Genomic DNA, 56,286 nt, shown 5'->3' with positions numbered 1-56,286 from the left:
GTGACACATGAGTATGGTGGGGTTCGGCGCGTCGGCAACGATGCGAGGGCGTCGGCCGTTAACCTTGACTCGTCAACGGCTGGCATAGGTGCTGGTAGGTGATCGGGAGGAGGCCGCGGCATGCCTAGCTCATTCGTGTGGATCGGGCTGGTGGCCGTGTGGCTGTTCGTCCTGGTGCCGATGCTTGTCAACAAGCGCCCCAGGATCCGGCAGACGAGTGACGCGGCACTCGCGACTCGAGTACTCCACCGCGGCGACAGCAACCCTGTTCAGCGCGGGCCGGCAGCAGGACATCGAAGCGATCCGAACTGGCAACCAGAACCAGTGCGCAGCAGCTACGACGCGGAGGACCAGATGGACACTCACGCAGAAGACGACTACGCCGGCGGTCGTGCACCGGTCGGAGAATTTGTTCCGGTTCGGCGCGGCCGAGGCGGATTCGACCCCGAAGCGGATGCCATCGCCCGGGAGGCGCGGTATGCATTCCGTCAGCGGACATTGCTGGGACTTGCGTTCGTCGCGATTCTCTCGGGCGCTCTCGCATTGATCATCTCGCCGATGGTGTGGTGGTTGTTTGCGCTGACCGTGTGCGGCCTCGGCGGGTACATGGCGTACTTGCGTCGGCAGGTTCGGATCGAGCAAGAGATTCGCCGCCGTCGTACCGAACGCCTCAACCGATCGCGACTCGGAGTCGAATCGCACACCGACGAAGAGCTTCGCCTGATTCCGGCGCGACTGCGTCGGCCAGGAGCGGTTGTCCTCGAGGTCGACGACGAAGATCCGGTGTTCGATCACCTGGATCACTACGAAGAAGAGATCAGGCACACCGAGATGCGTCGCGCGTCCGGTCAGTGATCTTCTGGGCCGATCTCGTCGGGCCGAAAGTTCGTGTCGGGTGATTCCAACGGGAGTATTCGTTCCTGTTAGAGTTGCCGAGCACCGCTGAGGCGGTGGCACGGGGCTGTGGCGCAGTTGGTAGCGCGCTTCGTTCGCATCGAAGAGGTCAGGGGTTCGATTCCCCTCAGCTCCACCAAGAAGTACCAGCGAAAAGGGTCTTTCAACGAAAGTTGAACGACCCTTTCCTGCATTTTCAGGGCCTGCCCGAATTGCGAAGATTCGATCTGAGTGTGCGCCGTTTCATACGATTGCGACCGCTGATCCGGACCGTTGAGCTTCCAAGTGAGGGATGATCCTTGGGCGGATACATGTTTGCCGGAAATGTAACGAGGGTGTGTCCGGTGCGATAGGCACGGTGAGTCTGCCGCAGTTTTCCGCAGGTCGGACGTATGTGTCGGGGAGGAATGTCGATGAGCCAGCCACGACGGCTAGCGATGATGCTTGTTGCTGTGATGTGCCTGATGGGTATCGGCGTCCTTGCCGTATCGGTCTTCCCCGCCATCGTCGCCGCCCAACCTGGCGGCAACAGCGGTGGTGGCAACAACGGCAATGGAAACGGCAATTACGGCAACAACAGTGGCAATAACAACGGCAACGGTGGCGGTCACAACGGCAACAACGGCAACGGTGGCGGCAACAACGGCAACGGTGGCGGCAACAACGGCAACGGCAACTATGGCTGGCATTGTCACCGTCACAACTGCGGCACGACCGTAATTCCGACACCGACCACGACGACTGAGCCGACCACGACGACTGAGCCGACCACGACGACTGAGCCGACCACGACGACTGAGCCGACGACGACTGAGCCGACCACGACGACTGAGCCGACCACGACGACTGAGCCGACCACGACGACTGAGCCGACCACGACGACTGAGCCCACGACGACTGAGCCGACGACCACGACTGAGCCCACGACGACTGAGCCGACGACCACGACTGAGCCCACGACGACTGAGCCCACGACCACGACTGAGCCCACGACGACTGAGCCCACGACCACGACTGAGCCCACGACGACTGAGCCGACCACGACTGAGCCCACGACGACTGATCCCACGACCACGACTGAGCCCACGACCAACCCTTCGGCGTCGCAACGTCCGAGCAGCAGCGCTTCCCCCGCGACCAACGCAACTTCGCAGACCGAGAGTCCTTCGAGCCAAGCACCCTCCGAGACACAGTCTCCTTCCGAATCGCAGCCGAGTTCCGAGCAGTCGTCCGCGGTAGCGGCTCCGCCGGCTGGACCGTCTGATCCGCAGGGACCGTCAGCGGGCGGCGGAGCGCCTGCACCCTCTGCCGGTGGACCGGCAAACGCTGCGCCGGGCGCAGTCGCAGCCCCTTCCGCACCCGAGGTTCTGGCCGCACCCGCACCCGTAGCTCCGCAGGTACCGTCGAACGTTCCGAACGTCGCGGCTCCGACTGACAACCCGCAGGCATTTCCGACGGCGTTCACTCAAGGGCTTCCGCCGATTCTCAACGCCGCCGCCGTCGCCGGCGGTGTAGGCGGAATGGCAGTGGTAGCGGCCGGTGCGGGAGCACTGACTTTCCGCGGAGCATCGCTGCAGAAGGCGCGATTGGCTGCCGCGCGTGCCGAATTCCTGGCACCCGGATCACAGGGAGGTGCGTGAGTCGTGCCGGACAGACGTTCACATCGCCGCGTTCTGGCCGCGGTGGATGCCGTATGCGACGCAGCAGCGTCGTCGGAGGCTGTGTCACTGCTGACGGTAGTGCAGACAGTCGCCCGCGAGCGTGGGCGCCCGATCGAGATCGATCTGGAAACCCCGCTCGCCACCGGAGTGTGCGGTCAGCGCCGAGCCTACGACGACCACGACGTCATCGTCTTGGCCCCCGGACTTCCCAATGTCGAGCGAACTCTGGCACATGAGTTGGGGCACATAGTGTTTCGGCACGAGGGTGCCGAGATCGCCGAGGCGACGCTCGAGGTCAGTGACGATTTGATCGCCTACATGTTGAGTCAACGTTCTCTGCGGCGCAACGAACCCGTGCCGATGGACGACATCGCGGAGTGGGAAGCCGAGACGTTCGCGTCGATGTTGATCATGCGTCTGCGAACGATGAGTGGCCGTGGGACACCGCTGTCGGTGTTGCGGTACGACGAGGCGATCGGATGATCTTTTGGGCTGTGGCCCTTCTCGTCTGGGTTGCAGCCGGCGCGAGACTGGGTCGAGTTGTCGCGCGCACCGCGACGCCGTTGCGAATGTCGATGGTCTTTGCAGGCTTCTCGGTCGCATTGTCGTCGACGGTCATGGTGCCGGCGGTATGGGACATCGTCGATCGCATTGCGCCGGAGCAGCATGCCGCCGCGATGATCGTCATCGTCTTGTGGACAGCGTTGTCTGCGGCCAGTGCAGTCGGCGCCGTGTCTGCCTGGCCTGTGATGTCACGTCCGGCTATGCGCGGCCTCGCCACCGTGCTGTACTCGGTGGGGCTCCTGGTGGCGATCGCGGTTCTCTTCGGCTACCCGGCGCCGGCTCTGATCTTTATCATCGTCGCTCTGTCCCTTGTCATTTCGACGGGGCTACGGCACGTTGCGTGGGCGCCGTTGGGGCGCGGAATCGCGTTGATCGTGACCGGTTCGTCGATCCTGCTCGTCGTGGTCGTCGTGATGCTTGTCGAATCGATCGGTGGCACCGGCGCACTCGAATCGGATATCTGGACGGGCGCAGGGGTGTGGTTCATCGCTGCCTCGAGTGTTCTGATTGCGCTGGGCATCACGTGGGTGCTTCTCGAGACCTGGTTACGTGCGCGACGAGATCTGTACCGGCTGCGGCGGATGCACGCGCTTCTCGTCAAGCGATTCCCCGAGGTAGTCGACGCGGACAGCGCCGGGAGTACGTCTGTGCTGCGGGCATCGGACATGATCGCGCAGATCATGGATGCGATGTACATCCAGTCCGGCGCCGGGATGTTCGACGTCGGTGGTCAGGAACCGCCGCGGGCCGTCACTGCACACGCGGGGATTTTGGCGGGGTGGATCGCCGATCCCTTGGCCTCGGATGTGTTGGACACCAGGTGGATTGCGCCTCCTGAGAAGATGTCGGCGCGCCGATGGGTGTTGTTGTTGGCGAAAGAACTCGATGAAACGACAAAAGTAGGTCGACGTTCGTAGTCGACCTACTCCATGTCATTGCAGTGCTCGAGATCGAGTCAGTGCTTCAGCACGTTCACATCAGCGTGACGCGTCAGGCGGAACCTCTGGCAAACCTTCACTCGCGCGGAGCTTTTCAGCCATCGTGGTGAGTAGATTCTGCGATTCTTCCGAGAGGTCGAATGCACGGCTCGAGAGGCGGCGAAGCCCGTAGCCTTGGAGCTGTGAGAGCAGTTCGAGATCGTGATCGATCTTGGCTGCGTAGATGTCGTTGAAGAAGTAGTCGGGCTTCACCTTGAAGAACCGGGCGAAGGCTGCGACTGTCTCGTCTGAGGGGTTGGTGCGCTGTCCCGAGCGGAGCTGCGAGATGTACGGCTTGGAGATCTGATGGCCGTCTTCGATGAGCGCTGCCGCAACCTCGGCGTTGGTATGGGGTTTGCGCCCCGGAGGATGAACACTGTCGAACAGTTTGTTCAATCGTTCTGCAAAGTCAGCCATTGTGAACCGCCCCGTAATCCTCTCTAGCTAGCAATTGTCCGTTCAGTGAATCCTACGGTATCACGCGGATAACCGATCGGTAGCTCACCGTAGTCTGTTTAGTGGACTAGTTGTCAAATGTGTCCGAGATTCGATTCGTCCGGCCAATGAGTGCTCAGCTATGTCTCAGCGCACATTGAGTTTCCGCCACACGGAAATGTGCAGCTACGACTGCGCTATTCGAACCTTCCAGTACTTGGCCAATCTGCCCAATATCAAACCTTTTACCCGTTTTGGCGATATTAGCTATGCGTTAGCCTGGTTTTTCACAACTATTTCGATTGAAAAACTGCAGTTCAAGCGATGTTTGAAGGTTTGGGGTCGCGATCAGGGTGGCTGGTTGCGATGTCATGCGGATCACCTCGAGGTTGAACCCTGAACGGTTTGCCGGATTGCGATCTGTGCTAGCTAAACCCTCCGAGTGGGTGCAGAATTGTGACATGAAACACACGATGAGCGATGATGAATTGCGCCGCGCAATCCGTGAAATTCAGGATCGAGCCCACGACGCACGCAAGCGTGGGGACGATGTAGCGGCGGAAGAACTCGACCGTACGGTCAAGGGCTATCAAGAGCAGATGATGCAGCGTCTCTAGTGCTCGCTGCGGTCGTCTCTGTGCGGTGTTTGCGCGGAGTACGGCCGTGCCCCGCAGGTCGTCTTGCGTGTTTCAGGGCGGCCGCACCGTGCGTGCGTAGACTTTCCCGCATGTCCACAGTACGAGTGCGGGGGAGTGTTCATCCATGTCTGTAAGGTCGCTCGACGGCAAGAAATGCCTGATCACCGGCGCCGGTAGTGGAATTGGACGTGCAACTGCGCTGCGTGCATCAGAGGTCGGCGCCGAATTGTTTCTCACCGATATCAACAGCGTCGGATTGGAAGAGACGGTCGCGATGGTCGGCGCCGGCGGCGGCACGGTCAGCATGGCGAAGGCACTCGATATCTCGGACTACGACGAGGTCGTGAAATTCGGTACCGAGATTCACACTCAATTTTCTTCGATGGATGTCGTCATGAATATCGCCGGCATTTCAGCGTGGGGAACTATCGAGAACCTCGAACATCGGCATTGGAAGTCCATGGTGGACGTCAACCTGATGGGGCCGATCCATGTCATGGAGACGTTTGTTCCACCCATGATTCGTGCCGGCAAGGGTGGACACCTGGTCAACGTGTCTTCGGCTGCCGGACTTTTGGCCCTGCCGTGGCACGCCGCCTACAGTGCGAGCAAGTTCGGCCTTCGCGGGGTGTCCGAGGTGCTGCGATTCGATCTGAAGCGGCACGGAATCGGGGTCAGTCTGGTTGTGCCGGGTGGGGTGAAGACGCCATTGGTGGGAACCGTGGAAATAGCGGGTATCGACAGGAACGACCCGCGGGTCGAAAAACTCACGCACCGGTTCGAGGCGCGTGCTGTCTCCCCGGAGAAGGTGGCGTCGTGCATTCTGCGGGGAATCGAGAAGAATACGTACCTCGTATATACGTCCAATGACATCCGATTCGGATACTGGTGGGCGCGCAAATTCGCCCTGCCTTACGAGTTCGTGATGCAAAAAGCGAACGACCAGTTCAGTAAATTGCTCAAGCGATGAGCGTTAACTCCGCCGGGACTTTTATCTAGTCGAATAGGGACCAAAGTCATGCCGAAGAGTTTTCACTTCGATATCGAATTCAAATATCCGATCGACGACGTGCATCGAACTTTGACCGACCCGAATTATTGGAAAGGCAGACTCGGAGACCTTTATGCCACCTCGGACATCGAAGTTCGAGACGGATCGATCGAAGTATCCGTGTCCGAGGAAATCGACTCCGCCTCCCTCCCGAGCCTGGTCGCCAAGGTTGCGCCGAGTCGGCTCGGTCTGAAACGGGTCGATCGGTGGGGACCTCTGTCGGACGGGCGTGCAGCAGGGTCGGTCACCGGAATCGCGCGGGGACTGCCGATCCGAATCGAGACGACGCTCGATCTCACCGCCGCCGAGTCCTGCACGCGGTTGGTCGTCGACGGAACGGCTGAGGTGAAGATGCCGATCATCGGCGGCCAGATCGAGAAGTTGCTGAAGAAGACCGTCGAGGACTTGTTGGGGCGCGATCGGGACGCCGTCGAGTCATTTCTCGCCTGAGTCTGCACCGAAATCTACTTCCAGAACGCGCGCACCCGGGCCGGCGGATGCGAGTTGATCGTGCGGGTTGGCGAGGGCGCACCCCTCCAACGAGAGGCACCCGCAACCGATGCAACCGGTGAGGTTGTCCCGTAGACGTTCCAGTTGCTCGATGCGTAGATCGAGGTGGCGCCGCCACCCGGTCGACAATCTTTCCCAATCTGCGCGGTTCGGGGTACGGCCTTCAGGAAGTGTGCCGAGGGCCTCTCTGATTTCCGACAGCGGAATGCCGACGCGTTGCGAGATTCTGATGAAGGCGACGCGTCGAAGCGTGTCTCGTTGGTATCGGCGCTGGTTTCCGCTGGTCCGGCGACTGACGATGAGGCCTTCTCGTTCGTAGAAATGCAGGGCCGAGACGGCGACACCGCTGCGCTCGGAGAGCTGGCCGGGCGTGAGTTCCTTTGCCTTCCACGACGGCATCTCCATGGCGACTACCGGTCCGTCGCCCGGTGGAGGGTGGCGTGGAGATGATGTGTCAGCGGGGTGTCACCGTGCGCCATCCACAAGTCGTATGTCAGCGTGTCGCCCTGAACGCGCATGACTCGCCGGACGTCGTGAACCGGTTTTGCGTCGGGTGATGCTGCGAGCGTGAGACGGGTCAAGGCGAGAGTGCCTTCGGAGTCGAGGGTGCCGCGATGGATCTCGACGAATCCGGTGGGCTGGCTGACCAGCAATTCGAGCTCACCACCCGGTGTTGGGCGCAGGTATCCCGATTCCATGTGAAGCGGTCGTCCGTCGGGGAGCCCACGAGTGCGCGACGAGTAGGTGAGAAACGGTTTCGGGGTGGGCGCGAACTCGATCTCCTCGGAGTACTCGAAGTCGTCGATGGTGGGGAAATGTCCGGCTCCAGCGCCGACCCAGCGCCCGGTGAACCTCTCGATTCCGGCGCCGTTCAGCGCCGCCTGATCCGTACTACTCATTGCCTGGTCCTCTCGCCTGCGTCGGATCAGACGTTACGCGGACCGGTACGACAGCTGCTTGTCCCTGCTGGGTGGGGCCTACGGGATTAGTGTTCACTCATGAACGCTTCTGGCTCCGTCCCCCTCGGTGTCGATTCCGAGGTGGGCCGATTGCGATCGGTCATTCTTCATCGTCCTGGCGACGAGTTGAAACGATTGACTCCGCGCAACAACGACGAGCTGCTGTTCGACGCGTTGCCGTGGGTGGACCGCGCGCAGGAAGAACACGATCAGTTTGCGACCGTCCTTCGTGAGCGCGGCGTCGAGGTACTGCTTTTGTCCGATCTCCTCACCGAGGCGCTCGAGGTCAGTGGCGCAGCGAGGATCCAGGGAATCGCGGCCGCCGTGGACGCACGCAAGATCGGCCACGCGCTCGGGCAACACCTGGCCGCCTACCTGCGAAAGGTGGAGCCGAAGGAGCTTTCGTCGATCCTTACTGCAGGAATGACGTTCGACGAATTGCCGATCGATGCCGACTCGACCTCGTTGGTGCGCAGGATGCATCACGGCGGTGACTTCGTGATCGACCCGTTGCCCAACTTGCTCTTCACCCGTGATTCGTCGTTCTGGGTCGGGCCACGGGTCATCATCACGTCCTTGGCGTTGTCAGCGCGAGCTCGCGAATCCTCGATAACGGATCTCGTCTACGCGCATCACCCTCGATTCAAAGGCGTGCGCCGCGCGTACGAGTCGCACACGGCTCCTGTCGAGGGAGGTGACGTGCTGCTTCTCGCGCCGGGGGTGATCGCAATCGGTGTCGGTGAACGTACGTCACCCGCCGGAGCAGAAGCATTGGCGCGTAGCGTGTTCGACGACGGCCTCGCCCACACGGTGTTGGTTGTTCCGATCGAGCAACGCCGAGCGTCGATGCATCTCGACACGGTCTGCACCATGGTCGAGGCCGACGCGGTCGTCATGTATCCGGCCATTCAGGACACCCTGGCGGCGTTCACTCTGCGCAAGGAAGACGACGGGGTGAGTATTCGCGGTGCGACGCCGTTCCTCGAAGCGGCGGCCGACGCCATGGGAATCGGAAAACTGCGTGTGATCGACACCGGACTCGACACGGTGACTGCCGAGCGTGAGCAGTGGGACGACGGAAACAACACCCTCGCCGTCGAGCCTGGCGTCGTCGTCGCTTACGAGCGCAACGTCGAAACGAACGCCAGGCTGGAGGCCTCGGGTATCGAGGTTTTGCGAATCGCGGGTTCGGAACTGGGGTCCGGCCGAGGTGGTCCTCGGTGCATGTCCTGCCCGATCGCCCGCGATCCGCTGTAAGCCGTCGACGCTGTCAGAGAATTTCTTCCACCTTGGCTGCAGGCCGCGCGAGGACGGTGCCTTTGTCGGTGACCACGAACGGGCGTTCGATCAGAATCGGGTGCTCGATCATCGCGTCGAGGATCTCGGATTCGGATGCATCGGCGAGCCCGAGTTCCTTGTACTGCGTTTCGCGCTTGCGAACGGCTTGGCTGGGCTCGAGGCCGGCGTCGGCGAGGAGTTTTTCCAGCTCGGATCGGGTAGGCGGAGTATCGAGGTACTTCACAATGGTCGGTTCGATGCCGGCGTCGCGGATAAGTCCGAGAACAGTCCGCGACGTGTTGCACCGTTGATTGTGGAAGATGGTTGCAGATGCCATGTCCGTCATTCTGCCTCTGTGTCCGAACTCGTGGGACAAACAGGGGAACAACGGACACCTCCGGCGCGCTGCACTTGAAGTACCGACTTGTGAGGAGAAAACGATGACGGAACATCGAAGTGTGGACGAACGGCGCGTGGTCATTGCCGGTGGGCACGGCAAGATCGCGCAGCACCTGACGTACCTGCTGGCAGGACATGGTGATCGGCCGGTAGCGCTGATCCGCAACTCCGCGCACGAGGGTGCGGTCCGCACACTCGGCGCGTTCCCCGTGGTGATCGATCTGGAATCCTCCACGGTCGAGGAAGTTGCGAAGGTACTCGACGGTGCCGACGTCGCGGTCTTCGCCGCGGGCGCCGGACCTGGTAGCTCGATCGAGCGGAAGGACTCCGTAGACCGAGCTGCGGCGGTGCTGTTGGCCGATGCCGCCGAGAAAGCGGGAGTGCGTCGGTTCATACAGATCAGCGCCATGGGTGCTGGTGACGAAATACCGGAGAACACCGACGAGGTTTTTGCCGCCTACCTGCGGGCGAAGACTGCAGCAGAGGAAGACCTGAAGACAAGGACTTCGCTGGATTGGACGATTCTTCGGCCAGGCCTTCTGACAGACGACGACCCCACCGGTGAAGTCCTTCTTGCAGAGCCGCCCGTCGATCGAGGCTCTGTGCCTCGTGCAGATGTCGCCGCAGTGATCGAAGCGCTCATCGACGCGCCGTCCAGTGTCGGCAAGATATTGGTTCTGACCTCCGGCCCGCATACGATCCGCGAAGCGATCGAGGGTTTGTGAGAGAGAAGATGCTGTGACCGAGAAGATACGACGAGGGTGACGATGAAGATCGCTATCGAACACGATTCCTCCACAGCTCCGTACGACCAACTGCGGCAACAGATTATCGAGCAGGTTCACGGCGGCGGATTGATTGCGGGAACCAAGATCCCGACGGTGCGTGCATTGGCCTCGGAGCTGGGATTGGCGGCCAACACCGTCGCGAAGGCTTATCGCGCGCTCAGCGATCAGGGCGTGATCGAGACGAGGGGAAAGCAAGGGACGTTCATCGCTTCGGGGACCGATCCGGTGCAGGCGCAGGCGGAGCAGGCGGCGACCGCGTTTGCGCATAAGGTCCGCTCGCTCGGGTACTCCGACACTGAGATCGTCGCCATGGTGGAGTCGGCATTGAGAGGTGCGTGACACATTGATTAAGTTGACGCTTCAACTTAAAGCTGTCAGTCTTGGCTCATGAATTCGTCGATTGCTCGTGACCTCGGACTCCTCATCGCCCGTGTCGGCCTCGGGATCATCTTCATCGCCCACGGTTGGCAGAAGTTCTTCACCTACAAGATCGCCGGAACGCAGGCCGCATTCGAAGGGATGGGCGCCCCGCTCCCCAAGATTTCTGCAGTTCTGGCAGCATCCATCGAACTCGGTGGCGGCATCCTGCTCATCGCGGGTCTGTTGACCCCTCTCGTCGGCGCACTGCTGTTCCTCGACATGGTCGGCGCGTTCTTCATCGTGCACGCCGACAAGGGCGTCTTCATAGACAACGGCGGCTATGAACTCGTCGTCGCACTCGGTGTCGGTTCGCTCTTGATCGCTGTTATCGGCGCAGGACGCATCAGCATCGACGGATTGATCGGCAAGGGCAACGGTTGGGTTAAAACCCCAGCTTGATCGGGGTGAGAAGGCGGGTTCAACGGCTGTTGAGCCCGCCTTCCAGCTTGCTTTTGGCCCACAAAGTGACGAACGTAGTCATCTATGGTGACGAAATCTGATCGATCCGAACAAGATTCCGGGGCCAACGAAGAGCGCCCGGAGACGGGCTTTACTCGGGTAGGCGTTCGGACCGACTACGTGGTGTTTTCCGTGGCGGCCGCAGCGGTGCTGGCTATTGTCGTGTGGGGTCTCGTAGCTCCCGACAACCTGAACTCGGTAACCGGAAGTGTTCTCGGCTGGTTGGTGACGAACATCGGCTGGCTCTTCGTACTCGCAGCTTCGGCTTTCGTGCTGTTTTCCATCTACCTCGCTGTCAGTCGATTCGGCGACATTCCGCTGGGCAAAGACGGTGAGAAGCCCGAGTTCCGAACCGTCAGCTGGATCGCCATGATGTTCAGCGCCGGCATGGGCATCGGCCTGATGTTCTTCGGTGTCGCGGAACCGCTTGCGCACTACGTGACTCCGCCTCCCGGCACCGACGGTGGCGTCGGAACTGCCATGGCTACCACCATGTTTCACTGGGGTCTTCATCCTTGGGCGATGTATGCCGTTGTGGGCCTTGCCATTGCGTACGGGTCGTATCGCCGAGGACGCAAGCAACTGTTCAGTTCGGCCTTCATCCCGTTGCTCGGTCGCAAAGCCGAAGGGCCGATCGGCAAGGTCATCGACATCCTGGCAATCTTTGCGACACTTTTCGGCACCGCAGCATCTTTGGGGCTCGGCGCACTTCAGATCGGCTCCGGTTTCGAGGTAGTCGGCTGGATGGAAGAAGCCGGCGTATTCCTGCTCGTGGCCATCGTTGCGGTGCTGACCCTGGCGTTCGTCGCTTCGGCAGTTTCCGGTGTGGCCAAGGGAATTCAGTGGCTCTCCAACATCAACATGGTGCTAGCGCTGATCTTGGCCCTGTTCGTGTTCGTTCTCGGGCCGACCGTGCTGATTCTCAATCTGCTCCCGACGACCATTGGTGCATACGTTTCCGACCTCGCCCAGATGTCGGCCCGCACGGGTGCATCGTCGAATCCTGAAACCGGCGCGTGGCTTTCGTCGTGGACGATCTTCTACTGGGCATGGTGGGTGTCCTGGACGCCGTTCGTCGGCATGTTCCTGGCCCGCATCAGCCGCGGCCGCACGATCCGCCAGTTCATCGTCGGCGTCATCGCCGTTCCCACGACTGTCAGCTTGCTCTGGTTCGCGATCTTCGGCGGCGCAGGCATCGGCGAGGAACGCGACGGAATCGGCTTGTCCGGCCGAGGCTCGGAAGAGGCTCAACTGTTCGGCATGCTCGACAATCTGCCGTTGGCCGGAGTGACGACTGTCCTGGTCATGCTGCTCGTCGCAGTGTTCTTCGTCTCCGGCGCCGACGCTGCGTCGATGGTGATGGGGACGCTCTCGCAGCGCGGAACGCTCGAACCGAGTCGCTGGGTCGTGGTGTTCTGGGGCATGTTGACCGGTGGCGTCGCGGCGCTTCTGCTGTGGACCGGTGGTTCCGAAGCGCTCGACGGCTTGCAGACCATGACGATCATCGCTGCGGCGCCGTTCGTGCTGGTCATGATCGGACTGTGCTTCTCGCTGTACAAGGATCTTTCGCACGACCCGATCATCATTGCGGCGAAGGAGCAGAAACGTGCTCTCCTACGCCCGCGCCGAGGACGCCGTGTGGGTAAGTCAGTGGAGTAGGACTTGAGCGGAGTAGGACTTGAACCGTGAAGGGGCACCGAACTGCGGTTCGGTGCCCCTTTTGTCGTCCGGTTATTTCCAGCTGGGCAACCACAGATGGTTCTGCCACGATTCCGGCGTGATCGGCATGGCGGTGAGTATCGGCCAGAGGTAGACGAAGTTGGCCACGACCAGACCGATGTACAGACTGACTGCCAGAAGTCCGGTGGTACGACGCTCGACGGACGCGCTCGCCTTGCCCAGTACATCGCCGAGGACCAGCGCAAATCCCATGACCATGAACGGGGCGAGTGCAACTGCGTAGAAGTAGTACATCTGGCGGTCGAGCGTCGCGAACCACGGGAGGTAAGCGGCACCGTAGCCCGTCAGGACCACGGCGTATCGCCAGTCCCTGCGCACGAACGTCTGCCAGATCGCCCACGCCAACATCGGTAGGGCCAGCCACCACATCGCCGGTGTGCCGATCAGCATCACGGCCTTGACGCAGCTGGCGGCCCCGCAACCGGTGACCTGCTCGCCGTCGGCGTAGTAGTAGAGCATCGGTCGTAGCCCCATCGGCCACGTCCACGGTTTCGACTCCCACGGGTGGTGGTTTCCGGCGGAGTTGGTCAGACCGGCGTGGAACTGGAGAACGTTTCCGCTGTAGTACCAGAGTGAGCGCAGCGCGGAGGGAATGAAGCTCCACGTGCCGCCCTCACCGATCTCGTTACCGACGGCGTGACGGTCGACGCCGGTCTCGCTGGTGAACCAGGCCCAGTAGCTCGCGAGGTACACACCGAGCGGAATGATCACCAACGCATACAGAGCCGGCCCGATGTCGCGAACTGCAGTGCCGACCCATGGGCGCTGCACGCGGTAGGCGCGGCGCGCTGACAGGTCGAAGGCAACACTGAGCAATCCGAAGAACAGAATGAAGTACATGCCGGACCACTTGGTTCCGCAGGCCAGGCCGAGCAGGATGCCGGCGCCGAACCTCCACCACCGGAAACCCAGCCGCGGACCCCAGGCAGAGTCGCCGATTCGGCCCTCTTCGTATACCTTCGCCATCCGTTCGCGGACTTGGTCGCGATCGACCACCAGGCATCCGAGGGCGGCGAGAACGAAGAAAGCCAGGAAGATGTCGAGCATCCCCAGGCGTGAGGAGACGAAGGTGACGCCGTCGACGATGAGCAGGATTCCGGCAATCGCGCCGATCAGCGTGGACCGCGTCATGCGGCGCACGATCCGGATGATCAGCAAGACCATCAGTGTCCCGACCAGGGCCGACGAGAATCGCCACCCCCAACCGTTGTAACCGAAGAGTGCTTCGCCGATCGCGATCATCTGCTTACCGATCGGCGGGTGTACCACCAATCCGTAACCGGGATTGTCTTCGATGCCGCCACCGGTCAGAACTTGCCAGCCCTGCGGAACGTAGTGCTTCTCGTCGAAGACAGGTGTGCCGGCGTCGGTCGGGTAGGCGAGCATCGTGAAGCGTGTGATCGCCGCGATAGCGGTGACGAAAGCGGTGACGATCCAGCCGCGCAATCTGTCGGTCGGGCCGAAATCAGGATCCGGTACCAGCGGGCCGGGACTACGCATTACCCGATCGCTCGTGGCGGGCGTTGGCCGCTCGTCCGTCTGCACAGTCACCTGGCAATCGTAGGCTGTCAGGTATGACTGGTCGCTTGGTACTCGCCGCAACACCCATGGGAGATGTCGGTGACGCGTCTCCGCGTCTTCGGTCTGCTCTCGCAACCGCCGACGTCGTTGCTGCGGAGGACACACGACGCACCAAGTCTCTGGCGTCCGCGCTCGAGGTAACCATCACCGGGAAGATCGTCAGTTTCTACGATCAGGTCGAGATTTCCCGGCTGCCCGCGCTGGTCGCCGACGTCGCCGAAGGCAAGACCGTCCTGCTGGTCACGGACGCGGGCATGCCGTCGGTCAGCGATCCCGGATATCGCCTTGTCGCCGCCTGCGTAGCCGAGAACCTCGCCGTCACGTGCTTGCCCGGTCCGTCGGCGGTGACGACCGCGCTGGCACTCTCCGGATTGCCCGTGGAGCGGTTCTGCTTCGACGGATTCCCACCGCGTAAGCAGGGGCAGCGCAAGACGTGGCTCTCGGCCTTGGCAACCGAGCAGCGAGCGTGTGTGTTCTTCGAAGCACCCCATCGCCTTGCCGACTGCCTCGCAGATGCGGTGGAAGTTCTCGGGCCGAATCGGCGCGCGGCCGTGTGCCGGGAATTGACCAAGACCTACGAGGAAGTGAAGCGCGGCACTCTCGGGGAGTTAGCTGCTTGGGCCGCCGAGGGCGTTCGCGGTGAGATCACGGTGGTGCTCGAAGGCGCAGTGCTGGTGGCATCTGATCCTGCCGATCTGGTCGACGAGGTGGAAAGGCTGGTCGAGGGGGGAGCACGATTGAAGGACGCGTGTGCTCTGGTCGCAACGGCCGGAGTCTCCAAGCGTGAGTTGTACGAGACGGTCCTGGCCGCTCGAAAGGACTAGCGGGAGCGGTTCACGGCGGGTGCGCCGGGACGCAGGTTGGCGTCGTCGGCTGCAGCCTGGCCGGCGTGCCAGCCTTCGGCGTCCACGGACCGTCCGCGAGTCTTGCGGGTTGTCGGGAACAATCGATCGAATTCGGCGTCGACGGCCTCGGATGTGGTGGCGAGGATCGGCAGAAGATCCGCGACGTCCATCGATGCCGCGTCGGCCGCTTCGGCGGTGGCTTTGGTGCCGGCGTCACGCAGGCGGTGTCCGATGCGGCTGGCGAACCCGGCCAGGAATCCCTTGCGGAACGAGGTGGTGCGTGAGCCGCCACGATTGCTCGAGTCGGCGAATTGCATTGCACGGGTTGCCTGTACGAGCAGGGAAGTGAACAGCATGTCGACTTGCTGAAGGTCGACCGGAGTGCCGACGACGGTCGCGAGTGCAATGTCGCTGAACCAGACAGTCCTGACTCGATTCGATTCGCCGATCTCGGTCAGGAGGTGAACCTTTTCCTTCACGTACGGGTTCTCGATGTGAATGCGTCGGGCATTGACGGATGTGTCGGTGACCCCGGCGCGACTGTGGAGCAGTGCGGAGTCGATGGCGTACCGGGTCATCAACTCCTGGGCCTTCGCGGTGAAAATCTCGGCTTCTTCCGCGAAGTTGGTTGCTTCCGCTTTGGCGAGTAGTCCACGAATTCGCTTGAGTACCTTGGCGTCGACCTCGGTATCGCCGACGCCGGCATAGCTGGTATCGGTGCGTTGCGACGGCCAGGTGGATGGTGGCGCGAGCAACACCGTCCACTGAGGTAGGCGCATCCACGATCGCGCGACGTCGACGATCTGCGAAACGAGGAAGTAGGGATCCTGGAACAGAAGGCCGGCCGCGAGGGAGCGAAAAACGTCGTCGTCCACGGTGATTCGAGAAGCGATGTGCCGAGACTTCGGATACTGCTCGCCGATTGTCTGCAACTGCCCCACCCATTCGAGCGGAGCGCGATCGGAGGCGCGCGACGCCTTCGCGTCGAACAGGATGGTGGTGGCGGCGAGATCGGCGTCGGACGCTTCTTTGCTTCGACGCGCCAGATGAATCAGATCCGCCGGCTGCCATCCGCGGTCGTACGCCGCGGACAGTTCGGAAACGAGATCTCGCACCGCGGAAACGGATTGAGGGCTGACCTCCTGAGTGGACACCCGCGCTCCGTTCCATGGCAGTGTCTGCGCCGAAGCGCTGGTTCGAATGTATGTTCTATTCGTCGTCATGGCTGGAGTGTGCACGTGGGGTCCGACACATCCGCCTGTAACCGGATATCTCGGACCCCACGTGCGGCACTCTCGCTTAGCTCATTCCTCGACGAAGCGGGGGAAAACTGGCGCCGGAGCAGGCAGTTTCCGGTTCGCGTCGATGCGAACCGCAATGTCGGCGAACTGCCGGTTCTCTTCGCTCTGGCCAAGCAGATCGAGGATGCGTGACGCCGCGTCGGGCATCACCGGCTGAACGAGAAGCCCGACGATACGGACCACTTCGAGCGTCACGTACAGAACCGTCGCCATGCGTGCCGGATCCGTCTTGCGCAGAACCCACGGTTCCTGCTTGGAGAAGTACCGGTTGGTCTCGCCGAGAACGCCCCAGATGGCTTCCAGTGCGAGATGCAGCGCCTGCACGTCGAACTCGCTGCGGCACTTGGCAAGCAGGGCATCCGCCGACGCCAGCATCGCCAGATCGTCCTCGGTGAACTCGCCGGGGGTCGGTACCTGGGCATCGCAGTTCTTCGCGACCATCGTCAGTGAACGCTGCGCGAGGTTGCCCAGTTCATTGGACAGGTCTGCATTCATACGCGTCACGATTGCTTCGTGGCTGTAGCTGCCGTCCTGGCCGTACGAGATCTCGCGGAGCAGGAAGAAGCGGACCGCGTCTAGGCCGTACTGATCGACCATCGCGATGGGGTCGACGACGTTGCCGACCGACTTCGACATCTTCTCGCCCTTGTTGTACAAGAACCCGTGGACGAAGACCCGCTCTGGCAGTTCGATGCCGGCAGACATGAGGAACGCCGGCCAGTACACGGTATGGAAACGCGTGATGTCCTTGCCGATGATGTGCAGGCTCGCGGGCCAGAACTTCTCGAACTCCGCCGAGTCGACGTTCGGGTAACCCACGCCGGTCAGGTAGTTGGTGAGGGCGTCGACCCAGACGTACATGACGTGGTCGGGGTCTCCGGGAACCTCGACGCCCCAGTCGAACGTGGTGCGCGAGATCGACAGGTCCTTGAGGCCGCCCTTGACGAAGCTGACGATCTCGTTGCGACGAGTCGCGGGGGCAATGAACTCGGGATGCTCTTCGTACAGAGCAAGCAAACGGTCCTCGTAGGCCGAGAGACGGAAGGTGTAGTTGGACTCCTCGGTCCACTCCACCGGAGTGCCGGTCTCCGTCGACTGACGGGTGCCGTCGTCCAGAAGCGTGGTCTCGGCTTCGGTGTAGAAGGCCTCGTCACGAACCGAATACCACCCCGAGTACGTGTCGAGGTAGATGTCGCCCGATGCAGCCATCTTTTCCCAGATCGCCTTGCTGGCGACCTGATGGTCGGCGTCGGTGGTGCGGATGAAGCGGTCGTACGAGATGTTCAGGACCTTGTCGAGGTTCTGGAACACGTCGGAGTTCCGAGCCGCGAGTTCGCGGACGTCGATGCCCTCTTTGATCGCTGTCTGCTGCATCTTCAGACCGTGCTCGTCGGTGCCGGTCATGAAGAACACTTCATGACCGTCCAACCGCTTGAAGCGGGCGAGCGCGTCCGAGGAGATGTACTCGTACGCGTGGCCGATGTGCGGAGCGCCGTTGGGATACGCGATCGCTGTCGTGATGTAGAACGGCGATCGTTCCGCGCCTTCCGGGGCAGCGGAGTCCGGGCGCGGGGTCTGGGAGGGTGAGGCAGGCACAGTCATGGTGGGCTTACTCTATCGGGCGTGAGCAAAGACCGTCCCGCCCCCGATGCCCCTGAGCCCTTGTCGCCTCTGATCGACGCACATACGCACCTCGACGCCTGTGGTGCGCACGACGCTGCGACCGTGGCCGAAATTGTCGATCGGGCCGAAGCCGTCGGCGTCGGACGGGTCGTCACGGTGGCCGACGACCTTGATGCCGCACGCTTTGCCGTCGACGCTGCGAACTGGGATTCGAGGGTTTACGCAGCCGTCGCAATCCATCCGACCAGGGCGAACGTCCTCGATGTCGACACCAGAGCCGAGATCGAGCGTTTGGCGTCCGATCCGCGGGTCGTCGCGGTGGGGGAGACCGGGCTGGATCTCTACTGGCCAGGCAAGCTCGAAGGGTGCGCCACCATCGAGGAGCAGGTCGACGGTTTCCGGTGGCACATCGACCTCGCGAAGCGTCTCGGCAAGACGCTGATGATTCACAATCGCGAAGCCGATGAGGACCTGCTGCGGGTGCTGCACGAGGAAGGCGCGCCGGAGACTGTGGTGTTCCACTGCTTCTCCTCGGATTCGGAGATGGCCCGTGCGTGCATCGACGCGGGCTACGTGTTGAGTTTCTCGGGAACCGTGAGTTTCAAGAATGCGAAGGCGCTGCGTGAGGCCGCGCTGTTGGTGCCCTCGGATCAGCTGATCGTCGAGACGGATGCGCCGTTCTTGACGCCGCACCCGTTCCGCGGTGCGCCCAACGAGTCGTACTGCCTGCCGTACACAGTGCGCGCGCTCGCAGACATCCGCGGTGAGGATCCGCAGGCGCTGGCAGCAGCGTCCACGGCGACAGCGGAGCGCGTCTACAAGCTCTGACGCTATGGTGGTCTGACAGGTAACTCCGCGCCCGGGACGGTCGTGTCCCGGTTCGTCTACTGCGCGGAGTATTCAGATGAATGACTACAACGTGGTCACAGTCCGCATCGAAACGTGGGAATTCGAGTGCTGTGCACCGTTGCCGGTGGTCGGCGAAAAATCTGCGTGGGCTTTGCACCCCACACGTGAGTCGCTGTGGTTCGACGGGACGGTTCATGGAGGAATCTATCCCGACGACGTGGAACCTACGGCCGGGATCGTTCTCTCGATCCGACTCGAGCGCGGCGAGTTTGTCGAACAAGAACCCAGGCACTGGGTATTGGTACCTGGGAGCACCGATCACGTTCGAGTCGAGAAGGTCCCACGGTCTTTTCGCGGCATGTCGTCGCTGGTTGCCGGTCGTCGTGGCTGGATGGAGACGGCCGTTGTCGTCGAATTGGCCACCACCCGTGCGCCTTTCCGGTAGTCCCCGCTACCAAAAAGGCGCACAGGGGGCTTGCCCCTAGAGAACCTTCGCCAGGAAGTCCTGGGTGCGCTGCTGCTGGGGGTTGCCGAACAGACTCTCCGGCTTACCTTCTTCGACGATGTATCCGTCGGCCATGAAGATGACTCGGTCGGAAACCTCACGGGCGAAGCCCATCTCGTGGGTCACGACGACCATGGTCATGCCCTGCTTGGCGAGGTCGCGCAGCACCTGCAGAACCTCACCCACCATTTCGGGGTCGAGGGCGCTGGTGGCCTCGTCGAAGAGCATGATGTCCGGACTCATCGCGAGTGCGCGGGCGATGGCAACGCGCTGCTTCTGCCCACCGGACAGGCTGGCGGGCTTGGCATCTGCCTTCTCCGCGAGACCGACCTGGCCGAGCAGTTTGACGGCGATCTCGCGAGCCTGCTCCTTGGTCGATCGCCCGGTCTGCACCGGAGCGAGCATCACGTTTTCGACGACGCTCATGTGGGGGAACAGGTTGAAGTGCTGGAACACCATCCCGATGTGCTGGCGCACCTTGTCGATGTCGACATCCTTGTTCGTGAGGTCGAACTGGTCGACGCGCACGGATCCGGCGGTGATGTCTTCGAGGCGGTTGAGGCAACGCAGGAAGGTCGACTTGCCGGAACCGGAAGGCCCGATGACGCAGACCACTTCACCGCTCTTGATGTCGACGTCCAGGCCCTTGAGGACCTCGTTGTCGCCGAACGACTTCTTCAGTCCCTTGACCGAAATCTTGACCTCGGTGGCGGACTTGCCCATGTTGACGGCTGTTTCGGTCACTTGTTGATCCTCTTCTCGAGGCGGTTCGACAGCTTGGTGAGCGCCATGATGATGATGAAGTACATGACGCCGATGATCAGCCACATGTTGAACGACTGGAAGTTGCGCGCGATGATGATGCGCCCTGTCTGAGTGAGCTCGGCGAGTCCGATGACCGACAGGATCGACGTGTCCTTGAGGGTGATCACGAACTGGTTGATGTACGACGGGATCATCGTGCGAATTGCCTGCGGCATGATGACTTTTCGCATCGACTTCATGTAGCTGATGCCCAGGCTTCGTGACGCCTCCATCTGTCCCTTGTCGACGGACAGGATGCCGCCGCGGACGATTTCAGCCATGTACGCGCCGGCGTTGAGCGAGAGCGTGATGATGCCTGCGGTGAAGGCGGACATCTGGAAATGCAGGGCTGCCGGGATGCCGAAGTAGATGAAGAATGCCTGCACCAACAGCGGTGTGCCGCGGAAGATGTCGACGTAGGTTGTGCCTATACCTCGGACGAACATGTTGGTGGACACGCGGCAGAGACCGAAGATCGCGCCTAGGACCAGAGCGATCGCGATCGAGACGACGGAGAGAACGATCGTCAACCACAGGCCCTTGAGAAGCTGCGGGTAGGTGCTCTTGATCAAGCCGATGATGGAGTTGTCCGACGTCGACGCGCCCTGACCGAGGTAGGTCGAGACGATTTCGTCGTACTGGCCGTCGTCGCGCAGGTTCTGCAGTCCGGCGTTGAACATCTGGAGCAGTTCGGCGTTCTGGCCCTTGTTGACTGCGAAGCCGTAGCTCGCGCCCACCTCTTTTTCGGTGACCGTCTTGAGGCCGTTGCCCTGTGTGATGCCGTAGGCGAGGACGGGGTAGTCGTCGAAGACTGCGACGGAGTTCCCGGTGCGGACCTCGTCGTACATGCTGGCGGAGTCGGCGAAATAGACTGTGGTGAAGCCGTATTGGTCCTTGATGGACTCGGCGAAGCTGGCGCCCTCGGTGCCGTTCTTGACAGCGACGCGCTTGCCCCTCAGATCCTCGTACGACTTCACGTCGTTGTCGGTCTCGAGGACCGCCATCTGCACGCCCGACTCGAAGTACGGGTCGGAGAAGTCGAACACCTGCTTGCGGGCGTCGGTGATGGACATGCCCGCGATGACGCCGTCCGCCTGCCCGGCCTGCACGGCCTGAAGGGCCGCGTCGAAGCCGAGCTGTTTGATGTCGACCTTGAAGCCTTGGTCCTCGGCGATCGCATTGAGCAGGTCGATGTCGATGCCGACGAGTTTGCCGTCTTCGTTCTCGAATTCGAACGGGGCGAATGTCAGATCGGTGGCGATCGTGTAGGTGCGGCCGGGTTGCGCGCTCGCGATTCCGGGGGCGAACAGCGCTGCGATCAGCGCCAGCAGGATGGCCAGGATCGGCCACCTGGCATTACGTGGTCTGTCGAATCTTCTTCGCACTATCGCCCAGCTTTCTTCTGTCGCGCCCGGGATCGCCGGACTGCTTTGAACCAGACGAGAACATACTGCGCCCAGAGCTGAATCGATACACGGGTATCGGAGCCGGAAAGTGCAGAACACACGACACGCCGTTGCCGTTCCGTGACAAAAGTCGCATTTCGTTGTGATTTGGTTGCCGATACAACGCTCGGTCGTTACCGTATTGTGATCGAACGTCGTCTGCCTTGGGATTTCCTGTGTCGCCTTTTGCCAAGATCAACTCCACGAAGTCACCACTTCTCTATTCAGTGGTGGGTGCGTTGCTTCTGACGCTCATCGTCGGGGGTGCGCTCGCCGTGGTTCGGCACAAGACGATCACCCTCGACGTCGACGGCGACATGATTTCGCTGTCCACGATGTCGAGCAGCGTCGGTACCGCTCTCGAGGACGCCGGATACCTGGTCGATCCCAAGGACGCGCTCGCACCCAGTGCCGATTCCTCCCTGTCCGATGGCGATACCGTCGTACTACGCCGTGCCCGTGAGTTGGCTCTGACCGTCGACGGTCAGCCGACCACCATCTGGACCACCGCATTGACGGTCGACGAGGCATTGAAGCAGGTAGATGTTTCCGACGACTTCGCAGTCTCGGCTTCGCGCTCGCATCGTCTGCCGCTCGAACGGACCGAGCTCGACGTCGTCAGCCCGAAGACCGTCAGCGTCAGCGACGGTGGTGCTCCGGCGGCGGAGGTCAAGCTCGCCGCCGTGACCGTCGGCGATCTTCTCGCGGCCAAGAATGCGCCGCTCGAGCAGGCCGACTCGGTGGTTCCCACCGCCGACACACCCGTTACCAACGGCCTGACCATCCAGGTCACTCGCGACCGCACGGACACTCGCGTCGAGACGCAGCCGATCGCGCCGCCGGAGAACAAGGTCGAGGATCCCGAGCTGGAGAAGGACAAGACCGTCGTCGAGAACCCGGGTGTTCCGGGTGAGCGCACGGCCACCGTCGAGGTCAAGACCGTCAACGGCGTCGAGGCCGGACGAACCGAACTGTCCGCGACCGTGATCAAGGAACCGGTCGCAGCAGTGGTGAAGGTCGGTACCAAGCAGGCTTCCGCTCCCGCTGTGTCCAACGCGTCGACGTGGGATGCCATTGCTCAGTGCGAGGCGACCGGAAACTGGGCCATCAACACCGGCAACGGTTTCTACGGAGGACTTCAGTTCACCCAGAGCACCTGGGAAGCATTCGGCGGCGGTCAGTACGCAGCTCGCGCCGACCTCGCATCACGTGAACAGCAGATCGCGATCGGCGAGAAAGTCCGCGCCGGTCAGGGCTGGGGTGCTTGGCCGTCCTGCACCAGCAAATTGGGCCTGCGCTGACGCGCTCACACCTCACAGAACACAGGAACCGATGTCACCGTTCGCCAAGATCAACTCGACCAGGTCGCCGTTGTTGTACTCGGCGATCGCCGCTCTTCTCCTGACGGTTCTCGTGGGTGGTGTTCTGGCCGTCGTCCGGCACAAGACCATCACTCTCGATGTCGACGGTGAGCAGATTCGCCTGAGCACCATGTCGACCAACGTCGACGGCGCTCTCGAGGACGCGGGTTACCCGATCGGTGACAAGGATGCAGTTGCTCCCGCGGCCGACGCTTCGCTGTCCGACGGCGACACCGTGGTGCTCCGTCGTGCCCGTGAGATCACGCTGACGGTCGACGGTCAGCCGCAGAAGCTCTGGACCACAGCCTTGACCGTCGACGACGCGTTGAAGCAGTTGGACGTCGCGGCGGATGTGCACGTGTCGGCTTCGCGCTCGCAGCGTCTTCCGCTGGACGGCGCCGCGCTCGACGTGCTGACACCGGTCGTCGCAAAACTGGTCGACGGCGCAAACGCGGCAGCAGACGTGCGTATCGCGGCGCCGACGGTCGGGGAGTTCCTTACCGCCAACGGCACTCCGCTCGAGCAGTCGGACACGGTGGTTCCCGCCGCCGACGCTCCACTGACCGAGGGCCTGGAGGTCACGGTGACGCGCAACCGCACCGAGAACAAGGTCGAGACCTTGCCGCTCGATCCGCCGGATCAGCGCATCGAGGATCCGACGATGAACCAGAGTCGCACGATCGTCGAGAACCCGGGCGTGCCCGGCGTGCGTGACGTGACGTTCGCCGTGAATCTCGTCAACGGTGTCGAAGCCGGACGTACCCAGGTCTCGGAGACGATCACCACACCGGCGCAGCCGAAGGTCGTGCGTGTCGGAACGAAGCCGGGCACCGAGGTGCCGCCCGTGGAGAACGGTTCGACGTGGGATGCGCTCGCACAGTGCGAGGCCACCGGTAACTGGGCCATCAACACCGGCAACGGTTTCTACGGCGGCGTGCAGTTCGATCAGAACACCTGGGAACGACAGGGCGGGTTGAAGTATGCGCCCCGCGCCGACCTCGCCACCCGTGAAGAACAGATCGCGATTGCGACACAGACCCAGCGCACTCAGGGCTGGGGCGCATGGCCGTCGTGCTCGGGTCGCCTCGGACTGGGATAAGTTCTACTGGTGTCAGACGCCGAACAATCGAACGAACCCATCGCTACTCCGCGCGGGCAGGCAGCCCTGCTCGGTCCGGTCGAGGTGCGCGCTCTTGCCGAGGAATTCGGTGTCCGGCCCACGAAACAGTTGGGGCAGAACTTCGTTCACGACGCCAATACCGTGAGGCGCATCGTCACCACGGCAGGCGTGACACGTGACGACGTCGTTCTCGAGGTAGGGCCTGGTCTCGGTTCGCTGACGATGGCGCTGATGGACGTCGTCGATCGTGTGATCGCGGTCGAGATCGATCCCAACCTCGCGGCTCGCCTGCCGAAGACGGTGGCCGAGCGAGCGCCGGAACTGGCCGATCGACTGACCGTCGTCGAAGCCGACGCGATGCGTGTGCTGCCTTCACAGATTCCCGGCGAGCCGACCGCGCTGGTCGCGAACCTGCCGTACAACGTCGCGGTGCCGGTGCTGTTGCACCTGTTCGCGTCGCTTCCGAGTCTGCGGACCGCACTCGTGATGGTGCAAGCCGAGGTTGCCGATCGCCTGGCGGCTGATCCGGGAAGCAAGATCTACGGCGTTCCCAGCGTCAAGGCCAACTTCTTCGGCGAGGTTCGCCGCGCCGGTGCCGTCGGACGCAACGTGTTCTGGCCGGTGCCGAAGGTCGAATCAGGACTGGTTCGTATCGACCGGTATGCGGAGCCGCCGTGGCCGATGGACGAGAAGCACCGCAAGCAGGTTTTTGCGGCGATCGACGCCGCATTCGCGCAGCGCCGCAAGACTTTGCGTGCCGCTCTCAGCGGTTGGGCAGGTTCGCCTGCCGAGGCCGAACGACGGCTCCTCGCTGCCGGCATCGAGCCACAGACGCGTGGCGAGATGCTCGACGCAGCAGCCTTCGTTCGGCTGGCTGGAGGCGAATAGCCCCGTGCGCGGTTAAGGAGTGCAGGGACTCCCTAACCGCGCACAGGGGGCTTGCCCCCTTATTTGAACCGCCGCAACCTCAGGCTGTTGCTCACCACGAACACACTGCTGAATGCCATTGCGGCACCGGCGAGCATCGGGTTGAGCAGGCCGGCCGCAGCCAGCGGGATCGCAGCCGTGTTGTAGGCGAATGCCCAGAACAGGTTGCCCTTGATGGTCTTGAGCGTCTTGCGGGACAGTCGAATTGCATCGGCTGCCGACCGCAGGTCACCTCGCACCAGAGTGATGTCGCTGGCCTCGATCGCAACGTCGGTACCCGTGCCCATCGCCAGGCCGAGATCGGCCTGAGCCAGGGCTGCCGCGTCGTTCACGCCGTCGCCGACCATGGCCACGACGCGTCCTTCCGCTTGCAGTTTCTTGACGGCGTCGACCTTGTCCGCAGGCATGACCTCGGCGAAGACGGTGCTGATCCCGACCTGATCCGCGACAGTGCGAGCAACGGTGGCGTTGTCACCGGTCAGCAGAACCGGTTCGAGGCCGAGTGCTTTCAACTGCGCGATTGCTTCGGCGCTCGTGTCCTTGACCGCGTCGGCGATCACGAGGATGCCGTGCGCCTTGCCGTCCCAGCCCACCGCGATTGCGGTGCGCCCGGCCTTCTCTGCTGCAGCCTTCGCCTCGCGGAGATTTTCCGGCAACGGCATCGACCAGTCGGCGAGCAGCGCGTCTCGGCCCGCGACGACTGCGTGACCGTCGACCATTCCCTGCACGCCGCGCCCGGCGACGTTCACGAAATCCTCGACCGTAGGCAATTCGCCCACGGCTTCGGTCGCACCCTTCGCGATCGCTGCGGCGATGGGGTGCTCGGAGCGATGTTCGAGTGCGCCCGCCAGCCGAAGGACCTCGTCGACGGTTGTTCCTTCGCCCACCACGGTGTCCAGCAATGTCATCTGACCGGTGGTGACGGTTCCCGTCTTGTCGAGCACGACGGTGTCGACTGCGCGCGTCGATTCGAGCACCTCGGGTCCCTTGATGAGGATTCCCATCTGAGCTCCGCGACCCGTGCCCACCAACAGGGCTGTGGGCGTTGCCAATCCGAGGGCACAGGGGCACGCGATGATCAGCACGGCGACCGCAGCGGTGAAGGCCATCTCGATGGGGTTACCGGTACCGAGCCAGTAGCCCAGTGTCGCAACGGCAATCGCGATGACGACCGGCACGAAGATACCGGCGATCCGATCGGCGAGGCGCTGAACTTCGGCCTTGCCGTTCTGGGCGTCTTCGACCAGTGCCGCCATCTGGGCGAGTTGGGTGTCGCTCCCGACCCGGGTTGCCTCGACGGTCAAGGTTCCACCGACATTGACGGTGGCGCCGACGACAGTGTCCCCGACACCGACTTCCTCCGGCACGGATTCACCCGTCAACATGCTCATGTCGACGGCTGAGCGGCCCTCGGTGATGATGCCGTCGGTGGCGATCTTCTCGCCGGGCCGGACGATGAAAGAGTCGCCCGCTGCCAGTTCTTCGGCGGGGATTCGTACTTCGACGCCGTTGCGCAATACCGCGACGTCTTTCGCACCGAGTTCCATGAGTGCGCGTAGTGCGGCGCCGGACGTGCGCTTGGACTTGTGCTCGAAGTAGCGTCCGGCCAGCACGAACGTGATGACGCCCGCGGCAACTTCGAGGTAGATGTTGGCGCTGCCGTCCATCCGGTCGACCGTCAACCGGAAGGCGTGCTTCATACCGGCTTCGCCCGCAGTGCCGAAGAACAGTGCGTAGAGCGACCAGACGAAGGCCGAGATGGTGCCCAGCGAGATGAGCGTGTCCATCGTGGCCGCGCCGTGACGCAGGTTCACCCAGGCAGCCCGGTGGAAGGGGAGGGCCGCCCACACGATGACCGGTGCGGCCAGCGTGAGGGAGAGCCACTGCCAGTTGTCGAATTGCAGCGCAGGAATCATTGCCATAGCGATGACCGGCACGGAGAGAAGAGTCGAGATGATCAGGCGGGTACGAAGCTCGCGCAGATCACGATCCTGCGGGGTTTCCGCATCCGAGTCGACGGTGTCCGGCGCGCTGGGCGGCTTGGGGAGCGCGGCGGAATAACCGGCGTTCTCGACGGCAGTGACCAGATCTTCGACGGGTACCCCGTCCGGGAAGGTGACCTTGGCCTTCTCAGTCGCGTAGTTGACAGTGGCTGTGACGCCGTCGATCTTGTTGAGCTTCTTCTCGATTCGTGACGCGCAGGAGGCGCAGGTCATCCCGGTGATCGCGAGTTCGACGCTGCTCGAGTTGGCAGCATTGTCGACCGCAGTCGGTGACGTCATCAGTGCCCTCCCTCGTGATTGTCTGGAACTGAAGCCGTGGAAGTGCCTGCATCAACAGTGAATTCGGCGGTCCGAACCACGCCTTCGTGCTGGAAGTCGAGGAACAGCCGGTATGTGCCTTCGCTCGGTGCCTGTGCGTGGAAGGAAATGTCCGGACCAGGAGCTGTGACGCCGTCGCCTGGCTCGCCTTCGGGGTGCACGTGCAGGTAGGCGAGGTCGCCGGTGCGCAGGGCAACGAGGTGACCGAAGGCACCGAGGTACGGATCGAGATCGGTGACCGGGGCTCCGTCGCGAGCAACGCTCAGCGTGATCGGGCCGCCGGCAGTGGTCAGATCACCGTCGAGAGTCACGGTGTATCCGTCGACGGTTGCGGTCGCGCTCTTCGCAGGTAGCGGCGCAGGAGTGAATTCGCCTGCCACGTCGAAGTTTCGGCCGAGTGTCAGTTGGGTGCCGTCGGTGGGATCGAAGTCCGCGAAGACTCGGTAGGTGCCGGCGGCGGGCCAGGCCCAGTCGATCGACCAGGTGCCGTCTGCAGCGAGGGACGGATGTACGTGGCGGAATTCGCTGGTGTCGTTTCGGACGACAATGAGGTGGAGTTTCTTCTCGTGCAGGAGGTCGAAATCGACGACGGGCGTGTTGGTGTCGTCGAGAATCCGGAAGGTCAAGGTTCCCGGCTCCCCAGCTCGACCGGGTGCGGTCACATCGGTGAGTGTGTATCCGCCGGAAGAGACTTCGAGTCCTGCAGGTGTTGCCGAATCCATGCCTGGCATCGATTCTGTGGTTGATTCGTGGGTGCTGTGCTGGGTGGTGGACATGTCTATCGGGCTTCCGATTGCGGCCCCCACGCCGAGGGCGGCGCCGAAGACGGCGACCAGCCCTACGGCGTAGGCGGCAAGTGTTGTCGAGGTGCGCACGGCTGACTCAGCTTGGTACGACTGCGTAGCCGGCTTCGTCGACTGCTGCGACGACGTCGGCTGCGGAGACGGGAGCATCGCTGGTGACGACGACGCGTCCGCTCGCCAGTTCGACATCGACCGCGGTTACTCCCGCGATGTTGCCGATCTCTTCCTTGACGGATCCGACGCAGTGTCCGCAGGTCATTCCGGAAACGGTGTATTCGGCGGTGGTCATCGCAGGTCCCTTCGGTTGTGGAAAGCTTATTTTACGGATACCCGGTGTAGGTATCGCTCTGCAATCGAAGGTACCCCCAGGGGGTATGCCTGTCAACGGGCTGGGTAGTGATGAAGGCCTCAGGGAAGACAACGCGGCGGATGTGTGGTCTACTTGTGTTGGTCGTAAGTGTTTGTGTTTGTGTTTCCACGCTCGCAAATGGTTAGGTTGCGAGCGTTTGGACATCCTCCACGGATTTGTCTCAGAACGGTCGTAGTAAGTGACCCGGGCGGTCGAAGCGACTGCCTGTTGACACTGTGTTAGAGGAGATTTACATGGCAGAGGGCATCGTGAAGTGGTTCAACTCCGAGAAGGGGTTCGGCTTCATCGCTCCCGAAGACGGCAGTGCTGACGTCTTCGTTCACTACTCCGAGATCCAGAGTGGCGGCTTCCGCACTCTCGAGGAGAACCAGCGCGTGGCGTTCGAGATCGGTCAGGGCAACAAGGGCCCGCAGGCCACCGGCGTTACCATCGTCTAAGACGTCCATGTGAGTCGGGCAACCGACGCATGACGTACTGACAAGACCCCAACTCTTCGGAGTTGGGGTCTTGTTGTATTTGGGTGAAAAACGCTGTCATGCATCGAGATACCGCTGAGTGGCGACCGCCGTCTCCGCCGCGATCGTGCGGCATTCCTCGCGGAGTTCAGGTGGATTCACAACGGTGAAATCGACGTCGAAAGCTCTGAGCCAGTGTGCGATCGATCGCAGAGAAGTGCCCGAAAGCACTATGACGCAACGCCCTTCGTCGGTGGACTCCACCGATCCCCACTGTTCGCTGACCATGGGTGCTATCTGCTCGATGGGTGCATGCAGTAGAACTGTTGCGCGCGTGGAGGAATAGGCCCGAGCGACACCGCGGGAAACGAAGTCTGCTGCACCACCGGCGGGTAGTTCCCGCGGCACGAATCGTGGGCCGGTGGGGATCTTGGGTTCCATTCTGTCTACGCGAAATGATCGCCAGTCTTCGCGAGCGAGATCCCATGCCACCAGATACCACCGGACACCCGACCGTACGAGCCGGTACGGTTCCACCTCGCGCCGGCTCTGGGTGCCGTCGTGAGTGCTGTAGTCGAATCGCAGGCGTTCGTGGTTGTGGCACACCGACGCGATGGCGGACAAGACCGACGCATCGACTGCGCTCGCGGCGGGCTCGCGTGGCACGACGTCGATCGACAGCGACTCCAGACGGTGTCGCAGCCTCGACGGCATGATCTGCCGCAGCTTCGCCAGCGCGCGCATCGAGGCCTCGCCGATGCCGACCACCGAGCCGGTCGCTCCGGACTGCAGTGAAAGTGCCACCGCGAGCACTTCTTCGTCATCGAGCTGTAGCGGGGGCATCTCCGCGCCCGCTCCCAGGCGATATCCGCCACCGACTCCGACTGTCGCGTCGACCGGGTAGCCGAGATCGCGGAGGCGGTCCACGTCACGTCTGACTGTGCGCGGGGTGATCGCGAGTTTGTCCGCGAGTTCGGCACCGGACCAGTCTCGACGCGTCTGGAGCAGTGACAGCAACCGCAGTAGGCGAGCCGATGTCTCCTTCATGGCCAGAAGTCTGCCAAACATTTAGGACCCAATGCGTCCTCAATTGAATTTAGGTTGGTCCACATCCGATCAGTCGAGAAGAAATTGGGGCACATCATGAGTCGCATCAACGACGGCAGACCGATGATCGAGACGAAGGCGCTCACCAAGCACTTCGCCCAGGGCAAGAAGCTCGTGGAAGCAGTCAAGGGAGTCACTCTCGACGTAGCGGAGGGCGAGTTGGTTGCCTTGCTTGGGCCGAACGGTGCCGGAAAATCGACGACGTTGCGCATGCTGACCACCTTGCTCGAGCCCACTTCCGGTACTGCGCGGATCGCGGGATTCGACATCGCTGCGGCACGAAACGAGGTGCGCTCCAGCCTCGGATACGTCGGACAGGGGAACGGAGCCGGCCACAACCAGCGGGTTCGCGACGAGTTGGTGACGCAGGGGTTGTGCTACGGAATGCCCAAGGGCGACTCGCAGGTCCGGGCCGACGAATTGCTGCGTGATCTCGAACTCACCGAGTTGGGTACTCGAAAGGTCAGTACGCTGTCCGGCGGGCAGCGACGGCGGCTCGATATCGCTCTGGGCCTGGTCCATCGCCCACCGCTCCTGTTCCTCGACGAGCCGACCACGGGCATGGACCCGCAGAGTCGGGCCAACCTCTGGGACCACATCCTCCGGCTGCGGCGCGAGATGGGCACCACGATCGTGCTGACCACGCACTACCTCGAAGAAGCGGATTCGATGGCAGAGCGGGTCATCGTAATCGACGAAGGCACTGTCATCGCGGACAACACCGCTGCCGCACTCAAAGCGGATCTCGCGGGGGATCATCTTCTGCTCACCTTCGACAGTGCCGAAGCGGCCGCCGTCGCAGCGTCGGTGGCCGAGCAACTTGTCACTGTGCGTGACGTCACGGTCGAGGCAAACTCGGTGAGTATCCGTGCCGGCGAGGGTGATTCGACGCTCCCGGTATTGCTGCGTGAAGCCGATACCCGCGGCGCCCGCGCAGTTACTGCCGACATCACCAGGCCGACTCTCGACGACGTTTTCCTCACTCTCACCGGCCGCAGCCTGCGCGAGAGCGCCGCCGCGGTCGCTTCCTAGAACTACGACGAAGAACTACGACGAACAGGAACCCGCCATGACAATCACACTCGATACCCCACGTAGCGCGCACGGCAACATCGTTCGAGACAGCGCGATCGTGATGGGTCGTGAACTGCGACCGATGTTGCGTGACCCGGTCAGCGTCATCTTCAGCCTCATCCAGCCGCTGATCCTGTTGGCGTTGTTCGGGCCTCTGCTCAAAGGGGTTCCGGGTACCGGTGACGGCGTATGGAATTGGTTCATTCCCGGTGTGTTGGTGATGATCGCGATCTTCGGAACGACGATGACCGGGTCCAACCTCCTGATGGAGATGCAGCAGGGATCGCACGAGCGAATGTTGGTGACTCCGCTCCGACGCTCGTCCTTGTTGATCGGGCGAGCGTGCAAGGAGATGGTTCCGCTTGCCGCGCAGGCGATTCTGATCATTCTGGTCGCACTTCCGCTCGGATTGGACGTCAATGCAGCGGGAGCCGCGCTCGGGATAGTCCTGCTGGGAGTGTTCGGCGTCGGACTCGGTGCGCTCTCGTACGCTCTCGCTCTGGCTGTGCGGGAGCAGGATTGGATGTTCTGGGTCGTTCAGCAGACGCTGATGTTCCCGCTCCTGATCCTGTCGGGAACCATGCTTCCACTCGAGGACGCACCAGGTTGGATGAAGGTCCTCGTGAACATCAATCCGCTCGGCTACGTCGTAGACGCCGAGCGGGCACTCTTTGCCGGAGACTTCGCGTCGAGCAGCGTTCTGGCAGGAATCGTCGCCGCCGTGGGCGTGGCGGTGGTCGGGCTCGGCGTTGGGGTTCGAGCCGTGAAATAGCATGGGTGCGCTGTCTGTCGGACGGGGTGCGGCGGTCGCAGGTTTTCGCCCAGGTGTTCGCAGCGCCTATTGTTGTTCCTTGTGCTCTCCGTCGTTCCACGCCCCGTAGTCGTCCGGGCCCCGTCCAAGGTGAATCTCCACCTTGCCGTCGGGGACCTGCGAGACGACGGCTATCACGAGCTGACGACGGTTTTTCAGGCATTGTCGCTGGCAGACACCCTCACGGTGACGCCTGCGGACACCTTGACCGTGCGGGTGATCGGCGACGACGCCGCGGCCGTGCCGACCGATCGCACCAACCTCGTGTGGCGTGCCGCCGAGATGCTCGCCGTCGAGGGTGGCGTGGCCCCGAACGTCGAGATAGTCATCGAGAAAGGCATCCCCGTCGCAGGCGGAATGGCCGGCGGGAGTGCCGACGCAGCCGCCGCTTTGGTTGCGCTCAACGCTTTGTGGAAGCTCGACTTCTCGCGGCCTGATCTCGACGCTTTTGCGGCACGCCTCGGGAGTGACGTTCCGTTCTCGCTGCACGGTGGCACTGCCCTCGGAACCGGCCGCGGCGAACAACTTGTCCCCGTCTTGACCCGCCACACTTTTCACTGGGTGTTGGCGCTGGCCAAGGGCGGCTTGAGCACACCGGTCGTGTTCCGCGAGCTGGACAAGCTGCGGGCAGAAGGCTCCCCGAAACGGGTGGGGAGCGCCGATGCGTTGATCCAGGCACTGACCACGGGTGACGCTCATCTGCTTGCGCCGCTGCTCGGCAACGATCTGCAGGCTGCGGCACTCTCACTCAACCCGGATCTACGACGGACGCTTCGAGCGGGCGTCGAAGCCGGAGCTTTGGCCGGCATCGTCTCCGGCTCCGGACCGACATGCGCCTTTCTCTGCGCCGACGCACAGTCCGCGGTGGAAGTGAGCGCAGAACTTGCGGGAGCGGGGGTGTGCCGCACCGTTCGCGTGGCGAGCGGACCCGTTCCCGGAGCACGAATACTCGACAATGCGGCAAAGGGACAGCACTGATGGCGAATCTGATCAATCTGGAAAACGTGTCGAAGTCTTTCGGCGTCAAGCCGTTGCTCGACGGGGTCTCCCTGGGCGTCGAGGAGGGCGAGCGCATCGGCGTCGTCGGCCTCAACGGTGGCGGTAAGACGACCATGCTCGAAGTCCTCGCGGGTGTGGAGCAGCCGGATTCGGGACGCGTGAGCCGCGTCGGCGGATTGCGTATGGCCGTCGTGACGCAGCGCGGTGTGCTGCCTCCCGGCTCCACTGTCGGTGAAGTGGTCCTGGGGCCGCTCGGAGTGGCGCAACACGAATGGGCCGGCGACGCGCGCATCCGTTCGGTGCTCTCGGGTATCGGCATCGACAACTTGGGCGCCGGCGGCGAGCGGTCCGCATTGGACGCCAAGGTCGACGGCCTGTCCGGCGGTGAGCGTCGCCGCGTGGCTCTCGCTGCGGCCCTGGTTCAGGACCTCGACCTGCTGGTGCTCGACGAGCCCACCAACCACCTCGACGTCGAAGGTGTTCAGTGGTTGGCCGAGCACCTCGTCTCGCGTCGCAGCGCGCTTGTCGTCGTGACCCACGATCGCTGGTTCCTCGACACCGTCGCCACCCGCACCTGGGAGGTTGTCGGCGGCGGCGTCGAAAGCTACGAGGGTGGCTACAACGACTGGGTGTTCGCTCGCGCCGAGCGCTCGCGTCAGGCTGACGCTTCCGAAGAGCGTCGACGCAACCTTGCGCGCAAGGAACTCGCATGGCTGCGCCGCGGTGCGCCGGCCCGTACGTCCAAGCCGAAGTACCGCATCGAGGCCGCAGAGGCCCTGATCGCCGACGTTCCGGCACCTCGTGACGCGGTCGCTCTTGCGTCGTTCGCGCAGCGTCGGCTCGGCAAGGTTGTCATCGAACTCGAAGACGCGCGTCTGGAGACTCCGGACGGCCGTGTACTCGTCGAGGATCTGACCTGGCGTCTCGCTCCAGGTGAGCGTGTAGGCCTGGTCGGTGTCAACGGCTCGGGCAAGACGACTCTGCTGCGGACTCTGGCCGGCGAACTCGAGCCTGCCGCCGGAAAGCGCATTCAGGGGCAGACCGTCCACATCGGTTGGCTCAAGCAGGAACTCGACGATCTACCGACCGACATGCGCGTACTTGACGCGGTCAAGGATGTAGCCGAGCGAATCACGCTGGGAGACAAGGAAGTATCGGCGGGTCAGCTGGCTGAGCGGTTGGGCTTCACACCGGCGCGTCAGCGCACCCCAGTCGGTGATCTCTCCGGTGGTGAGCGCCGACGTCTGCAGTTGACACGTGTCCTCATGGCCGAGCCCAACGTCCTGCTTCTCGACGAGCCGACCAACGATCTCGACATCGACACGCTTCAGCAACTCGAAGATCTGCTCGACGGCTGGGCGGGCACCATGGTGGTCATCTCGCACGACCGGTACCTGATCGAGCGCATCTGTGACACCACCTGGGCGCTCTTCGGTGACCGCAAGCTCACCAACCTGCCCGGTGGTATCGAGGACTACCTGCGTCGGCGCGCAGCAATGGGGGATGGCGACAACCCGTCGGTGGCTTCGACGGCGAGTGGTGCGTCGAAGAGCAAGCAGGTCCGCGACGGCGCCGCGGATCGCGCTGCACGCAAGGAACTTTCGAAGCTCGAGCGGTCCATTGCGAAGTTCGACGACCGAGAGAAGAAGCTGCACGCTTCCCTCGCCGACGCGGCCACCGACCCGGACAAGCTGCAGAAACTCGGCGCAGAACTCAAGCAGGTCATCGCCGACAAGGAAGCCGCCGAAGAGCAGTGGATGGAGCTCTTCGCCGAGCTGGACGGCTAGGGGAACTTCGCTGCGAACCTCTTGAAGATTCGCTCGGGATCCAGGGTTTCCGGAGCATGCCTGCGCAGCAGTGCGTCCAGAACGAGCCCGTCCAGTGCTGCGACGAACTCCGTTGCATCGGACGAGGTCATGCCGCGTTCGACCAGGATGTCGACAAACCGATCCCGACCACGCACCAGTTCCACTGCGAGGTCGGGATCGTGGAATGACGCGATGATCAGTTCGTAACGCGCCCGAGTGCGGCCGGATTCAGGCCCCAGCCACCGGGCCACCTGTTGCTTCGGCGTCTCGCCTGGGCGAGGAAGATCGCCGTCCAGAAGGTGTCGCACCACCTCGACTATCAGTCCACGTTGATTTCCGAAGTAGTGCCGTGCGCTGCCGTGTGGCACGCCCGCCTCGTCTTCGACGCCTCTCATCGACCAGGCTCGAAACCCAACCCGGCCCAGCAGGTCGAGCCCGGCGTCCAGAAGTGCTTCTCGAGTCGATTTCTCCACGCAGAGAAGATACCGTGATATCCTCTTCTCCGCTTGGAGAATTTCTCCGCACGGAGAAGTGGCCGGTGGGTCGAACTGATTGGGGTGAAGCGTGGTCATCTTTTTCGACATCCTGCTTGTGCTGTGCGTTGTTGCGATTGTGTGTTTCGCGGGATACGTACTCTATCGCGTCGTCTTTGACGGCTAGCTGAATGGTGATGTACTTCAACAGGTCTCGAGTCTTCAGGTTCCCGAAGTTGTCCGGTTTGTCTCTGGTTATCGAAAGTATGTTCGATTAAACTTTGAGCATGGACAGTCGGGAAGCGTGGCAGCTGGATGGCGAGGACCTCAAGAGTGAGGTTCTGGATCTGGTGCGCGCCCGACACGAATTGCAGTCGCGGATGGTGTTGCTGATCGTGGAGATGTTTTCCCGTGAGGTTCTCGGCGGGAAGGGTTTTCGGGCGATCGCGCAGTGGTTGCATGGTTCGACGAATCTGGAGATCGGTGAGTGCAGCCTGCTGGTCGGGTTGGCGCGGTTGTTGATGCTCGAACCTGTTGTCGCGGATGCATTCCATCGCGGTGACGTGGATGCGTTGAAGGCGCGGCAGGTGGCGTCGTTTTGTCAGCATCCGCCGAAGAACATGACGCCGGCGGATGTGGACAAGGCCCGCGGGATTCTGTTGGGGTTGGCGTCGAAGAACATCGCCGATTGTGATGCGGTGCGGGCAGCGATCCGGCGGATCGAGAAGCAGTACGGCAAACGCGAAGACGGCGTTCCGGTGGGTGAGGATTCGGAGCGTAACGAGTTCTACGCCTCGAAAGGGTTGTACGGGCGGGTGACCGTGAAGGGCGACCTGGATGCTGTGAACGGGGCACGTCTGATCACGTTGCTGTCGAGCCTGTCGGCGCCGACGCCGGAGAAAGACGGCGTGAAGGACGCCCGCACGCCGGCGCTACGACGGGCGGACGGGTTCTGCGAACTACTGCGGCGGTACGAGCGGGCGGGGTTGGGTCCGATCGAGGGCGGGGTTAAACCGCACATCACGGTGACTGCGTCGGCGAAAGATATGACAGACCTTAAAGTTCTGAAAGACCTCTTGCCGTCGACTCAGGAACTGGGTTTCGCGTGGACGGATTGGGTGGGCCCGATCAGTATCGACACCGCACGGATGTTGGCCTGCGACTGCACGGTCACCCGGATTTTGTTGGACGAGAACGGGGTTCCGCTCGACTGCGGCAAAGAAGCAAGGACCGCGACGGCGCCGCAGCGGCGGGCGTTGGCGGTTCGTGATGGTGGGTGCGCGTTCCCGGGATGCGGGACACCGTCGGGGTGGTGCGATGCCCACCATATTGTTCACTGGAACGATGGCGGCCCAACGGATCTCGACAATCTGATCTTGTTGTGCGGTCATCACCATCGGACGCTGCACCACACGGAGTGGCGGGTGGAGATCGGGCCGGATCGGAAGACGGTGTTTTATCCGCCGATGTCGGTGGATCCGTATCAGCAGCCGATCGGCGGGAACAGCCCACCCACGGCGGCGTGAATCGCGACAACTGAAGACGTGAGCACCGGGGCATCACCATGCCCCGGTGCTCACGGCTGTCTACTGTCAGAACGCTACTGTCAGAACGCTACTGTCAGAACGCTACTGTCAGAACGCTACTGTCAGAACGTGAGCGTGAGTCGCCCGTTCTCGTCGCTGATGTGAACAGTTCGCCCGATCGACGGAGGGTTGTCACCGCGAAGCTGGGTCAGTTCGGAGGCATTCTCGGGACCGGTGTGACCGGCGACGCGGCGGCCGTCCGGCGTTGCCGCGATCACGAACCCGATCTCAGGCTCCCCGGTGCGACCGTATTCGACAGAGGCAGTGACAATTTTTGCAGTGCCCTGGTAATCGGTGATCAGTTCCGGAGCCTCCGGGGTCAAAGCGCGTGCGTCGGGATCACCGACGTACCCGTCGGCATGAGCGGCGGACGACAGCAGTACGCAGTGCTGGTAGGTGAGGAATCCACCGTTGCCGTGGACGAGGGCAAGGTTCGCGCCGTCGCGAATTCGCCTGGTGACTTCAGCGACGGAATGCAGGGTGTAGCTGTTGAGCGGTCCGCCAAAGAACGAGTGTCCTCCGGTGACGCTTGGGATCGCGGTATCGGGAAGTCCGAGTTCGCGGATCAACAGCTTGGGCACGATCGGGAAGCAGCTGTAGGCATCGACGATGTCGAGTGCGTCGGCGCCGACTCCGGCACCGTCGAGTGTGCGATGTACGGCGTCATGCATCGCGGCCGAGCTGTCGAAGCTGTTGCGGCTGAGTATGTCCAACGGATCACTCGCACCTGCGCCGCCCCAGAGGTACACCAGCTTGTTTTCATCGATCCCGAACTCGCGGGCCGTCGACAACGAGCAGACGACAACGGCCGCAGCCTGATTGACGAAAGGCATGGCGTTGAGCATCAGCGGGTACGGCTCGGAGACCATCCGATTGCCGGGGCCGACGGTGCCGATCTCGTCTGCCGATCGGATCTCCGACGTCCAGGAGGCGGGATTCTTCGAAGCCAGTTCCGAGAACGCGGCGTACATCCGCGCGGACCAGTCGAGCGATTCACGGGCGTCGTGGCCCTCGGCAGCACTGAAACAGTTCTCGAAGAGCGGGTAGACACGAGTCGGCACGATGAAACCGGCGCGCTGCATTTCGGGGCTTCCCAGGTCGGTCGGATCGAATCCGGGAGGCCCACCGGGCGCGGCTGTCCACCCGATCGAGTCGGGGGCGACTCCGGACTTTCGCAGCGCGGTGCTGCTGGCGTGCGATTCGCCGCCCACGAGCAGAGCAGCCGAGGATTCACCGCGAGCGATGGCCGCGCCGATCCGATCGAGGAGCGCCGCGGGCCAGTGGCCACCGATCGGCGAGGTAGAGGTGACCGTGGGGGTCGCGCCTAATCGTGAGGCAAGCAGCCCGGGGAGATCGTCGTACGACCAGCTGACTGTCTTGATCGCGAACACGGAATCGATCTGTGTTCCCAGTTCAGCGTGTCCACTGTCGTTCAACGCGCCGACGGTGGCGTCGTGAATCAGATCGAGGGGTTCGCGGTGCCCGTCGGCAGGATTCCAGCGCAGATCGCCGACGCCGACGATGACCGGGATTCGTGATGCGTCAACCATCATGTACCTCTCGTTGCCGACCCGTAGCCGGGAGTTGCAGTCACGATATCGGGGACCCTGGTATGTGTAACTCTGGGGTCACAGTCAACAATTTCCGGGTTCCTATTTAGGTATGCCTAACGAAAGTCCTATACTCGTCTTCATGACAGCTGTGGCAGAGAGAATTTCGGTGCCCGTGGGGCCGCGTTCCATCGATCACCCCTACTCGATGACAACGGTGACTCTGAAGCTCTCTCATCAGCGGCAGTGGGCCCCGCATCGTCATCCTGAACATGAGCTGATCTGGGGAAACTCCGGTGGAATGCTCACGGTTGTCGCTGACGGCATCACTTGGGAGGTGCCGCCTTCGGCCGGACTGTGGCTGCCTGCCGGGGCGTTGCATGCCGTGAAGGCCGGTCCGGGTACGGAGTTCTTCTGCACCTACTTCCGGCCCGAGGCTCACGAGGCGCCGTCGGGTGTTCCGGGCTTGTTCGGTGTCAGCGCTCTCCTGCGTGAGGTACTCCTGCACATGCATCGGCGGAACATGCCCGACGAGGCGCGCAGTCGCGCCGAGCGGGTGGCCTTCGACATGTTGCAGCCGCTCGAAGTCGCTGCGGTGGAGGTTCCGATGCCGACCGATCCGCGAGCGTTGTTCGTCGCCGAAGCGTTGGTCGCCAATCCGGCAGACCAGCGGTCGCTGTCCGAATGGGCGCTGACGGCTGGCGGTAGCGTCCGTACGCTGACGCGTGTGTTCGCGCAGGGCACGGGAATGACTTTTGCGCAGTGGCGAATTCAGGTACGTGTCCGCGCAGCATTGACGTATTTAGCTGCTGGAGTGCCGGTTTCGGTTGTCAGTAGGCGGGTCGGATACGAAACTCCGAGTGCCTTTGTCGCAGTGTTCCGCCGGGTCACCGGCCGCACACCCGGCAGCATGATGAACAAGGGGAATGTGGCGCCCGAATCGGTGCCGTACCTTCTGCACGCTTGAGTTGGGTTGCACCGGGCGGAAGTGTCGGTGCAACCGTCGCGGTCAACTCCGCGGAGCGGACCACGCTTCCCACAGCTCCGCATACCGACCCCCGAGGTTGACCAACTCGTCGTGAGAGCCGTGCTCGACGACGCGGCCGTCGTCCATCACCAGGATCTGATCGGCGTCGACGGCCTGTGAGAGTCGGTGTGCCACTGTGACAGCAGTGCGACCCCGGGTCAGAGCGAGAGCGGCGTCGTCGAGGACCCTGGCTCCGGCGCTGCCCGCTTCGGCGGTCGCCTCGTCGAGAATCAGCAGCGGCGGATCCAGTAATTCGATTCTTGCCAACGCAAGTTGTTGTGCCTGTGTTGCGGTCAGCCGGTGTCCACCGTCCCCGACCACGGTTTCGAGTCCGTCCGGGAGAGCCCGCAGCCAATCCGACGCGCCGACGGTATCGAGCGCCGCGGTGATGTCGTTGTCGGTTGCCGACGGGTCGGCCAGCCGCAGATCCTCGGCCAACGTGCCGGCGAAGACGTGGACCTCCTGAGTCACGAGGGCCACCGCGCTCCGAGATGTCGACGGTGGCAGTTCGTTCCGGGGCACCGTCCCGATCTTCACGACGCCTTCGGTCGGTTCGTAGGTTCCCGCGATCAGCTTTGCGACTGTAGATTTTCCGGCTCCGGTAGCGCCCACCAGTGCGGTGACGGTTCCTGCCGGAATGGTGATGTCGATGTCTCGCAGAACAGGAGCGTCGCCGCTTCGGTACGAGAATGTGACGCGTTCCAAAGAAGCTGAGCTGTCGACAGGTTCCTGCGGATCGGTCGGTGCGGATGGCACGGGCGCAAGCGTGACTCCGACCAGGCGAGCCATCGCGATTGTGCCTTCCTGCAATTCGTCGAACACGCTGAGAACCGCGCCCACCGGATCGAAGAGGCGGTGGAAGAACAGGGCTGCGGCGGTGGCGGCACCGATGCTGATCTGACCGTCTTTCACCAGCCAGAAGCCGGTGATCAGCACAGCGGACAGGCCGATGAACTCCGCGATGTTGAGCCGGCCGAAGAACCTGGTGCGTAGACGCGTGGTCAACAAGCTCAGCCGGACGGCCGTCATCGATCGAGATTCGATCTGTTCGAGATGCGACTCGGCCAGGCGAAGCGATCCGACGGTGTCGGAGTTGCTCAGCGAGTCCAGGAGCTGTTGCGCACGTGCACCTTCTGCCTCCCGCTCCTCGCGGTAGACCGGTGCCGACCTCGAGAGGTACCAGCGCAGCGCCTGGATCTGGATGGGTGCCGCGATCACCGCGGCGACGGCGAATCTCCAATCGAGGCTACCCAATCCGATCAGGGTCAACACGATGGTCAGTGCCGCGGTGGCAAAAACCGGAAGTGCTTCGGATACGGCCCGGGTCACCAACCGCACGTCGCCGGTGATGCGGGAGACGAGATCTCCGCGCCCGGCCCGTTCGACGTCGCTCTGCGGAAGGTCGAGAACCCGGACGACGACTTCTTCGCGAAGGTCGGCGACAACGCGCTCGCCGACGCCGGCGAGCAGGTAGTTGCTCACTCCGACGAGAAGGGATGAGGCAACCGCGATACCGACCAACGCGAGAGTCAGCGTGCCGATGCGAGAGACAGCGTCGCCGTCTGCGTCGGTCACGGCGTCGACCATGGCGCCGAGGACCAGCGGTGTGAGCAGACCGATCGCGGTCGCGGCGGTCAGGGTGACGACTGCTGCGATCGCGGAAATCCGGTGGGGTCCCATCAACCGAAGTGCCGCGCGGCGCGCTTGTTTCGGTGTTGCGGTGGGGAGTAGTTCGTTCACAGCTCGATCACCCGATCGCAGATATCGAGCAGCACGGGGCTGCTGGTCAGAAGTATTGTGGCGTGCGCCCCGCGTACCTCGGCGATCCCGCGAGCAATGCGCGCTTCGGTGACGGAGTCGACGGCAGTGGTGGGATCGTGCAGGACCAGGACGGGAGCTTCGCTCGCCAGTGCCCTCGCCAACGCGATGCGCTGACGCTGACCGCCGGACAAAGAATTCCCTTGCTCGGTGACTCGGGTTGCGAGGCCGAGCGGCAGTGCCGAGATCACTTGATCTGCCGCAGCAGCGGCGATGGCCTCGTCGTTGCGGCTGCCGATCGGTGCGAGGGCGTCGATGTTGTCGCCGACTGTGCCGATGAACAGTGCCGCGTCGTGCGGTGCTGCCAGAACGTGAGTGCGAAGTTCGTCGATGTGCAGCTCGTGAATGGCGTTGTCGCCGAGATGAATTGTTCCGCTCGAAGGCTCGATTCGACGCGCCAGTGCGTCGACCAACGCATCCGCCCAGGCGGCATTCTCGGTGACGATGCCGATGATCTCGCCGCGTTTGACGTCGAGATCGACTGGTGACGCTCCGGCCAACACGACGTCGCGCAGCGTCAGGAACTCGGAGTGATTCAGGGACACAGGTTCACCCGCGGGAGTCACAGCCTCGGTGGTCCCGAGAAGTGCTGCGACGCGGTTGGCGGAAGCACGCGCCCGTGCCAGACCGGCGCCGAAGTAGATGATGTCGATCAACGGACCCCGAAGGAACTGTGCCAGACCAACCACGGCAACGAATTCACCGACCGAGATGCTCCCGGACGCTGCCATCCGTCCGCCCACGTACGCGATGACGGCGAGGAAAGCGCCGGCGATCGCAACGTTGGCGGCGGAGTACATCGCTTGGTATCTCTGTGCGCGAAGGGTTGCTTCCAACGAAGTCCGGCTGGCTCCCCGATACCGCTGCGCTGCAGCATCTCCGGCGCCGATTCCGGAGAGGATTCGGAGTCCGGAGAGTAGATCTGCGGCTAGCGCGCCGGCCTTGGCGCCCTGCCACTGATCGGTTTCGGCTCGGCGTTCGAGCGGCCGACTGACCACCTGCATGAGAGCCAGCACCGGGGGAGTGCCGAGGATGACGAGCAGGCCGAGTGGCACCGAGATCACCAGTAGCGAAATCGCGGCGGTCAGCACTCCGCAGGCGGCCGCAAGTTTGGTGCTCAGCGTGTGCGTGAATCCGGCCACCGAACCCGCGTCGGATGTTGCAATCGAGTAGACCTCGCCCGGCATACGCCGCGGCGACATGCCGTGCGGATCGAGGCCTCGGCGCGCGATGTCCATCCGCAAGCGATGTGCTCCGTGCTCGGTGACGGAATCGGAGATGCGCGCCGCGAAGCGCCAACTGAGCAACAAGCCGGTGAAGAGAATTCCGAGAACGAGGATCCACTTTCCGAGTGCGGCGGCATCGTTGGTCGCCACAGCACGGTCGATGACCGCACCGATCACCACCGGCACCAACGCTTCCGCGACCTGGTGGCCGGTGAAGCCGACGGACGCGGCCGCCAGCTTGGCTCCGCGACCTTCGGAAGCGATCGCGCGTGTGATTACCTGACGCGGCGTGATCGCCGGGCTGGTTGGGGGACCGTTTGTCTCGGCCGAAAGAAGTGGTGTCGAAGGCACTGGGTCCACGCTAGGGATCGTGGGCGGTAGTCAGAAGTCACACCGGTGCCAATACTTGTCGTGAACAGGCCATACGTATTGCGTTGGCCGAATTGCGATAGTAGTTGGCCCCGTTGCATCGGAGAAGGCATCGACTCATCGACGACACTGCAATAAATTAAGGTCTACCTTACTTAGCACGGGTTAACTATGTCCGGAAGTCGGATAGATCCTCGTGTTCGGGTCCGGTTCATGTTCCATCGATGTTGGAGATTGTTGTGAGTCTTGTGTTCGGCGAGGTACTTCACAAGGAGTACGTGACCCCGGGAATGGTTCGTATCGTGTTCGGTGGGGAGGAGCTGACCGCCTTCGAAACCACCGGTACCGGTGACGAATACCTGCGCCTCCACTTCCCGGTCCCGGCTACAGGCAAGTTCGTTCTTCCGGCGGAAGATCCGGATGCACCGCGCGGTTGGCGATACCCGGAGGGAGCGGAACCGTCCCCGTGCCAGCCGTACACCGTGCGACGGTTCGATTCCGAAACCAGCCGCATGACGATCGACTTCGTCGTTCACGAGGGTGGTATCGCCAGCGACTGGGCACAGAAGGCCGAGATCGGTGACAAGTTGGCGATCGGCGAGTCTCGTGGCCTCTACGAGCCCCCGGCCGACGCACGTTGGCAGGTGTTCGTCGCCGACGCGACTGGACTCCCCGCACTCGGGCGCTTGATCGAACAGTTGCCCGCCGGGATGTCGGCCAAGGCGATCGTCGAGGTGGTGGACGAGTCTCACAAGCAGCAGATCACCTCGGACGCCGACGTCGAGTTCATCTGGCTGGTCGGCAGTGGCAACGGTGTTGCACCGTCGAAGTTGCCGGACGCGGTTCGCGCGATGAACTTGCCCACCGAACTCGGATACGTGTGGGTTGCAGGCGAGAGCACGATGCTCCGTGACATCCGCAAGTACCTTCGCCACGAACTGAAGTTGCCGGGTGAGCAGTACAAGGTCATCGGCTACTGGACGTACAAAGCCGAGGTGTGGAACGCGAAGTACGAGGCCCTCGACGAAAGTGTCCGCGCGGCACTCGATGCGGCTTGGGAATCGGACCGCGACGAGGAAGAGATCCGCGACGAGGTCGAGAAGACTCTAGAGAGCGCCGGCTTGTGACCGTTGGATTCGACAAGAGTGCTGTCGACAGCGGTGCGGCGGACAAGAGTGCAGTCGACAAACACACCGAAGAACTGATCGACGAGTCGCTGCACGAGAAGCAGAAGCAACCGGACGGCCTGGTATCGACCAACTCTCGTCGTATGGCGGGTCTTCTGGTGTGTCTGGTGGTGCTCGCCGCCGTGCTCCTGCTGAGTATCGCGGTGGGATCGAAGACCATTCCGTTCGGGACCGTGATCGACGCGCTGGTGAACTACGACGACTCGAACGATCACGTGATCATCCGTGACCTGCGACTACCGCGTACTCTGCTCGGTCTGATAGTCGGTATGGCACTGGGTGTGGCCGGTGGCCTCATCCAGGCGATGACACGAAATCCCTTGGCTGATCCCGGAATTCTCGGTGTCAATGCCGGCGCGGGCTTCGCGATGGTCGTTGCCGTCGCGGTCTTCGGCTTGACCAGCATCTGGTCGTACATATGGTTCGCTTTCCTCGGAGCGGTGATAGCCACAGCGATCGTCTACACGCTGGGCTCGATCGGTCGAGGTGGTGCGACGCCCATTCGGCTGACGCTTGCCGGTGTTGCCATCGGCTCCGTGCTCGGCGGTATCTCGTCCGGGATCACCTTGCTCAACCCGACCGCCTTCGACCAGATGCGCCAGTGGAATGCCGGCTCACTCAGCGGGCGTTCGTTGGAAATCGTTCTCGCCGTCGCACCGTTCATTCTCATCGGGCTCTTCCTGGCGCTCGCGTTGGCGCGCCAACTCAACGCGGTGGCCCTGGGTGACGATCTGGCACGTTCGCTCGGTGCCAACATCACTCGTACTCGCATCCTCGGTGTCATCGCGGTGACATTGCTGTGCGGCGCGGCGACAGCTGCGGCCGGGCCGATCGGATTCGTCGGATTGATGGTTCCGCACGTCGCGAGATGGTTCGTCGGACCGGATCAGCGATGGATTCTCCCGTACACGTTGGTGTGCTCGCCGATTCTTCTTCTCTTCTCCGACGTCGTCGGCCGAATCGTGCTGCGCCCGGGTGAACTTCAGGTCGGCATCGTCACGGCCTTCATCGGCGCTCCGGTGCTGATCATGCTGGTGCGTCGAAGCAAGGTGAGCGGTCTGTGAGCATCGATTTCGGGCGCGCCACCACGGTGGTGCGCTCACCCAAAGAAGGCTGGTCCGCGCGGATCGACGTCCGCACGGTCACAGTCTGCCTCGTCCTCGTTGCGCTTGCATTGGCCATCGGTGTCATCGCGCTCGGTAGTGGTGACTACCAAGTGCCGATCGGGGACGTCCTCGGTGCACTGTTCGGCGAAGCCCCCGCGCGTATCCACATGGTCGTCGTGGAATGGCGTCTGCCCCGAGTTCTGTTGGCGCTGATGCTCGGTGCGGCGCTCGGTATGAGCGGTGCGATCTTCCAATCGCTGACCAGGAACCCGTTGGGTAGCCCGGACATCATCGGCTTCAACTCCGGTGCGTACACGGGCGCTCTGGTGGTCATCCTCCTCATCGGTGGTACTTACTACGAGATCGCAGTCGGTGCTCTGGTGGGCGGAATCGCCACCGCAGCAGTTGTTTATCTCCTTGCGTACAAGCGAGGTGTGCAGGGATTCCGGTTGATCATCGTCGGTATCGCCATCAGCGCGATGTTGGGCTCGGTCAACACCTGGATGATCCTCAAGGCGAAACTTGACGACGCCATGGCTGCCGCAGTGTGGGGTGCCGGTTCGTTGAACGGACTCGGCTGGACTCAGGTGTGGCCGGTGGTCGTCGTGCTGGCCATCCTCGTTCCGCTGATCCTGGTGTTGGGCAGGCGGATGCAGATGCTCGAGATGGGCGACGACGCCGCCAAGGCGCTCGGCGTCCGGGCCGAACCCACGCGGCTTTCCCTGGTTGTTCTCGGCGTCGCCCTGACGGCCATGGTGACAGCAGCGGCCGGTCCCATCGGGTTCGTCTCGCTGGCGGCTCCGCAGTTGGTGAGGCGATTGACCGGTAGTGCCGGAGTGACCCTGCTGCCGTCGGCAGCAATGGGTGGCGCGTTGCTGATGGTCAGCGACTGGGTGGCGCAGCGAGCTTTCGCGCCGACACAGTTGCCGGTCGGCGTCGTCACCGTCTCCATCGGTGGCATCTATTTCGTATGGCTTCTCGCGCGAGAGGCACGTAAGCAGTGATCGGTGAAGGAACGAGGAACAGCGTGAACGAGACAAGTACGGCCGCCGTCGTGGTCGAAAGGACGAATCGGCTTCGCGCCGAGGACGTCACGATCGGTTACGACAAGCGCGTCATCTCGGAACACCTCGACGTCGAAATCCCCGACGGTGGCTTCACCGTCATCGTCGGTCCCAATGCCTGCGGCAAGTCGACGCTTCTGCGTGCGCTGTCCCGGTTGCTCAAGCCGACCACCGGCAAGGTCCTTCTCGACGGTAAGACGATCACGTCGTACCCGGCAAAGGAAGTTGCGAGGCGACTCGGGCTTCTGCCGCAGACGTCGATCGCGCCGGACGGAATCAAAGTCGCCGATCTGGTTGCGCGAGGGCGTTATCCGCACCAGAAGCTGATCCGCCAGTGGTCCCGAGAGGACGAGGCCGCCGTCATCAAGGCGATGGAAGCAACCAAGGTCACGGATCTGTCGGCCAGGCCGGTCGACGAACTGTCCGGTGGTCAGCGCCAACGTGTCTGGGTAGCTATGGTTCTCGCGCAGCAGACTCCGTTGGTGCTACTGGACGAGCCGACGACGTTCCTCGACATCGCGCACCAGATCGAGCTGCTGGAACTCTGCCGCGATCTGAACGAGAACGACGGACACACGCTGGTGGCGGTGCTTCACGATCTCAATCACGCGTGCCGCTACGGAACTCACATCATCGCGATGAAGGACGGCGCGGTGGTCGCCGAGGGCCCGCCCGCGGAGATCATCACCGAAGAACTGGTGCAGGAGGTGTTCGGCATGGCGTGCCGCATCATCGACGATCCGGTTTCCCACACACCGCTGGTCATTCCGCTGGGACGCGAGCGTCAGCGAAACATCGAAGGAGCAAAGGTATGACACTCGTCCTGGATGCGCAGGTTACCGACACGGAGTGGGCTCAGATCGTCGACCGCATTTCGCGACGCCGATTCTTCGGTGGCGCAGCTGGTGTGGCTGCAGCATTGGCGCTGAGCGCCTGCGGAAGCTCCGATGGCGAATCCGACTCTGCCAGTGACACTCTCCCGTACACGTGGGCCGAGTTCAGCGGCGACGTTCCGCGCGACCCGAAGCGTGTGGTGGTGCTCGACGGCCGCGTCGACCTCGAATTCGCGATGATGATGGACTACCCGATCGTCGGATCGGGCAACTTCTGGTTCCCCGACGCCAAGGCAGGATTCCAGTTTCCCGGCCGCACCATCGAGGACGCGAGCTTCGTCAACGTCGCCGGCGACTTCTCCACCAACTTCGAGGCTCTGCTCGCTCTCGAGCCCGATCTGATCGTCATCACTGCGATCGGATACACCAGTGACTGGTACGGCACCGAGCGCTTGTCTTCCATCGCGCCGCTGTTGGTCGTCGGCGACGACGTCGAACCGATTGCCGGGCACCCGGTCGACTGGCGAGGTGCTCTGATGGCGCAGGCGAGCCAGCTCGACCGGGTGACGATCGCCGAGGCTTCCATTGCGGAGTACGACGACAAGCTCGCGAGACTGCGACCGATGTTGCAGGAGAAGCTGGGCGGAAAGAAGATCGTGTTCGGCGTTCAGACGCCGACGGGCTTCCTTGTGCATCAGCGGAATCTGCGAATCAGTGTTGCACTCGATGCCGGCCTGGACGTGCTTTTCCGTGACGACGACAATGCAGAGAACTCGTTCGAGTTGTCGTTCGAGCAACTCGACACCTTGGCTCCGGCGGATGTGATCATCGCCCAAGCACGCGATCAGGAAGCGCTCGACGCGATCAAGTCGCAGCCGACGTGGCAGCGGTTGCCTGCAGTTCAAGCGGGCAACGTGTTGACCAGCGACGCGCGATACAACCAAGGATTTGCGCTCACCGCGGCCATCTTCCTCGACGTTCTCGAGGAAGCGGCCGGACGAATCACTACTGGGCAGTAATTCAGGCGACGTTGCGGGCCTGGTCGAGTAGTTGTGCAACCTGCTCGAACCAGGCGCCGTAATTGGCGTAGGTGTTGGGACGCTTGTCGTCGAAGTCGATCACCTGGTTCGCGGTCACCGCGGGCAGCTTGACGAACACGGGTGATGCCGCGAATGCCTCTGCCGACTTCGCGAACTGGAACACGATGTCCGCCGGATAGTCCGGTACCTGTTCCCAGCTGAGATCGGCCCAGCCCTTGTCACCTCCCGGACCGGTGAACTTCACGCCCAGTTCCTTCAGGTAACCGAACTGAGCGAGCGCCGTTGTGCCTGCGTACAACTCGGAGCTGTCACCGTTCAGGGCGAGGACTTCGATGTCGTCGACCTTGGCCGCAGCAGTTCGGATGCGCTCTGCACCGGATTCGAATGCTTCCTTGCCCTCGCGTGCTGCGGCTGTGTCGGTGTCCCCGCCGAGAGCTTCGGCGAGTGAGGCGTACTCGTTCAACACGTCCGGTGTCGAGGCTCCGGAGAACTTGACGCCGACAAACGGTGCAACATTGTTGACGGTCTTGCCCATCGGCTCGTCCCACCAAGTCCATCGTGTCGGGTCGTCGCTGTTGCCGTACCCGATGACCAGGTCTGGGTCCAGCGCCGCAAGAGCTTCCGCGCTGAGTTCACCTTCACGGCCGACGACGGTCATCGTCGACTCGTCAGCGCGATCGGTGACGTCTGGATTGCCGACGCCGTAACCGAAGATGCCGACCGGCCGAATGCCGTAGTCCCACAGAGCCGCAGCGGAGTACGCGTCGACGACGATCCGCTCCGGGGCGTGGTCGAGGGTGATCGTGTTTCCGTATCCCGTTGTGTAACTCCAGGACTGGTCGGCAGACCTGGTCTCGGTAGAGGGCGCTGCGTCGCTACTTCCACAACCGGCGAGTAGGAGCGTGGCGACGGCGGGTAGTGCGGCGAAGCCGGCGAGCCGGCGATTGATTTTCATGAGAACCTTCCGAACATGGCGAAATAAGCTAGGTAAGCCTAACCTGACATGTCATTCGGGTGTTCTCGGGGTCAGTTGCCCTGCCACATCTGAAGCCATTCGCTCCAGGACGGGGGAGTGATCGTTGGTCGAGGTGTTCCGCCACGAAGTCCGTCGAGCATGAAGTCGAGATAGCGCGTGTGTATTTCGGTGGCTCGATCACCCTCGATCGGCAGAGTCGGCCGCAGATGCACTGTCATGAGCATGACGTCTGCAGCAGTGAAGTCGGGCGGGACTTCGCGAGCGTCGATGCAGACGTCGACCATCGATTGCAGTGCGGCCTCCAATTCTTCGGCGGCACGAGTGACTTCGGCGTGTTCAGGTAACTTGCCGCCGAGGACCGGAATGAGCGGTCCCACTGATTCGGTGAGATATCGCGAGAAGAACGTCTTCAATACGGCTTCATCGGTTTTCGCGGTGCTCATGCACTCTCGGGCGAGGGTGGCGAGGTGGTCGATCGCCCAGACGCGCAGGGATTGCGCCAGTTCCTCCTTGCCTCGGTATCGGCGATAGATGCTGCCTACTCCCACTCCGGCCCGGGTGGCAATTGCCGATACCGGTGCATTCCAACCCTGTTCGGCAAAAATCTCGCGCGCTGCTCGCAGTACGGTGACGTCGTTGTCTGCGGCTTCTCGGGCGCGTCCGGGGAGGCTCGCATTCTCTTTCGCCATTCCCACAGGCTAGCAATGCATGGTTTACTCAATCGGAACGGAGTGTTCCGTTCCGATTCGATTCATGATTGGAGGAAGGTGTCGATGACAACCTTGGCGGAGGCGCCCACGCGATCCGGGAGCCGGGTGATCGCCGCGCTTGCGGGGGCGGTACTCGTCTACTCGCTCATGCAGACCATGCTGGTACCGGCGTTGCCGGTGTTGGGTGAGCATTTCGACACGTCCGTGGCGGTGACCGGCTGGATCCTGACGGCGTACCTGTTGGCGGCCGCGGTGATGGCTCCGATAGTCGGCGCGATGGGTGACCGATTCGGCGACAAGCGAGTCCTGGTGATCGTCCTGATCATCTTCGCTCTCGCGACATTTGCCGCGGCAGCCGCCCCGAATATCGGGGTGCTGCTTGTCGTTCGAGCTGTCCAGGGAGTGAGCATGGCGAGCTTCCCGCTTGCGATGGCAGTACTGCGGAGAACGGTAGTAGGTCCCGAGTTGTCTTCAGGGATAGGTTGGCTCGCTGGGACTTTGGGAATCGGTGCCGGAAGTGCACTGGTGATCGGCGGTGTCATCCTCGAGTATCTCAGTTGGCAGTGGTTGTTCGTGATCACCGGGATCTTGATCGTGCTCGCATTGGTCGCAGTGGTGGCCGTGGTTCCGGGCTCGCATCGCCGCCCGGGTATGCCGACGGACTGGGCCGGTGCCGGCGCTCTGGCGTTCGGATTGGTGAGCCTGCTCTTGGCGATCACGAAAGCCTCCGACTGGGGAGTTTTGTCGCTCGGATTCTGGGGTCTGGTGGTAGTCGCGTTCGTTTCGTTCGCGACACTGATTGCCGTCGATTCCCGCCACGACGCGCCGATCGTCGACATGCGAGTTTTTCGGGACAAGCCGATGATGATCACCAGCGCACTCACCCTGGTGTTCGGGTTCGTGCCGTACATTTTCTATCTCTGTCTGCCGCGGATCCTCCAGGCGCCGGAAACGTCCACGTATGGAAGCGGATTCACCGTTGTGCAGACCGGCTTGGCGCTCTTGCCCGCCGCTGTCCTCGTCTTTCTCGGTGGCCGCTTGACGCCGGCTCTCGCGCGGCGATTCGGGCCGCGGGTGCCCGCTGTCATAGCGCTGGCCCTCATGGCGGCGGGCGCAGTCGGACTCGCGATCTGGCCGAGTTCGGTGGTTGCGATCGTGGCGTTCTTTTCCCTCGTCGGATTGGGGAACGGCGTGGGGTTCGCGGTCTGTGCTCTGTTGGTTGCCTCGATCGTCCCGCCATCGGAAATGGCAGCAGCCAGTGGAGTCAACAGTGTGATCAGAACCGTCGGTTCGGCGGTGGGCGCCCCGGTGACCACAGCGGTCCTGGCGATCGGCATTTCCGGCGACTCGTTCGCGCTGGCGTTCGTGATGGGTGCCGTCATCAGTGTTGTCGCCTGTCTGCCGGCGATTGCACTTCCAGCGACGAGGACTGCACAAAAGGCGTGACTTATTGTAGGCTACCCTAATCGAGACAGTGTGTAACTAAAGCGGGGAGAGAAGGATGCGGCAGCAGTGGGGCCTGCGAGCAACGGCACTCGCAGCGACAGCAACGGCGCTTGTCGGTTGCTCCGTGGGCGGCGATGACGCAGACGCATCGGAAACAGGCGAGTCGTCGGCCGTACCTGCACCTCAGAAACTGCTCGCACTGGACGAGTTCGCAGCGCTCAACGCACTCACGCTCGGGGTCAAGCCCGATACGGTCTTCGCCACGCTGCAGTCGCAGGCGGCGAAGGAGATATTGCAGAGTGAGGGGATCGAGGTCGTCGACAAACCGACGTTCTTCCAATCACCAGATGTGGAGCAGATCGCGGCCGTTCATCCTGACCGAATCCTGCTCAGTGATGTCGGCTCGTTGACGTCGATCACCGCGCAGGCCAACGAGATTGCCCCGACGACGGTGCTCGCCTATGCGGCGCCGTGGCGCGAAGTTCTGAATACCGCGGCGACGGCACTGGGTCGAGAGTCCGAAGCTCGCGAAATCGTGTCGAGGCTCGAGACCAAATTTGCCGAAGTATCCGGAACGGTCGAGGCGCAACCGCAGACGCTGTCAGTGCTGGTGGGATTCTCCGGCGGCATTTACACCGTCATCCCACAGTCGCCGATGTCCTCGATCATCGAGGAAGCCGGTTTCGGGCGCCCGCAAGCCGAACTCGACGCGAAGATCGGCCCCAACACAGGTGTTGCCACGTCTTCGGTGTCAGGCGAGGAGGTCGGACAGCACGCGGCGGACGCGATGGTCGTGACCTCGGGCAACATCTACGACGGCGCTCTAGTTCACGCAAATCCACTGTTCAACGAGATCTCCGCAGTGAAGGCCGGACGCACAGTGGACGTGAGCGGTGAACTTTGGTTCGGCAGTTATCCTTTCGCGGTCTACTGGATCCTCGAAGACCTCGAGGCTCTTGCCGATCGCACTCTCACCGGCGCGGAACTCCAAGGCCGCATCGCATCCGACGCCGACGCAGTAACCCGATGGAAGGCGTTCTCGAAATGACGACGACACAGGCTACGAAAGCAGACATTTCATCTGAAGAGGCCGACGCATCACAAGGAGCGACGGCCGAAGTCTCGCATGCCAAAGCTGAAGCGGCGGCGCACAAGAGCGCGCTTCGCGAACTCCTTGCGCCAGTTCGTACACGGACCACCATCGCGATGGTGATGCAGGTGATCGCCGCGGTCGCGGCCATCGTGCCGTACGTGGCCATCGCCGAGTTGGGTAAGACGCTGATCGTGGGCGGCGACATCGACTCGTCTCGCGTCTGGACGATCGTGTGGGTGGTCGTCTTCGGTCTGGGTATGCGCGCGTTCTTCGGAGGCGGTGCATTGATCGTGACGCACTTCGCCGATGTCAATCTTCAAGCTGTGCTTCGGCGTCGAATCGCAGCGACACTCGGTCGACTTCCACTGGGCTGGTTCACCTCCCACTCGTCCGGAACCGTACGCAAAGCCGCGCAGAACGACATTTCCGATCTCCACTACCTGGTTGCGCACAGCGCCGTCGAGACCACCGGCGCCATCGCGGTGCCGCTCGTCGGGCTCGGCTACGTGATCTCGATCGACTGGCGTCTGGGACTGGTCGCGATTGCCACCCTCCCGATCTACATGATCGCCTACGCGATGATGACCAAGGACATGGCCGTCAAGATGAGCCGGATGAATGAGGGCATCGCGGCCATCAGCAACACCATCGTCGAGTTCGTCACCGGCATCGCAGTGGTCAAGACCTTCGGTCAGGACAAGCAGTCACATTCTCGATACCGCGACGCTGCCAAGGCGTTTGCCGTCTCGTACGAGGGCTGGGTTCGCCCGATGCTCCGGACCGAGGCACTGGCCTCGATTGCGTTGAGCGCACCGGTTGTGCTGGTGGTCAACCTTGGCCTCGGCTCGTGGTTCGTTCACTCCGGATGGGTGTCACCCGTCGATGTGCTGACCAGTTCTCTTGTCGCGATGGTGATTCCGGTGTCGGTGACGACCATCGGTTTCGGTATGCAGGCACGCCGTGAGGCAGCCGCCGCTGCGGCGCGACTGATCGCGCTGTTCGCAACCGACGCTCTGCCGGAAACCGATCATCCGAAAAAGCCTGTGGGGAACGAAGTTCGATTCTCCGGAGTTTCCTTTGCATACGACGACGGCGCCGACGTTCTGACCGACATCGATCTGACGCTGCCGGAGGGCACGGTGACGGCGCTGGTCGGACCGTCGGGTTCGGGTAAGTCGACGCTGGCGACGTTGGTTCCGAGGTTCCACGACGTGCGTGCCGGATCCGTGGCCATCGGTGGTGTCGACGTCAGGGAAGTCGCTACCGACGAGCTGTACCGCCACGTCGGATTCGTTCTGCAGGACGTGCAGCTGGTCGAAGCGACCGTGCTCGACAACATTCGGCTTGCCCGACCGCAGGCGACTTCGGCCGAGGTGAAGGCCGCTGCCGCAGCCGCGCAGATCGACACCCGAATCGAAGCGCTCCCGAGGGGGTACGACTCGGTGGTCGGGGTCGACGCCAGATTCTCGGGTGGTGGAGCCCAAAGAGTCTCCATCGCGCGTGCGATTCTCGCGGACACTCCTGTTCTCGTGCTCGACGAGGCAACCGCGTTCGCCGACCCGGAGTCCGAAGCCGATATCCAAGAAGCGCTGTCGCGTTTGACGGTGGGGCGCACCGTGCTGGTGATCGCGCACCGGTTGGCTTCGATCGTGAGTGCCGATCAGATCGTGGTCCTCGACGCCGGACGGATCGTGGAGAAGGGCACGCACGATCAGCTCGTGGCGAGTGGTTCAACCTATGCGCGGATGTGGGCGAGTCACAGTCGGGCCGACTCGATTGAACACAGTCGGGCCGACTCGATTGAGCACAGTCGGGCCGACTCGATTGAACGCAACACCGCAGGTAAGTCTGACGCAGCAGGAAAGGCCAACTCATGATTCGCGACCTCTTCCGGATACTCGGCCCGCAGAATCAGGGCCGCTATCGCGAGTTCCTGGTGTGGGCAGTGTTGTACGGCGTGATGCAGGGTTTGGCAGTGGCGCTTCTGGTCCCTGCGGTGCAGGCACTGTTCGATCAGAACTGGGGCAGTTTCGTTCGGTGGCTCGCCGCCATGGCCGTATGCGCTGTGATCAGTTCGATTGCGCACTACCTGCAGGCGATGAAGGGCTTCGAGTCGGCCCTCACTCTGCTGCGGACGATGCATCTTCGTCTGGGAGATCATCTCGTCACTCTGCCGCTCGGCTGGTTCGGCGCCGGCCGACTCGGGCAGGTATCGCAGGTTGCCAGCAAGGGCACCATCTCGGTGATGGGGGCGGCTGCACACCTGATGACACCGATCATCTCCGGAATTGCCAGCCCGGCAACCATTGTCGTGTGCATGTTGTTCTTCGACTGGCGGCTCGGGCTCGCGCTGGTAATCAGCGTTCCAATTCTCTTCGCGGCAGCACGATTTGCCTCGACGATGACTGCCAAGGCCGACGATCGGGCCCATGCAGCGGCCGTCGAATCGAACAATCGAGTGCTCGAATACGCGCGTTGCCAACCGGTCCTGCGTGCTTTCGGACGCACCCACGGGGTGTACGAACCGCTCGACGACGCGATCGAAGCGCAACACACTGCGGGTCGTTCACAACTGTGGTTCGTGGTGATCGGGTCCGTGGTCAACGGGATCGCCCTGCAATTCGTGTTCTCTGCCGTGATCATCTTGGGCGCGTTCCTCGCGCTCGGCGGCGACATCGATCCGGTCACGTTGATCGCGCTACTCGGACTGACCGCACGGTTCATCCAGCCGCTGGGTGAGATCGGCGAGTTCGGCGGTGCAATCAGAATGGCGCGCAATGAAATCCGGCGAATGTCCGAGATCCTCGAAGTTGAACCAATGGTCGAACCCGATACCAGCGGGACGGCGACGGGGGAGACGGCAGTGCAGTTCGACGCCGTCGACTTCGGATACGCGGACGGTGGGCAGGTTCTGCGAAACATCTCCTTCGACGTGCCACGGAAGTCGTTGACGGCGTTGGTCGGTCCGTCAGGGTCCGGCAAAACGACCGTCACCCGGTTGATCTCGCGCTTCTACGACGTCGACTCCGGTGTGGTGCGTGTCGGCGGCGTCGACGTGCGGGACCTCACGAGTGCCGATCTGATGTCGCAGCTGTCTCTGGTCTTCCAGGACGTGTACCTCTTCGACGACACGTTGATCGCGAACATCCGCCTCGGCCGCCCCGAAGCCACGGACGAGGAAGTCTTCGACGTAGCTCGGATCGCGGGCGTCGCGGAAATCGTCGAGCGGCTTCCGCGGGGTTGGGACACCCGTGTCGGTGAGGGCGGGACGGCACTGTCCGGTGGAGAGCGGCAGCGGGTCTCCATTGCACGCGCACTCCTCAAACGCGCACCTGTCGTTCTGCTCGACGAGGCGACTGCCGCGCTCGATCCCGAGAACGAGGCACACGTTCAACGTGCGATGCAAGAACTCGCCAGGGAAAGCACACTGCTCGTGATCGCTCACAAACTGTCGACCGTCGTGGCCGCAGATCAGATCATCGTGCTCGGTGACGACGGTTCGATAGTCGAAGTGGGCACCCACGAAGTCCTGCTCGCAGCCGGTGGGAACTACGCCGCGTTCTGGAATCAGCGCCACCGTGCGTCGGGATGGCGGTTGGTGGCAAGCTGAGCAGAATGCAGACCGGAAAGAAGACGGGGCGGCCGCCGACGTTGTCGACAGTGGACATCGTCGAGGCCGCCCTCGCCGGTGATCTGAGTGAACTGACCATGCCGAGCGTGGCAAAGCGGCTGGGCGTCAGTCATTCTGCACTTTATCGCTACTTCGCAGACCGCGAAGCGCTGCTGCGTGCCTGCTCGGATCATGTTGTGCGTCAGACTGTGTGGCCCGATACGAATCGTCCGTGGCGCGAATTCCTGAAGGATTTCTGCGACGTTCTGTGGTCCTCGTTCGAGCGCTAT

55 protein-coding genes and 1 tRNA gene (1 of these 56 only partly in view) are annotated in these 56,286 nt (G+C 62.7%); 35 read left to right on the top strand and 21 right to left on the bottom strand.

Annotated features, from left to right (window positions below):
* Positions 1-120 precede the first annotated feature (120 nt).
* Both glpR and P0M12_RS04005 read left to right on the top strand, forming a co-directional pair.
* Entirely contained in the window at positions 121-855 is a 735-nt protein-coding gene (gene glpR / locus P0M12_RS04010) for a gephyrin-like molybdotransferase receptor GlpR (RefSeq protein ID WP_007727521.1), read from the top strand.
* 102 nt (positions 856-957) lie between these two features.
* Positions 958-1,033, top strand: a tRNA-Ala gene (locus tag P0M12_RS04005).
* Positions 1,034-1,325: 292 nt separating this feature from the next.
* Here P0M12_RS04005 and P0M12_RS04000 read toward each other — a convergent pair.
* A complete protein-coding gene (locus tag P0M12_RS04000; RefSeq protein ID WP_155277927.1) occupies positions 1,326-1,589 on the bottom strand; it encodes a hypothetical protein in 264 nt (87 codons plus the stop codon).
* A gap of 2 nt (positions 1,590-1,591) precedes the next feature.
* Positions 1,592-2,359 (bottom strand): hypothetical protein, encoded by a 768-nt coding sequence (locus tag P0M12_RS03995; protein WP_277377462.1) that lies wholly within the window; start codon positions 2,357-2,359, stop codon positions 1,592-1,594.
* A 178-nt stretch (positions 2,360-2,537) separates the two neighbouring features.
* Here P0M12_RS03995 and P0M12_RS03990 point away from each other — a divergent pair, with 178 nt between their 5' ends.
* Both P0M12_RS03990 and P0M12_RS03985 read left to right on the top strand, forming a co-directional pair.
* Positions 2,538-3,038 carry an ImmA/IrrE family metallo-endopeptidase gene (locus tag P0M12_RS03990; RefSeq protein ID WP_003946241.1) on the top strand — a complete coding sequence of 167 codons (501 nt, stop codon included), beginning with the start codon at positions 2,538-2,540 and terminating at the stop codon, positions 3,036-3,038.
* A complete protein-coding gene (locus tag P0M12_RS03985; protein WP_003946245.1) occupies positions 3,035-4,036 on the top strand; it encodes a hypothetical protein in 1,002 nt (333 codons plus the stop codon). Before P0M12_RS03990 ends, P0M12_RS03985 begins: the two co-directional genes overlap by 4 nt.
* A 60-nt stretch (positions 4,037-4,096) precedes the next feature.
* On the opposite strand, the gene P0M12_RS03980 is transcribed toward P0M12_RS03985, so the two are convergent.
* Positions 4,097-4,513, bottom strand: coding sequence for a helix-turn-helix domain-containing protein (locus tag P0M12_RS03980; protein ID WP_003946231.1), 417 nt, complete (start codon positions 4,511-4,513; stop codon positions 4,097-4,099).
* A 479-nt stretch (positions 4,514-4,992) separates the two neighbouring features.
* Between P0M12_RS03980 and P0M12_RS03975 the strand changes: the two genes are divergently transcribed.
* From P0M12_RS03975 to P0M12_RS03965, 3 genes are all read left to right on the top strand, one after another.
* Positions 4,993-5,148 (top strand): hypothetical protein, encoded by a 156-nt coding sequence (locus tag P0M12_RS03975; protein ID WP_003946253.1) that lies wholly within the window; start codon positions 4,993-4,995, stop codon positions 5,146-5,148.
* A gap of 145 nt (positions 5,149-5,293) precedes the next feature.
* Complete coding sequence (locus P0M12_RS03970; RefSeq protein ID WP_007729029.1) at positions 5,294-6,139, top strand: SDR family oxidoreductase; 846 nt, start codon at positions 5,294-5,296, stop codon at positions 6,137-6,139.
* Positions 6,140-6,187: 48 nt separating this feature from the next.
* A complete protein-coding gene (locus tag P0M12_RS03965; protein ID WP_030536322.1) occupies positions 6,188-6,670 on the top strand; it encodes a DUF2505 domain-containing protein in 483 nt (160 codons plus the stop codon).
* On the opposite strand, the gene soxR is transcribed toward P0M12_RS03965, so the two are convergent.
* Both soxR and P0M12_RS03955 read right to left on the bottom strand, forming a co-directional pair.
* Entirely contained in the window at positions 6,656-7,135 is a 480-nt protein-coding gene (gene soxR, locus P0M12_RS03960; protein ID WP_050654499.1) for a redox-sensitive transcriptional activator SoxR, read from the bottom strand. The genes P0M12_RS03965 and soxR overlap by 15 nt on opposite strands.
* A gap of 5 nt (positions 7,136-7,140) precedes the next feature.
* Complete coding sequence (locus P0M12_RS03955; RefSeq protein ID WP_003946270.1) at positions 7,141-7,629, bottom strand: FABP family protein; 489 nt, start codon at positions 7,627-7,629, stop codon at positions 7,141-7,143.
* Positions 7,630-7,728: 99 nt separating this feature from the next.
* Here P0M12_RS03955 and arcA point away from each other — a divergent pair, with 99 nt between their 5' ends.
* The gene (arcA, locus tag P0M12_RS03950) at positions 7,729-8,946 is read left to right on the top strand and encodes an arginine deiminase (RefSeq protein WP_003946210.1); all 1,218 of its coding nucleotides are present in this window, start codon (positions 7,729-7,731) and stop codon (positions 8,944-8,946) included.
* Between the two features lie 13 nt (positions 8,947-8,959).
* Here the strand turns inward: arcA and arsC are convergent, their stop codons facing one another.
* Positions 8,960-9,313 (bottom strand): arsenate reductase (glutaredoxin), encoded by a 354-nt coding sequence (gene arsC, locus P0M12_RS03945; RefSeq protein WP_003946209.1) that lies wholly within the window; start codon positions 9,311-9,313, stop codon positions 8,960-8,962.
* A gap of 94 nt (positions 9,314-9,407) precedes the next feature.
* Between arsC and P0M12_RS03940 the strand changes: the two genes are divergently transcribed.
* From P0M12_RS03940 to P0M12_RS03925, 4 genes are all read left to right on the top strand, one after another.
* On the top strand, positions 9,408-10,091 hold the full coding sequence (locus tag P0M12_RS03940) for an SDR family oxidoreductase (protein ID WP_003946268.1): 684 nt from the start codon (positions 9,408-9,410) through the stop codon (positions 10,089-10,091).
* Positions 10,092-10,133: 42 nt separating this feature from the next.
* Positions 10,134-10,493 (top strand): GntR family transcriptional regulator, encoded by a 360-nt coding sequence (locus P0M12_RS03935; RefSeq protein WP_003946225.1) that lies wholly within the window; start codon positions 10,134-10,136, stop codon positions 10,491-10,493.
* A gap of 48 nt (positions 10,494-10,541) precedes the next feature.
* A complete protein-coding gene (locus P0M12_RS03930) occupies positions 10,542-10,973 on the top strand; it encodes a DoxX family protein (protein WP_003946228.1) in 432 nt (143 codons plus the stop codon).
* Positions 10,974-11,057: 84 nt separating this feature from the next.
* On the top strand, positions 11,058-12,692 hold the full coding sequence (locus P0M12_RS03925; protein ID WP_003946258.1) for a BCCT family transporter: 1,635 nt from the start codon (positions 11,058-11,060) through the stop codon (positions 12,690-12,692).
* 72 nt (positions 12,693-12,764) lie between these two features.
* Here the strand turns inward: P0M12_RS03925 and P0M12_RS03920 are convergent, their stop codons facing one another.
* The gene (locus P0M12_RS03920; RefSeq protein ID WP_003946230.1) at positions 12,765-14,273 is read right to left on the bottom strand and encodes a phospholipid carrier-dependent glycosyltransferase; all 1,509 of its coding nucleotides are present in this window, start codon (positions 14,271-14,273) and stop codon (positions 12,765-12,767) included.
* A gap of 74 nt (positions 14,274-14,347) precedes the next feature.
* Here P0M12_RS03920 and rsmI point away from each other — a divergent pair, with 74 nt between their 5' ends.
* Positions 14,348-15,178, top strand: a complete 831-nt coding sequence (gene rsmI, locus P0M12_RS03915) for a 16S rRNA (cytidine(1402)-2'-O)-methyltransferase (protein ID WP_003946264.1) — start codon at positions 14,348-14,350, stop codon at positions 15,176-15,178.
* Here the strand turns inward: rsmI and P0M12_RS03910 are convergent.
* A complete protein-coding gene (locus P0M12_RS03910) occupies positions 15,175-16,422 on the bottom strand; it encodes a DUF2786 domain-containing protein (protein ID WP_202425863.1) in 1,248 nt (415 codons plus the stop codon). The genes rsmI and P0M12_RS03910 overlap by 4 nt on opposite strands.
* An 81-nt stretch (positions 16,423-16,503) precedes the next feature.
* Entirely contained in the window at positions 16,504-18,102 is a 1,599-nt protein-coding gene (metG, locus tag P0M12_RS03905) for a methionine--tRNA ligase (protein ID WP_003946248.1), read from the bottom strand.
* A gap of 21 nt (positions 18,103-18,123) precedes the next feature.
* On the opposite strand from metG, the gene P0M12_RS03900 reads away from it, so the two are divergent.
* Complete coding sequence (locus P0M12_RS03900; protein ID WP_030536315.1) at positions 18,124-18,951, top strand: TatD family hydrolase; 828 nt, start codon at positions 18,124-18,126, stop codon at positions 18,949-18,951.
* Positions 18,952-19,027: 76 nt separating this feature from the next.
* Positions 19,028-19,417 carry a DUF6578 domain-containing protein gene (locus tag P0M12_RS03895; protein WP_165639595.1) on the top strand — a complete coding sequence of 130 codons (390 nt, stop codon included), beginning with the start codon at positions 19,028-19,030 and terminating at the stop codon, positions 19,415-19,417.
* A gap of 36 nt (positions 19,418-19,453) precedes the next feature.
* Here the strand turns inward: P0M12_RS03895 and P0M12_RS03890 are convergent, their stop codons facing one another.
* Both P0M12_RS03890 and P0M12_RS03885 read right to left on the bottom strand, forming a co-directional pair.
* Positions 19,454-20,200 carry an amino acid ABC transporter ATP-binding protein gene (locus tag P0M12_RS03890; RefSeq protein ID WP_030536313.1) on the bottom strand — a complete coding sequence of 249 codons (747 nt, stop codon included), beginning with the start codon at positions 20,198-20,200 and terminating at the stop codon, positions 19,454-19,456.
* 17 nt (positions 20,201-20,217) lie between these two features.
* Entirely contained in the window at positions 20,218-21,666 is a 1,449-nt protein-coding gene (locus P0M12_RS03885; RefSeq protein WP_003946214.1) for an amino acid ABC transporter substrate-binding protein/permease, read from the bottom strand.
* A gap of 236 nt (positions 21,667-21,902) precedes the next feature.
* Here P0M12_RS03885 and P0M12_RS03880 point away from each other — a divergent pair, with 236 nt between their 5' ends.
* Genes P0M12_RS03880 through rsmA form a run of 3 tightly spaced genes read left to right on the top strand, consistent with a single transcriptional unit; the run spans position 21,903 to position 25,095 of the window.
* Positions 21,903-23,027 (top strand): resuscitation-promoting factor, encoded by a 1,125-nt coding sequence (locus tag P0M12_RS03880; RefSeq protein ID WP_116058026.1) that lies wholly within the window; start codon positions 21,903-21,905, stop codon positions 23,025-23,027.
* Between the two features lie 31 nt (positions 23,028-23,058).
* On the top strand, positions 23,059-24,186 hold the full coding sequence (locus tag P0M12_RS03875) for a resuscitation-promoting factor (RefSeq protein WP_007729017.1): 1,128 nt from the start codon (positions 23,059-23,061) through the stop codon (positions 24,184-24,186).
* A gap of 9 nt (positions 24,187-24,195) precedes the next feature.
* On the top strand, positions 24,196-25,095 hold the full coding sequence (rsmA, locus tag P0M12_RS03870) for a 16S rRNA (adenine(1518)-N(6)/adenine(1519)-N(6))-dimethyltransferase RsmA (protein WP_003946263.1): 900 nt from the start codon (positions 24,196-24,198) through the stop codon (positions 25,093-25,095).
* Between the two features lie 59 nt (positions 25,096-25,154).
* Here rsmA and P0M12_RS03865 read toward each other — a convergent pair whose 3' ends face one another.
* From P0M12_RS03865 to P0M12_RS03855, 3 genes are read right to left on the bottom strand one after another with little or no spacing between them, the layout of a single operon-like run.
* A complete protein-coding gene (locus P0M12_RS03865; protein WP_277377461.1) occupies positions 25,155-27,416 on the bottom strand; it encodes a heavy metal translocating P-type ATPase in 2,262 nt (753 codons plus the stop codon).
* Positions 27,416-28,330, bottom strand: coding sequence for a hypothetical protein (locus tag P0M12_RS03860; protein WP_007729015.1), 915 nt, complete (start codon positions 28,328-28,330; stop codon positions 27,416-27,418). The genes P0M12_RS03865 and P0M12_RS03860 overlap by 1 nt, the downstream gene beginning before the upstream one ends.
* Before the next feature lie 7 nt (positions 28,331-28,337).
* A complete protein-coding gene (locus P0M12_RS03855; protein ID WP_003946267.1) occupies positions 28,338-28,547 on the bottom strand; it encodes a heavy-metal-associated domain-containing protein in 210 nt (69 codons plus the stop codon).
* A gap of 314 nt (positions 28,548-28,861) precedes the next feature.
* On the opposite strand from P0M12_RS03855, the gene P0M12_RS03850 reads away from it, so the two are divergent.
* Positions 28,862-29,065: a cold-shock protein gene (locus P0M12_RS03850; protein WP_003946232.1), complete on the top strand. Its 204-nt coding sequence runs from the start codon at positions 28,862-28,864 to the stop codon at positions 29,063-29,065.
* 96 nt (positions 29,066-29,161) lie between these two features.
* On the opposite strand, the gene P0M12_RS03845 is transcribed toward P0M12_RS03850, so the two are convergent.
* On the bottom strand, positions 29,162-30,130 hold the full coding sequence (locus P0M12_RS03845; protein WP_030536310.1) for a YafY family protein: 969 nt from the start codon (positions 30,128-30,130) through the stop codon (positions 29,162-29,164).
* A gap of 96 nt (positions 30,131-30,226) precedes the next feature.
* On the opposite strand from P0M12_RS03845, the gene P0M12_RS03840 reads away from it, so the two are divergent.
* The 4 genes from P0M12_RS03840 to P0M12_RS03825 all read left to right on the top strand — a co-directional run bounded on the left by P0M12_RS03840 (position 30,227) and on the right by P0M12_RS03825 (position 34,861).
* Positions 30,227-31,222 carry an ATP-binding cassette domain-containing protein gene (locus P0M12_RS03840; protein ID WP_007729013.1) on the top strand — a complete coding sequence of 332 codons (996 nt, stop codon included), beginning with the start codon at positions 30,227-30,229 and terminating at the stop codon, positions 31,220-31,222.
* Positions 31,223-31,259: 37 nt separating this feature from the next.
* Complete coding sequence (locus P0M12_RS03835; protein ID WP_003946226.1) at positions 31,260-32,036, top strand: ABC transporter permease; 777 nt, start codon at positions 31,260-31,262, stop codon at positions 32,034-32,036.
* 81 nt (positions 32,037-32,117) lie between these two features.
* Entirely contained in the window at positions 32,118-33,053 is a 936-nt protein-coding gene (locus tag P0M12_RS03830; RefSeq protein ID WP_162113678.1) for a 4-(cytidine 5'-diphospho)-2-C-methyl-D-erythritol kinase, read from the top strand.
* A complete protein-coding gene (locus tag P0M12_RS03825) occupies positions 33,053-34,861 on the top strand; it encodes an ABC-F family ATP-binding cassette domain-containing protein (protein ID WP_003946255.1) in 1,809 nt (602 codons plus the stop codon). The genes P0M12_RS03830 and P0M12_RS03825 overlap by 1 nt, the downstream gene beginning before the upstream one ends.
* Here P0M12_RS03825 and P0M12_RS03820 read toward each other — a convergent pair.
* Positions 34,858-35,355, bottom strand: coding sequence for a TetR family transcriptional regulator (locus tag P0M12_RS03820; RefSeq protein ID WP_277377460.1), 498 nt, complete (start codon positions 35,353-35,355; stop codon positions 34,858-34,860). The two genes, P0M12_RS03825 and P0M12_RS03820, sit on opposite strands and share 4 nt — an antisense overlap.
* 287 nt (positions 35,356-35,642) lie before the next feature.
* On the opposite strand from P0M12_RS03820, the gene P0M12_RS03815 reads away from it, so the two are divergent.
* Positions 35,643-36,881 (top strand): HNH endonuclease signature motif containing protein, encoded by a 1,239-nt coding sequence (locus P0M12_RS03815; RefSeq protein ID WP_277377459.1) that lies wholly within the window; start codon positions 35,643-35,645, stop codon positions 36,879-36,881.
* A gap of 122 nt (positions 36,882-37,003) precedes the next feature.
* On the opposite strand, the gene P0M12_RS03810 is transcribed toward P0M12_RS03815, so the two are convergent.
* On the bottom strand, positions 37,004-38,494 hold the full coding sequence (locus P0M12_RS03810; protein ID WP_277377458.1) for an acetyl-CoA acetyltransferase: 1,491 nt from the start codon (positions 38,492-38,494) through the stop codon (positions 37,004-37,006).
* 139 nt (positions 38,495-38,633) lie between these two features.
* Between P0M12_RS03810 and P0M12_RS03805 the strand changes: the two genes are divergently transcribed.
* A complete protein-coding gene (locus tag P0M12_RS03805; protein ID WP_277377457.1) occupies positions 38,634-39,458 on the top strand; it encodes an AraC family transcriptional regulator in 825 nt (274 codons plus the stop codon).
* 42 nt (positions 39,459-39,500) lie between these two features.
* Here the strand turns inward: P0M12_RS03805 and P0M12_RS03800 are convergent, their stop codons facing one another.
* Entirely contained in the window at positions 39,501-41,258 is a 1,758-nt protein-coding gene (locus P0M12_RS03800; RefSeq protein WP_193595072.1) for an ABC transporter ATP-binding protein, read from the bottom strand.
* Positions 41,255-42,913 (bottom strand): ABC transporter ATP-binding protein, encoded by a 1,659-nt coding sequence (locus P0M12_RS03795; protein ID WP_257207855.1) that lies wholly within the window; start codon positions 42,911-42,913, stop codon positions 41,255-41,257. Before P0M12_RS03795 ends, P0M12_RS03800 begins: the two co-directional genes overlap by 4 nt.
* A gap of 257 nt (positions 42,914-43,170) precedes the next feature.
* Here P0M12_RS03795 and P0M12_RS03790 point away from each other — a divergent pair, with 257 nt between their 5' ends.
* From P0M12_RS03790 to P0M12_RS03770, 5 genes are read left to right on the top strand one after another with little or no spacing between them, the layout of a single operon-like run.
* On the top strand, positions 43,171-44,058 hold the full coding sequence (locus tag P0M12_RS03790; protein ID WP_235808371.1) for a siderophore-interacting protein: 888 nt from the start codon (positions 43,171-43,173) through the stop codon (positions 44,056-44,058).
* Complete coding sequence (locus P0M12_RS03785) at positions 44,055-45,182, top strand: Fe(3+)-siderophore ABC transporter permease (protein WP_003946222.1); 1,128 nt, start codon at positions 44,055-44,057, stop codon at positions 45,180-45,182. Before P0M12_RS03790 ends, P0M12_RS03785 begins: the two co-directional genes overlap by 4 nt.
* Positions 45,179-46,228 carry an iron-enterobactin ABC transporter permease gene (fepG, locus tag P0M12_RS03780; RefSeq protein WP_003946259.1) on the top strand — a complete coding sequence of 350 codons (1,050 nt, stop codon included), beginning with the start codon at positions 45,179-45,181 and terminating at the stop codon, positions 46,226-46,228. Before P0M12_RS03785 ends, fepG begins: the two co-directional genes overlap by 4 nt.
* Positions 46,229-46,251: 23 nt before the next feature.
* Positions 46,252-47,103, top strand: a complete 852-nt coding sequence (locus tag P0M12_RS03775; RefSeq protein WP_042449225.1) for an ABC transporter ATP-binding protein — start codon at positions 46,252-46,254, stop codon at positions 47,101-47,103.
* Positions 47,100-48,140, top strand: a complete 1,041-nt coding sequence (locus P0M12_RS03770; protein WP_050654511.1) for an ABC transporter substrate-binding protein — start codon at positions 47,100-47,102, stop codon at positions 48,138-48,140. Before P0M12_RS03775 ends, P0M12_RS03770 begins: the two co-directional genes overlap by 4 nt.
* 1 nt (position 48,141) lies before the next feature.
* Here P0M12_RS03770 and P0M12_RS03765 read toward each other — a convergent pair whose 3' ends face one another.
* Together P0M12_RS03765 and P0M12_RS03760 are read right to left on the bottom strand one after the other, a co-directional pair.
* A complete protein-coding gene (locus P0M12_RS03765; RefSeq protein WP_050654512.1) occupies positions 48,142-49,116 on the bottom strand; it encodes an ABC transporter substrate-binding protein in 975 nt (324 codons plus the stop codon).
* Between the two features lie 71 nt (positions 49,117-49,187).
* Entirely contained in the window at positions 49,188-49,826 is a 639-nt protein-coding gene (locus P0M12_RS03760; protein ID WP_030536301.1) for a TetR/AcrR family transcriptional regulator, read from the bottom strand.
* An 84-nt stretch (positions 49,827-49,910) separates the two neighbouring features.
* Here P0M12_RS03760 and P0M12_RS03755 point away from each other — a divergent pair, with 84 nt between their 5' ends.
* The 5 genes in view from P0M12_RS03755 to P0M12_RS03735 are tightly spaced (at most 55 nt apart) and all read left to right on the top strand, a layout consistent with a single transcriptional unit that may run on beyond the window.
* The gene (locus P0M12_RS03755) at positions 49,911-51,293 is read left to right on the top strand and encodes an MFS transporter (RefSeq protein WP_047270341.1); all 1,383 of its coding nucleotides are present in this window, start codon (positions 49,911-49,913) and stop codon (positions 51,291-51,293) included.
* A gap of 55 nt (positions 51,294-51,348) precedes the next feature.
* Positions 51,349-52,341, top strand: a complete 993-nt coding sequence (locus P0M12_RS03750; protein WP_064687524.1) for an ABC transporter substrate-binding protein — start codon at positions 51,349-51,351, stop codon at positions 52,339-52,341.
* Positions 52,338-54,263 carry an ABC transporter ATP-binding protein gene (locus tag P0M12_RS03745; RefSeq protein WP_277377456.1) on the top strand — a complete coding sequence of 642 codons (1,926 nt, stop codon included), beginning with the start codon at positions 52,338-52,340 and terminating at the stop codon, positions 54,261-54,263. Before P0M12_RS03750 ends, P0M12_RS03745 begins: the two co-directional genes overlap by 4 nt.
* A complete protein-coding gene (locus P0M12_RS03740) occupies positions 54,260-55,996 on the top strand; it encodes an ABC transporter ATP-binding protein (protein WP_003946272.1) in 1,737 nt (578 codons plus the stop codon). The genes P0M12_RS03745 and P0M12_RS03740 overlap by 4 nt, the downstream gene beginning before the upstream one ends.
* 5 nt (positions 55,997-56,001) lie before the next feature.
* Positions 56,002-56,286, top strand: the 5' end (the start) of a protein-coding gene (locus tag P0M12_RS03735; protein ID WP_054780876.1) for a TetR/AcrR family transcriptional regulator. 357 nt of this gene lie beyond the right edge of the window; only the first 285 of its 642 coding nucleotides appear in the window; the start codon lies at positions 56,002-56,004; the stop codon falls past the right edge of the window.

The organism is Rhodococcus sp. RCBS9 (assembly GCF_029457415.1).
Classification (GTDB): Bacteria; Actinomycetota; Actinomycetes; order Mycobacteriales; family Mycobacteriaceae; genus Rhodococcus_F; species Rhodococcus_F qingshengii.
Note: the sequence above shows the minus strand (reverse complement) of the source record. Positions and strands in the feature narration are given on the sequence as shown.

Bases quoted from the DNA above. Each gene is read 5' to 3' on its own strand.
- P0M12_RS03985 (WP_003946245.1), top strand. From the start codon at position 3,035: ATGATCTTTTGGGCTGTGGCCCTTCTCGTCTGGGTTGCAGCCGGCGCG.
- P0M12_RS03770 (WP_050654511.1), top strand. From the start codon at position 47,100: ATGACACTCGTCCTGGATGCGCAGGTTACCGACACGGAGTGGGCTCAG.
- P0M12_RS03925 (WP_003946258.1), top strand. From the start codon at position 11,058: ATGGTGACGAAATCTGATCGATCCGAACAAGATTCCGGGGCCAACGAA.
- glpR (WP_007727521.1), top strand. From the start codon at position 121: ATGCCTAGCTCATTCGTGTGGATCGGGCTGGTGGCCGTGTGGCTGTTC.
- P0M12_RS03895 (WP_165639595.1), top strand. From the start codon at position 19,028: ATGAATGACTACAACGTGGTCACAGTCCGCATCGAAACGTGGGAATTC.
- P0M12_RS03890 (WP_030536313.1), bottom strand. From the start codon at position 20,200: ATGGGCAAGTCCGCCACCGAGGTCAAGATTTCGGTCAAGGGACTGAAG.
- arcA (WP_003946210.1), top strand. From the start codon at position 7,729: ATGAACGCTTCTGGCTCCGTCCCCCTCGGTGTCGATTCCGAGGTGGGC.
- P0M12_RS03910 (WP_202425863.1), bottom strand. From the start codon at position 16,422: ATGACGACGAATAGAACATACATTCGAACCAGCGCTTCGGCGCAGACA.
- P0M12_RS03970 (WP_007729029.1), top strand. From the start codon at position 5,294: ATGTCTGTAAGGTCGCTCGACGGCAAGAAATGCCTGATCACCGGCGCC.
- P0M12_RS03855 (WP_003946267.1), bottom strand. From the start codon at position 28,547: ATGACCACCGCCGAATACACCGTTTCCGGAATGACCTGCGGACACTGC.
- P0M12_RS03875 (WP_007729017.1), top strand. From the start codon at position 23,059: ATGTCACCGTTCGCCAAGATCAACTCGACCAGGTCGCCGTTGTTGTAC.
- arsC (WP_003946209.1), bottom strand. From the start codon at position 9,313: ATGACGGACATGGCATCTGCAACCATCTTCCACAATCAACGGTGCAAC.
- P0M12_RS03825 (WP_003946255.1), top strand. From the start codon at position 33,053: ATGGCGAATCTGATCAATCTGGAAAACGTGTCGAAGTCTTTCGGCGTC.
- P0M12_RS03965 (WP_030536322.1), top strand. From the start codon at position 6,188: ATGCCGAAGAGTTTTCACTTCGATATCGAATTCAAATATCCGATCGAC.
- P0M12_RS03840 (WP_007729013.1), top strand. From the start codon at position 30,227: ATGAGTCGCATCAACGACGGCAGACCGATGATCGAGACGAAGGCGCTC.
- soxR (WP_050654499.1), bottom strand. From the start codon at position 7,135: ATGGAGATGCCGTCGTGGAAGGCAAAGGAACTCACGCCCGGCCAGCTC.
- P0M12_RS03980 (WP_003946231.1), bottom strand. From the start codon at position 4,513: ATGGCTGACTTTGCAGAACGATTGAACAAACTGTTCGACAGTGTTCAT.
- P0M12_RS03765 (WP_050654512.1), bottom strand. From the start codon at position 49,116: ATGAAAATCAATCGCCGGCTCGCCGGCTTCGCCGCACTACCCGCCGTC.
- P0M12_RS03750 (WP_064687524.1), top strand. From the start codon at position 51,349: ATGCGGCAGCAGTGGGGCCTGCGAGCAACGGCACTCGCAGCGACAGCA.
- P0M12_RS03755 (WP_047270341.1), top strand. From the start codon at position 49,911: ATGACAACCTTGGCGGAGGCGCCCACGCGATCCGGGAGCCGGGTGATC.
- P0M12_RS03850 (WP_003946232.1), top strand. From the start codon at position 28,862: ATGGCAGAGGGCATCGTGAAGTGGTTCAACTCCGAGAAGGGGTTCGGC.
- P0M12_RS03930 (WP_003946228.1), top strand. From the start codon at position 10,542: ATGAATTCGTCGATTGCTCGTGACCTCGGACTCCTCATCGCCCGTGTC.
- P0M12_RS03845 (WP_030536310.1), bottom strand. From the start codon at position 30,130: ATGAAGGAGACATCGGCTCGCCTACTGCGGTTGCTGTCACTGCTCCAG.
- P0M12_RS03940 (WP_003946268.1), top strand. From the start codon at position 9,408: ATGACGGAACATCGAAGTGTGGACGAACGGCGCGTGGTCATTGCCGGT.
- P0M12_RS03920 (WP_003946230.1), bottom strand. From the start codon at position 14,273: ATGCGTAGTCCCGGCCCGCTGGTACCGGATCCTGATTTCGGCCCGACC.
- P0M12_RS03815 (WP_277377459.1), top strand. From the start codon at position 35,643: ATGGACAGTCGGGAAGCGTGGCAGCTGGATGGCGAGGACCTCAAGAGT.
- P0M12_RS03955 (WP_003946270.1), bottom strand. From the start codon at position 7,629: ATGAGTAGTACGGATCAGGCGGCGCTGAACGGCGCCGGAATCGAGAGG.
- P0M12_RS03760 (WP_030536301.1), bottom strand. From the start codon at position 49,826: ATGGCGAAAGAGAATGCGAGCCTCCCCGGACGCGCCCGAGAAGCCGCA.
- P0M12_RS03745 (WP_277377456.1), top strand. From the start codon at position 52,338: ATGACGACGACACAGGCTACGAAAGCAGACATTTCATCTGAAGAGGCC.
- P0M12_RS03810 (WP_277377458.1), bottom strand. From the start codon at position 38,494: ATGATGGTTGACGCATCACGAATCCCGGTCATCGTCGGCGTCGGCGAT.
- P0M12_RS03835 (WP_003946226.1), top strand. From the start codon at position 31,260: ATGACAATCACACTCGATACCCCACGTAGCGCGCACGGCAACATCGTT.
- P0M12_RS03865 (WP_277377461.1), bottom strand. From the start codon at position 27,416: ATGACGTCACCGACTGCGGTCGACAATGCTGCCAACTCGAGCAGCGTC.
- metG (WP_003946248.1), bottom strand. From the start codon at position 18,102: ATGACTGTGCCTGCCTCACCCTCCCAGACCCCGCGCCCGGACTCCGCT.
- P0M12_RS03975 (WP_003946253.1), top strand. From the start codon at position 4,993: ATGAAACACACGATGAGCGATGATGAATTGCGCCGCGCAATCCGTGAA.
- P0M12_RS03805 (WP_277377457.1), top strand. From the start codon at position 38,634: ATGACAGCTGTGGCAGAGAGAATTTCGGTGCCCGTGGGGCCGCGTTCC.
- P0M12_RS03935 (WP_003946225.1), top strand. From the start codon at position 10,134: ATGAAGATCGCTATCGAACACGATTCCTCCACAGCTCCGTACGACCAA.
- P0M12_RS03740 (WP_003946272.1), top strand. From the start codon at position 54,260: ATGATTCGCGACCTCTTCCGGATACTCGGCCCGCAGAATCAGGGCCGC.
- rsmI (WP_003946264.1), top strand. From the start codon at position 14,348: ATGACTGGTCGCTTGGTACTCGCCGCAACACCCATGGGAGATGTCGGT.